This is a genomic window from Yinghuangia soli (assembly GCF_021502675.1).
Classification (GTDB): Bacteria; Actinomycetota; Actinomycetes; order Streptomycetales; family Streptomycetaceae; genus Yinghuangia; species Yinghuangia soli.
On the sequence record NZ_JAKFHA010000009.1, the window covers coordinates 200,168 to 257,270 of the forward strand.

The 57,103-nt window shown below is 74.0% G+C and carries 49 protein-coding genes and 1 riboswitch; of the genes, 33 read left to right on the plus strand and 16 right to left on the minus strand.

From position 1 onward, the window contains the following. Positions 1–163: 163 nt before the first annotated feature. Positions 164–1,237: a TIGR03617 family F420-dependent LLM class oxidoreductase gene (locus tag LZ495_RS18060; RefSeq protein WP_235053269.1), complete on the plus strand. Its 1,074-nt coding sequence runs from the start codon at positions 164–166 to the stop codon at positions 1,235–1,237. A gap of 21 nt (positions 1,238–1,258) precedes the next feature. Here LZ495_RS18060 and LZ495_RS18065 read toward each other — a convergent pair whose 3' ends face one another. Then, positions 1,259–5,377, minus strand: a complete 4,119-nt coding sequence (locus LZ495_RS18065) for an SCO7613 C-terminal domain-containing membrane protein (protein WP_235053270.1) — start codon at positions 5,375–5,377, stop codon at positions 1,259–1,261. A gap of 327 nt (positions 5,378–5,704) precedes the next feature. On the opposite strand from LZ495_RS18065, the gene coaBC reads away from it, so the two are divergent. Further along, entirely contained in the window at positions 5,705–6,943 is a 1,239-nt protein-coding gene (coaBC, locus tag LZ495_RS18070) for a bifunctional phosphopantothenoylcysteine decarboxylase/phosphopantothenate--cysteine ligase CoaBC (protein WP_235053271.1), read from the plus strand. Positions 6,944–7,087: 144 nt separating this feature from the next. After that, positions 7,088–8,281 carry a methionine adenosyltransferase gene (metK, locus tag LZ495_RS18075; RefSeq protein ID WP_235053272.1) on the plus strand — a complete coding sequence of 398 codons (1,194 nt, stop codon included), beginning with the start codon at positions 7,088–7,090 and terminating at the stop codon, positions 8,279–8,281. Between the two features lie 247 nt (positions 8,282–8,528). Here metK and LZ495_RS18080 read toward each other — a convergent pair whose 3' ends face one another. Next, entirely contained in the window at positions 8,529–8,945 is a 417-nt protein-coding gene (locus tag LZ495_RS18080) for an ACT domain-containing protein (protein ID WP_308268302.1), read from the minus strand. Between the two features lie 347 nt (positions 8,946–9,292). Here LZ495_RS18080 and LZ495_RS18085 point away from each other — a divergent pair, with 347 nt between their 5' ends. Further along, on the plus strand, positions 9,293–10,630 hold the full coding sequence (locus tag LZ495_RS18085) for an MFS transporter (protein WP_235053273.1): 1,338 nt from the start codon (positions 9,293–9,295) through the stop codon (positions 10,628–10,630). Positions 10,631–10,802: 172 nt separating this feature from the next. Continuing rightward, the gene (locus LZ495_RS18090; RefSeq protein WP_235053274.1) at positions 10,803–11,357 is read left to right on the plus strand and encodes a DUF1707 SHOCT-like domain-containing protein; all 555 of its coding nucleotides are present in this window, start codon (positions 10,803–10,805) and stop codon (positions 11,355–11,357) included. Positions 11,358–11,362: 5 nt separating this feature from the next. Here the strand turns inward: LZ495_RS18090 and LZ495_RS18095 are convergent, their stop codons facing one another. Next, the gene (locus LZ495_RS18095) at positions 11,363–11,995 is read right to left on the minus strand and encodes a TetR/AcrR family transcriptional regulator (RefSeq protein WP_235053275.1); all 633 of its coding nucleotides are present in this window, start codon (positions 11,993–11,995) and stop codon (positions 11,363–11,365) included. A gap of 101 nt (positions 11,996–12,096) precedes the next feature. Here LZ495_RS18095 and LZ495_RS18100 point away from each other — a divergent pair, with 101 nt between their 5' ends. Then, complete coding sequence (locus LZ495_RS18100) at positions 12,097–12,966, plus strand: NAD-dependent epimerase/dehydratase family protein (RefSeq protein WP_235053276.1); 870 nt, start codon at positions 12,097–12,099, stop codon at positions 12,964–12,966. 88 nt (positions 12,967–13,054) lie between these two features. On the opposite strand, the gene LZ495_RS18105 is transcribed toward LZ495_RS18100, so the two are convergent. After that, positions 13,055–13,576, minus strand: a complete 522-nt coding sequence (locus LZ495_RS18105; protein WP_235053278.1) for a hypothetical protein — start codon at positions 13,574–13,576, stop codon at positions 13,055–13,057. 127 nt (positions 13,577–13,703) lie between these two features. On the opposite strand from LZ495_RS18105, the gene LZ495_RS18110 reads away from it, so the two are divergent. From LZ495_RS18110 to LZ495_RS18120, 3 genes are all read left to right on the plus strand, one after another. Beyond that, positions 13,704–14,621 carry an alpha/beta fold hydrolase gene (locus tag LZ495_RS18110; RefSeq protein WP_235053279.1) on the plus strand — a complete coding sequence of 306 codons (918 nt, stop codon included), beginning with the start codon at positions 13,704–13,706 and terminating at the stop codon, positions 14,619–14,621. A gap of 144 nt (positions 14,622–14,765) precedes the next feature. Next, positions 14,766–15,224, plus strand: a complete 459-nt coding sequence (locus LZ495_RS18115; protein ID WP_235053280.1) for a MarR family winged helix-turn-helix transcriptional regulator — start codon at positions 14,766–14,768, stop codon at positions 15,222–15,224. A 107-nt stretch (positions 15,225–15,331) separates the two neighbouring features. After that, a complete protein-coding gene (locus tag LZ495_RS18120) occupies positions 15,332–15,682 on the plus strand; it encodes a DUF1330 domain-containing protein (RefSeq protein WP_235053281.1) in 351 nt (116 codons plus the stop codon). 25 nt (positions 15,683–15,707) lie between these two features. On the opposite strand, the gene LZ495_RS18125 is transcribed toward LZ495_RS18120, so the two are convergent. Further along, complete coding sequence (locus tag LZ495_RS18125; protein WP_235053282.1) at positions 15,708–16,259, minus strand: DUF4262 domain-containing protein; 552 nt, start codon at positions 16,257–16,259, stop codon at positions 15,708–15,710. 109 nt (positions 16,260–16,368) lie between these two features. Here LZ495_RS18125 and LZ495_RS18130 point away from each other — a divergent pair, with 109 nt between their 5' ends. Together LZ495_RS18130 and LZ495_RS18135 are read left to right on the plus strand one after the other, a co-directional pair. Next, on the plus strand, positions 16,369–16,878 hold the full coding sequence (locus LZ495_RS18130) for an SMI1/KNR4 family protein (protein WP_235053283.1): 510 nt from the start codon (positions 16,369–16,371) through the stop codon (positions 16,876–16,878). Positions 16,879–16,967: 89 nt separating this feature from the next. After that, positions 16,968–19,229 (plus strand): primosomal protein N', encoded by a 2,262-nt coding sequence (locus LZ495_RS18135; protein WP_308268307.1) that lies wholly within the window; start codon positions 16,968–16,970, stop codon positions 19,227–19,229. Between the two features lie 37 nt (positions 19,230–19,266). Here the strand turns inward: LZ495_RS18135 and LZ495_RS18140 are convergent, their stop codons facing one another. Further along, positions 19,267–19,872 carry a TetR/AcrR family transcriptional regulator gene (locus LZ495_RS18140; RefSeq protein ID WP_235053284.1) on the minus strand — a complete coding sequence of 202 codons (606 nt, stop codon included), beginning with the start codon at positions 19,870–19,872 and terminating at the stop codon, positions 19,267–19,269. A 242-nt stretch (positions 19,873–20,114) separates the two neighbouring features. Between LZ495_RS18140 and def the strand changes: the two genes are divergently transcribed. The 4 genes from def to LZ495_RS18160 all read left to right on the plus strand — a co-directional run bounded on the left by def (position 20,115) and on the right by LZ495_RS18160 (position 24,245). Beyond that, positions 20,115–20,660, plus strand: coding sequence for a peptide deformylase (gene def / locus LZ495_RS18145; RefSeq protein WP_235053285.1), 546 nt, complete (start codon positions 20,115–20,117; stop codon positions 20,658–20,660). A gap of 5 nt (positions 20,661–20,665) precedes the next feature. Continuing rightward, positions 20,666–21,601 carry a methionyl-tRNA formyltransferase gene (fmt, locus tag LZ495_RS18150; RefSeq protein WP_235053288.1) on the plus strand — a complete coding sequence of 312 codons (936 nt, stop codon included), beginning with the start codon at positions 20,666–20,668 and terminating at the stop codon, positions 21,599–21,601. An 8-nt stretch (positions 21,602–21,609) separates the two neighbouring features. Continuing rightward, complete coding sequence (locus LZ495_RS18155; protein ID WP_235053344.1) at positions 21,610–23,028, plus strand: RsmB/NOP family class I SAM-dependent RNA methyltransferase; 1,419 nt, start codon at positions 21,610–21,612, stop codon at positions 23,026–23,028. A 482-nt stretch (positions 23,029–23,510) separates the two neighbouring features. Beyond that, a complete protein-coding gene (locus LZ495_RS18160) occupies positions 23,511–24,245 on the plus strand; it encodes a hypothetical protein (RefSeq protein ID WP_235053290.1) in 735 nt (244 codons plus the stop codon). Here LZ495_RS18160 and LZ495_RS18165 read toward each other — a convergent pair. After that, entirely contained in the window at positions 24,214–25,041 is an 828-nt protein-coding gene (locus LZ495_RS18165; RefSeq protein ID WP_235053291.1) for a hypothetical protein, read from the minus strand. The genes LZ495_RS18160 and LZ495_RS18165 overlap by 32 nt on opposite strands. A gap of 238 nt (positions 25,042–25,279) precedes the next feature. Further along, on the minus strand, positions 25,280–25,966 hold the full coding sequence (gene rpe / locus LZ495_RS18170) for a ribulose-phosphate 3-epimerase (protein WP_235053292.1): 687 nt from the start codon (positions 25,964–25,966) through the stop codon (positions 25,280–25,282). A gap of 212 nt (positions 25,967–26,178) precedes the next feature. Beyond that, positions 26,179–26,323, plus strand: a riboswitch (FMN riboswitch). A 168-nt stretch (positions 26,324–26,491) separates the two neighbouring features. Between rpe and ribD the strand changes: the two genes are divergently transcribed. The 8 genes from ribD to LZ495_RS18210 all read left to right on the plus strand — a co-directional run bounded on the left by ribD (position 26,492) and on the right by LZ495_RS18210 (position 33,921). Beyond that, entirely contained in the window at positions 26,492–27,640 is a 1,149-nt protein-coding gene (gene ribD / locus LZ495_RS18175) for a bifunctional diaminohydroxyphosphoribosylaminopyrimidine deaminase/5-amino-6-(5-phosphoribosylamino)uracil reductase RibD (protein WP_235053345.1), read from the plus strand. Between the two features lies 1 nt (position 27,641). Next, complete coding sequence (locus tag LZ495_RS18180; RefSeq protein WP_235053293.1) at positions 27,642–28,253, plus strand: riboflavin synthase; 612 nt, start codon at positions 27,642–27,644, stop codon at positions 28,251–28,253. Next, positions 28,250–28,981 carry a nicotinamide mononucleotide transporter family protein gene (locus tag LZ495_RS18185; protein WP_235053294.1) on the plus strand — a complete coding sequence of 244 codons (732 nt, stop codon included), beginning with the start codon at positions 28,250–28,252 and terminating at the stop codon, positions 28,979–28,981. Before LZ495_RS18180 ends, LZ495_RS18185 begins: the two co-directional genes overlap by 4 nt. A gap of 20 nt (positions 28,982–29,001) precedes the next feature. Beyond that, a complete protein-coding gene (locus LZ495_RS18190) occupies positions 29,002–30,294 on the plus strand; it encodes a bifunctional 3,4-dihydroxy-2-butanone-4-phosphate synthase/GTP cyclohydrolase II (RefSeq protein WP_308268325.1) in 1,293 nt (430 codons plus the stop codon). 163 nt (positions 30,295–30,457) lie between these two features. Continuing rightward, positions 30,458–30,943, plus strand: a complete 486-nt coding sequence (ribH, locus tag LZ495_RS18195; protein ID WP_235053295.1) for a 6,7-dimethyl-8-ribityllumazine synthase — start codon at positions 30,458–30,460, stop codon at positions 30,941–30,943. 63 nt (positions 30,944–31,006) lie between these two features. After that, positions 31,007–31,270 carry a phosphoribosyl-ATP diphosphatase gene (locus LZ495_RS18200; RefSeq protein WP_235053297.1) on the plus strand — a complete coding sequence of 88 codons (264 nt, stop codon included), beginning with the start codon at positions 31,007–31,009 and terminating at the stop codon, positions 31,268–31,270. A gap of 119 nt (positions 31,271–31,389) precedes the next feature. Then, positions 31,390–32,238, plus strand: coding sequence for an ATP phosphoribosyltransferase (hisG, locus tag LZ495_RS18205; protein WP_235053299.1), 849 nt, complete (start codon positions 31,390–31,392; stop codon positions 32,236–32,238). 1,200 nt (positions 32,239–33,438) lie between these two features. After that, a complete protein-coding gene (locus LZ495_RS18210) occupies positions 33,439–33,921 on the plus strand; it encodes a PH domain-containing protein (RefSeq protein WP_235053301.1) in 483 nt (160 codons plus the stop codon). A 36-nt stretch (positions 33,922–33,957) separates the two neighbouring features. Here the strand turns inward: LZ495_RS18210 and LZ495_RS18215 are convergent, their stop codons facing one another. Then, on the minus strand, positions 33,958–35,148 hold the full coding sequence (locus tag LZ495_RS18215; RefSeq protein ID WP_235053302.1) for a winged helix DNA-binding domain-containing protein: 1,191 nt from the start codon (positions 35,146–35,148) through the stop codon (positions 33,958–33,960). A gap of 203 nt (positions 35,149–35,351) precedes the next feature. Between LZ495_RS18215 and LZ495_RS18220 the strand changes: the two genes are divergently transcribed. Next, positions 35,352–36,401, plus strand: coding sequence for an LLM class flavin-dependent oxidoreductase (locus tag LZ495_RS18220; protein ID WP_235053303.1), 1,050 nt, complete (start codon positions 35,352–35,354; stop codon positions 36,399–36,401). A 45-nt stretch (positions 36,402–36,446) separates the two neighbouring features. Here the strand turns inward: LZ495_RS18220 and LZ495_RS18225 are convergent, their stop codons facing one another. Next, complete coding sequence (locus tag LZ495_RS18225) at positions 36,447–38,462, minus strand: AAA family ATPase (protein WP_235053304.1); 2,016 nt, start codon at positions 38,460–38,462, stop codon at positions 36,447–36,449. A 508-nt stretch (positions 38,463–38,970) separates the two neighbouring features. Between LZ495_RS18225 and LZ495_RS18230 the strand changes: the two genes are divergently transcribed. The 7 genes from LZ495_RS18230 to LZ495_RS18260 all read left to right on the plus strand — a co-directional run bounded on the left by LZ495_RS18230 (position 38,971) and on the right by LZ495_RS18260 (position 47,800). After that, positions 38,971–40,560: a helix-turn-helix domain-containing protein gene (locus LZ495_RS18230; RefSeq protein ID WP_235053305.1), complete on the plus strand. Its 1,590-nt coding sequence runs from the start codon at positions 38,971–38,973 to the stop codon at positions 40,558–40,560. Between the two features lie 95 nt (positions 40,561–40,655). Then, entirely contained in the window at positions 40,656–41,792 is a 1,137-nt protein-coding gene (locus LZ495_RS18235) for a CaiB/BaiF CoA transferase family protein (RefSeq protein ID WP_235053306.1), read from the plus strand. 224 nt (positions 41,793–42,016) lie between these two features. Continuing rightward, the gene (locus LZ495_RS18240) at positions 42,017–42,571 is read left to right on the plus strand and encodes a TetR/AcrR family transcriptional regulator (RefSeq protein ID WP_235053307.1); all 555 of its coding nucleotides are present in this window, start codon (positions 42,017–42,019) and stop codon (positions 42,569–42,571) included. 136 nt (positions 42,572–42,707) lie between these two features. Next, positions 42,708–44,078, plus strand: coding sequence for an MFS transporter (locus LZ495_RS18245; RefSeq protein WP_235053308.1), 1,371 nt, complete (start codon positions 42,708–42,710; stop codon positions 44,076–44,078). 182 nt (positions 44,079–44,260) lie between these two features. Then, complete coding sequence (locus LZ495_RS18250; protein ID WP_308268313.1) at positions 44,261–45,262, plus strand: DUF3050 domain-containing protein; 1,002 nt, start codon at positions 44,261–44,263, stop codon at positions 45,260–45,262. An 88-nt stretch (positions 45,263–45,350) separates the two neighbouring features. Then, positions 45,351–46,472 carry a M24 family metallopeptidase gene (locus LZ495_RS18255; protein ID WP_235053310.1) on the plus strand — a complete coding sequence of 374 codons (1,122 nt, stop codon included), beginning with the start codon at positions 45,351–45,353 and terminating at the stop codon, positions 46,470–46,472. A gap of 182 nt (positions 46,473–46,654) precedes the next feature. After that, entirely contained in the window at positions 46,655–47,800 is a 1,146-nt protein-coding gene (locus LZ495_RS18260) for an acyl-CoA dehydrogenase family protein (RefSeq protein WP_235053311.1), read from the plus strand. A 204-nt stretch (positions 47,801–48,004) separates the two neighbouring features. Here the strand turns inward: LZ495_RS18260 and LZ495_RS18265 are convergent, their stop codons facing one another. The 5 genes from LZ495_RS18265 to LZ495_RS18285 all read right to left on the minus strand — a co-directional run bounded on the left by LZ495_RS18265 (position 48,005) and on the right by LZ495_RS18285 (position 54,853). After that, entirely contained in the window at positions 48,005–50,401 is a 2,397-nt protein-coding gene (locus LZ495_RS18265) for an MMPL family transporter (RefSeq protein ID WP_235053312.1), read from the minus strand. A 302-nt stretch (positions 50,402–50,703) separates the two neighbouring features. Continuing rightward, positions 50,704–51,336, minus strand: a complete 633-nt coding sequence (locus LZ495_RS18270; RefSeq protein WP_235053348.1) for a response regulator — start codon at positions 51,334–51,336, stop codon at positions 50,704–50,706. 115 nt (positions 51,337–51,451) lie between these two features. Continuing rightward, positions 51,452–52,894, minus strand: coding sequence for a sensor histidine kinase (locus LZ495_RS18275; protein ID WP_235053313.1), 1,443 nt, complete (start codon positions 52,892–52,894; stop codon positions 51,452–51,454). Positions 52,895–53,056: 162 nt separating this feature from the next. After that, positions 53,057–53,584 (minus strand): hypothetical protein, encoded by a 528-nt coding sequence (locus LZ495_RS18280; RefSeq protein WP_235053314.1) that lies wholly within the window; start codon positions 53,582–53,584, stop codon positions 53,057–53,059. Between the two features lie 264 nt (positions 53,585–53,848). Continuing rightward, entirely contained in the window at positions 53,849–54,853 is a 1,005-nt protein-coding gene (locus LZ495_RS18285; protein ID WP_235053315.1) for a hypothetical protein, read from the minus strand. Positions 54,854–54,959: 106 nt separating this feature from the next. Here LZ495_RS18285 and LZ495_RS18290 point away from each other — a divergent pair, with 106 nt between their 5' ends. Then, positions 54,960–55,400 (plus strand): Lrp/AsnC family transcriptional regulator, encoded by a 441-nt coding sequence (locus LZ495_RS18290; protein ID WP_235053316.1) that lies wholly within the window; start codon positions 54,960–54,962, stop codon positions 55,398–55,400. 556 nt (positions 55,401–55,956) lie between these two features. Here the strand turns inward: LZ495_RS18290 and LZ495_RS18295 are convergent. Next, the gene (locus tag LZ495_RS18295) at positions 55,957–56,571 is read right to left on the minus strand and encodes a CGNR zinc finger domain-containing protein (RefSeq protein WP_235053317.1); all 615 of its coding nucleotides are present in this window, start codon (positions 56,569–56,571) and stop codon (positions 55,957–55,959) included. A gap of 94 nt (positions 56,572–56,665) precedes the next feature. Here LZ495_RS18295 and LZ495_RS18300 point away from each other — a divergent pair, with 94 nt between their 5' ends. Beyond that, entirely contained in the window at positions 56,666–57,013 is a 348-nt protein-coding gene (locus tag LZ495_RS18300) for a VOC family protein (protein WP_235053319.1), read from the plus strand. The last annotated feature ends 90 nt before the right edge of the window (positions 57,014–57,103 follow it).

Below are 57,103 nucleotides of genomic sequence, written 5' to 3' on the forward strand. Positions count from 1 at the left end.
TTTCGCCGTCGGGCCCGGCCCGCTCCCGCAAGGGGGCGCGCCGGGCCCGACGCGTTTCCGGGCGCCCCGACGGGTCCGCGGTGCGTCCCCGGCGGTACCGCGCGAGGGCTCGGTCCGCCGCAGGGATCTTGACCATGTCACGTATCTGCTTTATCCCTGACGCATGTCCGATGTCAGGCCGGAGCCGGCCGCCGCACTGCCGAACGCCGCCCGCCCGGCCGCGCCGCCCGTCGACACGCTGCTCGACGTGCCGCTGCACCTGGCCGCGGACCGCGCCCGCGAGCTGAAGGACGCCGGCTTCGACGGCGTGTTCACCTTCGAGGGCCCGCACGACGTCTTCCTGCCGCTGGTCCCCGCCGCGGCCGCGGGCCTGGACGTCATGACCAACATCGCGGTCGCCTTCCCGCGCAGCCCCGTCCACCTCGCGCACGCCGCGTACGACCTGCACCTCGCGTCCGGCGGCCGGTTCCGGCTCGGCCTCGGCACCCAGATCAAGGCGCACATCGAACGCCGGTACGGCGCCACCTGGTCGCGCCCGGTGGCCCGCATGGCCGAGACCATCGAGGCGGTGCGCACCGTTCTCGCCTGCTGGCAGACCGGCGAGCGCCTGGACTTCCACGGGGACTTCTTCGACCTGACGCTGATGCCCCCGACGCTCTCGCCCGGGCCCAACCCGCACGGCGTGCCGCCGCTCCTCGCGGGCGGCGTCGGGCCGCGCATGCTGCGCATGGTCGCGGGCACCGCCGACGGCCTGCTCGTGCACCCGTTCAACACCTCCGCCTACCTGCGCGGCCCGCTGAGCGAGGCGGTCGAGGCGGGCTTCGCCGAAGCGGGCCGGTCCCGGGACGGCTTCGCGGTCGTGCTCGACGTGATCGTGGCCGCCGCGCGGGCCGAGGAGGAGCACGAGAAGGCGCTGGCCGGGGCGCGGGGGATGGTCGCCTTCTACGGCTCGACCCCGGCGTACCGGCCGGTCCTGGAGGCCGAGGGGTACGGCGACCTCCAGCCCGAGCTGCACGCGCTGATCAAGGCCGGGCGCTGGGCCGACATCCCGGCTGCGGTGGACGACACGCTCCTGAACCGCATCGTCGCGGTCGGCACGCCCGCCGAGGCGGCCCGCGCGCTGGCCGAGCGGGCCGCCTCGGTCGGCGCGGACCGGCTGGGCTTCTACCTGCCGTACCGCGCCGACCCCGAGTGCGTGGCCGAGGTGCTGGACGAGCTGCGCAAGCCGTCGGCCTGAGCAGCGCGCCTGCCACCCGGCCTAACTGAGGCGCCGCACCGCGCGGCCGAGGCGGGCGAGGTTGCGGAGCTGCCGCTCGTAGCCGATGCCGATCGCGAGCAGCGCCAGGCCCGCGCCGCCGAGCACCACGTACCGCGGCAGTGCGTGGTACGCGGCGATCACCGGCGACGACAGCTGGAACACCGCGATCGCGGACAGCGTCAGCGACCCCAGCAGCAGCGGTGCCTGGAGCCGGTGCCGGGCGCCCAGGACCAGCGTGGCGAACGCGGCGGCGCCCAGCAGCGCCGGGCGCAGCGCGGCCTCGTTCGCGACCGCGAGCGGCAGCGGCGGCACCAGCGCCAGGACCAGACCGGGACCGAGCGCCGGCCACGAACGCGGCTTCGGGTCACGGGTGCGGCGCAGCCACAGACCCGCGCCGAGCACCAGCAGGGCCGGCGGCACGGTGTACGCCTCGGGCGCGGTCACGTCCGCCAGCGCCATCCGCATCCAGTACGCGCCGAGCAGCGCGAGCACGGCCACCGCGGCCGCGGGCAACCGCAGCTGCCGCGCATCCGGGCGCGCGGTCGGCAGCCCGGCGACCAGCGCGGCAGCCGCGCCGGCCACCGCCAGACCGATCCACTCCCGCTCCGGGTACGTGCCGAGCGCGGCGAGGCCGCCCAACTGCGCGAGACCCAGGACCGCGATGCTCGGGACGAGTTCGGGCACCAGCCTCTGCGGAACCTGCAAGGACAGCACCATCAGCACGCCGGACACCGCGATCAGCGTCAGGGCGACGTCGCCGCCCGCCCAGCCTCCGGCGTACGCGGACGTCGCCGCACCCGCGGCCACGGCCGCGACGACCACCGGCGCCCACACCGTGCGCACCGCCGAGCGGCCCTCCGGCACCCGCGTCGCAGCCGCGACGGCCACGACCCCGCAGAATGCCGCCTGAGCCCAGCCGGTCCGCGGCGCCCCCGCACCGGCCACGACCAGCGCCCCCGCCGAAGCGGCCTCGAACGCCCAGGTCAGATAAGCCCGGTACGGGTAAGCGCCCTTGACCAGCGACACCTTCCGCGGGCGCACCGGCGGCGCGGCGGCCAGGAACAGTGCCGCGACCACAGCGGCGGCAAAGGCCGTCCACACCGGTTCGGCGCCGGCCGCGTCCGCGCCTGCCGCCGTACCGGAGACGGTCGCCCCGACCCACAGCACGGCCCACGCGGGCCTGCGTTCGGCGGCATCGACGAGCGTGCCGAACGCCGCCGCGACCGCGAGCGCGGCGAACCCGACGGCAAGTGCGGCGATCTCCGGCGCCGCGGTGATGGTCCCGCCGACCACGGCCGCACCCGCCACCGGCAGGGCGGCCCACGCCGCGACCGCGTGCCGGCGCTGCACGAAAAGCGCACCGACGATCAATGCGCAGGCCAGGACGGCCAGTCCCGCACCGAGCGCCTGAGTGTCCACCCCTGCCCAGGAGCCGGTCACGCCCGCGCACCCGAGCGTCGCCGCGGTTCCGGCCACCGCCCACACGGGCTTGCCGGGGCCGTCGTCGGCCACGGCACCGAACCACGACGCGACGGCGAGTGCGCCGAGGGCCACGCCGAGAGACCCCGGACGTCCGCCCGCCGCGATCGTGCCCGCGACCGCGGCGACCGCGGCGACCGGCACGACCGCCCAGCAGATCGTGGGCCGGCGGCGCTGCGCGGCCATCGCGACGACCACGACCAGCGCGTCGGCCACCGCGATCCCGGCGCCGATCACCGGCCCGGCGACCTCCGCCCAGTGCGCGGTGGTCGCCGCGCAGGCCGACGCGGAAGCCGTCGCCAAAGCCGCCCACGCCGGTGCGCGCCCGCCGCCGTCGACCAGCGTGCCGATGAGCATGGCCGCGGCGAGTGCACCGAACGCCACGGCGAGCGCCGCCGGCCGCTCCGCGGCGGGCATCAGGCCGGCGATCGCCGCCATCGCCGCCACGGCGAGGACGGAACCGGCGGTGCCCGACGCGCCGCGCCGCAGTCCGACCGCCGCACCGACCGCGACGACGGCGGCCAGCACCGTGATGCCGGCCGCGTACACCGGTGCGGCCACGTCCGCCCAGTGCGCGGTCAGCGCCACCCAGACGAACATCTGCGCGGTCGCGACCCCGGCCGTCCCGGGCCGCCACGCGGCGGGCAGCAGCCACACCGCCGCGACCAGGAAAGCCGCTGCGGCGCCGAACGCCGCGACGGACAGGCCCGGCCGCGCCAGCGACCACGCCGCCCCGACCGCGAACAGCACGATCCCGGCACCCCGCACCGCGGCCGCGGTCAGGTCGGGCAGCCGCACGAACCGGCTTGCCGCGATGCCCGCGGCACCCGCGGCCATGACGTACCCGACCGCCACCGGCAGCGGGAAGTCGAGCGACGCCGGCAGCACGGCCGCCTCGGCGGCGACCCCGGCCGCCGCCAGCGTCCGCCACCAGCGCACCGGTCCGGACAGCCGCGCCCAGGCCAGCACGATCAGCGCGCACACCGGGACGGCCAGGAGTGTCGCCGCGCCGAAGGCCCAGTGCCGTTCGGGCGTCAGCAGCGCCCGCGCCCCCGACAGTTCCGGGTCGCCGGTCCACGGCTGCGTCAGCCACGCGACCGGGCCGAGCGTCGCAGCGACCGCCAGCACGGCGGTCACCGCGCTCACCGCGAACGGAACGGTCAGGACCGCCACCGGACCCGGCCGGTACGCGCGGGGCAGCACATGCACGAGCCCGACCATGGCCAGCGTCAGGAGACCGAGGAACGCGGGGCCCCAGGCCAGCGGCAGCGGGTCCGCGTCGTCCTGGCGCGGCAGCGCGGCACCCGCGAGCAGGACCGCGGCATACAGCGAGGTCGCCGCCGCGCCTGCGGCAGCGTGCCGGATCGCCGTGAACCGGTGCATGAGCCGCGCGGAGCACGCCGCAGCCACCGCGGCGAACAGCATCACGCCGCCCGCCGCGCCGCCGCCGGCCTCGATGAAGCACAGCCCGAAAGCGGCCAGCCAGTACGCCACGGCACCGATGAGCGCGATGCGCACCGCCGGGGACTCGGGCAGGTACGCCGGCGGCACTACGCCGCCCTCGGCCTGCCGCCCGTCCGCGACGACATCCGGGCCGACTCCGGCACCGGTACGGAACGCCCAGCGCAGCAGCGCGATTTCGCCGACCGCCTGGAGCGCGAAGCCGACCGCGAGCGGCAGCACCGAGTCCTGCGCGATGCCGATCCGCCCGGCCAGCAGCGGGATCGGCGCCTGCAGCAGCAGTGCCGCGGAGATCCGCAGCGACTTCAGGCCGAGGACCCGGCTGCCCGCCCACGCCGCGCCGCCGACCGCGCCCAGGGTCGCGGCCGTCGCGACCATCGCGTCCACGCCGCGCAGGCCTGCCAGGTCCGCGGCCCATGCCGCGTACCCGTCGAGCAGCCCCATGGCGACCGAGACGGCCCCCAAGGCCTCTGCGGTCAAGGGGAGTTCGCGGCGCTCGGCGACCGCCGCGCCGGTCGCGAAGGCGACCAGCATGAGGGCCATGACGACGGCCCGGCCGACCGTCCCGGAGCGCTGCCACGTGACCGCCACGAACACGATCGCGGCCACGATCAGCAGCAGGACGCCGGTGCCCAGGAAGAACCGCGCGATGCGGCGCCGCGTGACCTCGGGGTCGGCGGGCCGCGCCGGGGCCGCGGCAGCCGCGGCGGAATGCCGGGTGTTGCGGCCGAAAGCGGCGTACGGGTCGTGCGAAGGGCCGTCGGCCGCGGCGCCGAAGGCCGGGGACGGGGGAGTCGGTCGGGGGACACCGGCATGCGCCGCGTGCCTGCCGCTGCTCGTACCCGCGCCCACGCCGGTGCCTGATCCCGCCGCGGTGCCGGCGGCCGGAGCGGCCGCGGCTGCCGGGGCCTCGGCGTCCGCCGCCGGAGCCGCCGCGTAGCGCGCGGTGCCCAGCTCCACGGACCACCGAGGGGCCGCCGTCGCGCGCAACTGCCGCAGCAGCGCCTCGCGCTGCTCCAGCACCCGCCGCGCGTCGCCGCTGACCTTCCACAACGCCAGGGCCAGCGGCCCGGCGAGCGGCAGACCGCAGTGCTCGCAGTACGCCGGCCGGGGCAGGTTCAGCCCGCCCGCACAGTCCGGACATCTGGCCGGATCGGCCAGCAATTCGATGTCGATCATGGTCGTCTCCCCGGGAACCCGCTGCGCGGGCGGCCCTGAACATGGTTCGGACGTGTGGTCCGCGGGTGATCGACCGCACCCGCTCGTGGAGCCCCCGCCGCCACGGCCCTGCCGCGTTGTCGCTGCTTCTTGCCGTGGCACCACTGTCGCCGGATTCCGGCCGTCCGGATATCCGTACTCGTACTCAACCCCGCAGCCCGCGACGCCCGTCCGGGCCCGCCGGTTCGCCGCCTCCGCGGCGGCGTCGCTACGCTCGGAGGCCGTGGGAGGCACCCGGTCCGGGGCCTCGCCGTTCGCACATTCCGCAGGCCGGCAGGAGAAGCAGCGATGACCTCTGAGACCACCGAGTCCCGCCCGCGCGTGGTCCTCGGCGTCGCCGGCGGGATCGCCGCCTACAAGGCGTGCGACGTCCTGCGCCGCTTCACCGAGTCCGGGCACGAGGTGCGCGTGGTGCCCACCGCCTCCGCACTGAAGTTCGTGGGCGCGCCGACCTGGGCCGCGCTGTCCGGGCAGCCCGTCGCCACCGACGTCTGGGACGCCGTGCACGAGGTCCCGCACGTGCGCATCGGCCAGGCCGCCGACCTCGTCGTCGTCGCCCCGGCCACCGCCGACATCCTCGCCAAGGCCGCCCACGGCCTCGCCGACGACCTGCTCACCAACACCCTCCTCACGGCCCGCTGCCCCGTGGTGTTCGCCCCCGCGATGCACACCGAGATGTGGGAGCACCCGGCCACCCGCGCCAACGTGGCCACCCTGCGGGCCCGCGGCGCGATCGTCCTCGAACCGGCGGTCGGCCGGCTGACCGGCAAGGACACCGGCAAGGGCCGGCTGCCCGACCCCGAGGAGATCTTCCGCACCGCCCGCCGCGCGCTGGTCCGCGGCAACCAGGAGCCCGACCTCGCCGGCCGGCACATCGTCATCTCCGCGGGCGGCACCCGCGAACCGCTCGACCCGGTGCGCTTCCTCGGCAACCGCTCCTCCGGCAAGCAGGGCTACGCCCTGGCCCGCACCGCGCTGGCCCGCGGCGCCCGCGTCACGCTCGTCGCCGCCAACGTCGGTCTCGCCGACCCGGCCGGCGCCGACGTCGTCCCGGTCGGCACCGCGGTCGAACTGCGCGAGGCCGTGGTCAAGGCCGCCGCCGACGCGGACTGCGTGGTCATGGCCGCGGCCGTCGCCGACTTCCGGCCGGTGGCCTACGCGGGCGGCAAGATCAAGAAGACCGATGCCGAGCCCGACCCGATCGCCCTGGTGAAGAACCCCGACGTGCTGGCCGAGATCTCCCGCGAGCGGCCCCGCCCCGGCCAGGTCGTGGTCGGCTTCGCCGCCGAGACCGACGACGTCCTCGCGCACGGCCGCGCCAAGCTCGCCCGCAAGGGCTGCGACCTGCTCGTGGTCAACGAGGTCGGCGAGACCCGCACCTTCGGGGCGGACGGCAACGAAGCGGTGGTCCTCGGCGCGGACGGCACCGAGACCCCGGTGCCGTTCGGACCGAAGGAGGATCTGGCCGACGCCGTATGGGACCGCGTCGTGCCGCTGCTGCCCCCGCGGGCCGCTGACAGGGCGTGAGGAACGACACGCCGTCCGCAAGGCGGGACGGCAGGTACGTCGGACATGTCCATGCGGTTACACTCGGGCCAGAATTCCGGCGACACGCGCGTTAACCAGCGCGTTGTCGTCAGCCAGCAGCCGCTGCAACCCAAGGGGAGCCAAGTGTCCCGTCGACTGTTCACCTCGGAGTCCGTGACCGAAGGTCACCCGGACAAGATCGCCGACCAGATCAGCGACTCCATTCTGGACGCGCTCCTCAAGGAGGACCCGAAGTCCCGGGTCGCCGTCGAGACGCTGATCACCACCGGCCAGGTCCACGTCGCCGGCGAGGTGACGACCAAGGGCTACGCCGACATCCCCACCATCGTGCGCGACCGCGTCCTCGAGATCGGCTACGACAGCTCGAAGAAGGGCTTCGACGGCGCCTCCTGCGGCGTCTCGATCTCGATCGGCTCGCAGTCCCCGGACATCGCGCAGGGCGTCGACGACGCCTACGAGGCGCGCGTCGAGGGCGACGAGGACGAGCTGGACCGCCAGGGCGCGGGCGACCAGGGCCTGATGTTCGGCTACGCCTGCGACGACACGCCCGAGTTCATGCCGCTGCCGATCACGCTCGCGCACCGGCTCGCGAAGCGCCTGTCCGAGGTGCGCAAGAACGGGACCATCCCGTACCTGCGCCCGGACGGCAAGACCCAGGTCACCATCGAGTACGACGGCGACCGCCCGGTGCGCCTCGACACCGTGGTCGTCTCCTCGCAGCACGCCGCGGACATCGACCTGGACTCGCTGCTCGCCCCGGACATCCGCGAGTACGTCGTGGAGCCCGAGCTGGCCGGCCTCGGCATCGAGACCGAGGGCTACCGCCTGCTCGTCAACCCGACCGGCCGCTTCGAGATCGGCGGCCCGATGGGCGACGCCGGCTTGACCGGCCGCAAGATCATCATCGACACGTACGGCGGCATGGCCCGGCACGGCGGCGGCGCCTTCTCCGGCAAGGACCCGTCCAAGGTCGACCGCTCGGCCGCGTACGCGATGCGCTGGGTCGCCAAGAACGTCGTGGCGGCCGGCCTGGCCCGCCGCTGCGAGGTGCAGGTCGCGTACGCGATCGGCAAGGCCGAGCCGGTCGGCCTGTTCATCGAGACCTTCGGCACCGAGTCGCTCCCGGTCGAGCGCATCCAGGAGGCCGTGTCCCAGGTCTTCGACCTGCGCCCCGCCGCGATCATCCGCGACCTGGACCTGCTCCGCCCGATCTACTCGCAGACCGCGGCGTACGGCCACTTCGGCCGCGACCTCCCGGACTTCACCTGGGAGCGCACCGACCGCGTGGACGCCCTGAAGGCAGCCGTCGGGTCCTGACCCGGCGCGCCCTGCGCACCAGCAGCACAACGGCCCGGCCGCCCCCGAGGGGGCGCCGGGCCGTTCGCCTGGCGGGGCCGTTCGCCTGGCGCGGCCGTTCGCGTGGCGGGGCCCGTCTGCTGCGTCCCCACGCCGATGTTCGTCTCAGCGGCTCGCACGCGTCTGTTTCCCGCTTGCCTCGGCTGCGGCCCGCCGCGCGCCGACCGCCTGATTCGCGGTCCGGGTGTGCCGCCGCCCCGGCGCGCCGTCAGGGCCGGTGCTCGTGCGCGAGAGCGCGCAGCGCGTGCATCGCCCGCTCGGCGTCCGCCTCCGCGACGAACAGGTGGTCGTGGAAGAAGCCCGCGACCACGTTGCAGCTCATGCCGAGGTCCGCGAGCCGGTTCGCGAACGCCGCGGTCAGCCCGACCGCGTCCAGCGCCGAATGCACCCGCAGCGTGATCCACGCCGCGACGAAGTCGTAGGCCAGCCCCGCGGCGTCGGCCTGCGCCCGGGGCAGGACCAGCGTCGTGCCCTCGGCCTCGGCGACCGTCACCACCGGGTCGAGCCCGTCCGGGACCGGTCCGGCCACGGTCGTGAACACCCATGAACCCGAGTTGAGTTCAGGCTCCATGCTCCCCAGGAGCACGCGCAGGTCGCGCTCTCCGCCGCCGTCATCGGTGCTCACCGCGGTCGCCTTCCCTCGTACCGGCCCGGGACGACTCCGCCCGAGGCGTGGACCTCCCCAGTCTGGCAGACGACGCCGAGGGCGCCCCCGCGCCGCGCCCTCGCGCATGCGCCCGCGCCGCGCGTGGCCCGGCGGTCCTGCCGCGGTGGCCGGAACCGATATCGGATCGATGCGCGATCCGAAAACCTACTGCCTGGTGCGGGAACGTTCCAGCAGGCATGATTTCGCCGCTGGCATATGTCAGCGGCGTTGACATGAATGTTGATTCGCCTGCCTTCCGCCGTGCTCGGGGCCGGGTCCTCAGGGCCACTGCGCGGCGGACCCACGACGAAAGACCGATCACCCTCATGACGCAGACCTCCCTCGAGGCCCGCGACGGCGTCGACCCGCCGTCCACTGCACCCGGCGCGGCACCTTCCGCCGGCGGACGCGACCGGATCGCGCCGCTGTACTTCACCCTGCCGTTCGCGAACGTCGCACTGTGGCTGGTGTGGATGGGCGCGGGCTCCTTCCTGATCCCCATCCAGGTCATGGGCATCACGGGCGACACCGACCCGGACGCGCTGAAGAACGCGTCGGCGATCGGCGCCGCACTCGCCGCCATCGGCAACCCGCTTTTCGGCCAGTTGTCGGACCGCACCCGGTCCCGGTTCGGCCGCCGTACCCCCTGGGTCCTCGCCTGCGCCGGAATGGCGGCCCTCGCCCTCATCGGGCAGGCCAAGGCCGACTCGATCCTGATGCTCGGACTCACCTGGGGTACGGTCCAGTTCATCCTGAACGGCTACCAGGCCGGCATCACCGCGGCCATGCCGGACCGGGTCCCGCCCGCGAAGTACGGCATCTTCTCCGGCCTCATCGGCCTCGCCTCGCCGATCGCCATCCTGCTGACGGCGTTCGTCATCGGCGGCGTCGACATGTCGCGGCTCGGCGGGGACGGCGTGCTCGGCGGCTTCGGCGGCAAGTTCACCGGGGCCAACGGCTACTACCTGCTGGCCGGCGCCGTCGTGCTCGGCGCGCTGGTGTTCGCGTTCGTCTCGCCCGAGCCGTCCAGCAAGGGGATGGCCGTCGAGAAGTTCGTCCTCAAGGACTTCCTCGCCGGCTTCTGGGTCTCCCCGCGCAAGTACCCCGACTTCGCGTGGGCGTTCCTGTCCCGCTTCGGCGTCATGACCGGGTACTTCATCACGCTGATCTACAGCTATTTCATGCTGATCGACTACGTGAAGGTGCCCGAGGAGGACGTCAATCCGGTCACCGGCTACCTGCTGGTGGTCAGCGCCGCCGCCACCATCGTCGCCTCCCTGGTCATCGGCAAGGTCGCCGACCGGGTCCGCAAGGTCAAGCCCTTTGTGCTGGCGTCCGGCATCGCCTCGGGCATCTCGCTGATGATCCCGCTGTGGTGGCCCACGGTCGGCGGCCTCACCGCGTTCAACATCGCCAACGGCTTCGCGTTCGGCATGTACATGGCCGTCGACATGGCCCTGATCACCCAGGTGCTGCCCAACAACCGCGACGCGGGCAAGGACATGGGGATCATCAACATCGCCAACGCGGCCCCGCAGGTGGCGGCCCCGTTCGTCGCGGCGTGGATCGTCGACGCCGCGGGCTATGAGGGGATGTTCTGGACGGCCGGCCTCATCGGGATCGCCGGGGCACTGTTCGTGATCAAGGTCAAGGACGTGAAGTAGCGGTTGCCTCGGGGGTGTTCGCCCGCCGTCACGTGAGTGCGGCGGGCGGGCGCCGCCGTTGCGCGGTGCCCCGGCCCGTCCGCGGCTGCATCCGCGCCAGTAGGGCGTATCCCCGGCCGACAGTGGGGCTAGCCCCATGTTTCGGGGCGGCCCCGGTCCCTAGCCTCGGAGCATGCTGAGGGAACCTGCCATGCGGGCATCCGACGTCGACCGCGAGGCCGCGGTCGACCTTCTGCGGAACCACCACGACCAGGGACGCCTGACGCTGGACGAATTCACCGACCGCGTCGGGTCCGCGTACGGTGCCGTCACCTTGGGCGAACTGGCCGTCCTGCTGAAGGATCTGCCACCGCCGGAGCATCTGGAGTACGAGGTGGAGGTGCTGCGCGCCGCGGCCCGCAACCCGGGCCTGGCCGCGCGGAACGCCGTCCCGCCGCTCGCCGTCCCGCGCCCTGCCCCGCGGCCGGCGCCGTACTCCGCGCCGGCCCCGCCACCGCAGTACGCAGAGCCCGAGCGCCGCGGCACCACGGCCCGGCAGCTCATGCGCGGGCTGTGGACGGCGGTCCTCGCGGTCACCTTCGTCAACACGGTGATCTGGTTGCTCGTCCTGGTCAGTCAGGGCCCGGTGTACTTCTGGCCCATCTGGGTCTTCGGCCCGCCCGCCGCCCTTCTCGGCGCGGTCGAGCTGTGCCTCCACCGCCATCCGGAGAATGGCGCTGCGGGATAAGGCTCTTAGGGCGTGGCCCGGGCGCTCGCGAAGGCGGCGGTGAGTTCCGTGAGGAGGTCGCGCCCGCGGGCCGGCCCGCCCTTGATGCGGCCCTCGAGCGTGAGGCTGACGAGCCCGTGCAAGTGGGCCCAGAGGAGATCGGCGGCCGCGTCGTCGTCGTACGCGGTCGCGGGGTGGCCGGGCGCAGCGGTCCGGACGGTGTCCTTGAGGACCTCGAAGCACCGGATGGCCGAGGGCGGGGCGTCCGGGGTGCCGAAGGGGACGTCGGGGAGGTTGTGCATGAGCCGGTACAGGTGCGGATCGGCGGCCGCGAACTCCCAGTAGGCCGCCGCGACTGCGGGCAGCATGCCGGCCTCCGCATCCACCGCGCCGCGGGCCGCGTCGAGGCGGTCGGCCAACTCGGCGAAGCCGACGTCGACGACGCCCAGCAGCAGCGCCCGCTTGTTCGCGAAGGACTGGTAGACGATCGGCGCCGTGTAGCCGACCCGGTCGGCCACCGCCCGCATGGTGACGTTCTCGAAGCCGCCGCCCTCGGCGGCCGCCGCCCGGGCGGCGGCCAGCAACTCGGCGCGCAACTGCTCCCTGGCCTGGGCGCGTTCGTCCGCCGTGCCCTTGACCCTGTACTGCCCTGCGGGCATCCGGTCCTCCTGCCGCTCATTTTCTAACGATGTTAGACAACTCTGCGGAGATGATCTACTCTCGAAATCTAACGTTGTTAGAAATCGAGGGGAGCTCCAGCATGCGGGTATTGGTGACGGGCGTTTCGGGGGCCATCGGCAGTGCTGTCGCCCGGTCGCTGCTGCGGCGCGGCCACACGGTCGTCGGGACGGTCTCGGCCGGCTCGCGGTCGCAGGCCCCGGACGGTGTCGAAGTGCTCCCGGTCGACCTGTTCGAGGCCGGGGCGCTGGCGGAAGCGGCCCGGAGCGCGGACGCGGCCGTGCATGCGGCGTCCAGCAACGACGAACGCGCCGGCGAGCTCGATCACATAGTGGTCGACGACCTGATCGAGGCGTTCGAGGGCACCGGCAAGCCGCTCGTCTACACCAGCGGCCTCTGGCTGCACGGCAATGCGGGGGCGGCGCCGTCGACCGAGGAGTCGCCGTTCGACCCGCCGATGGTGGTGGCGTGGCGGCCGGCGGTCGAGGACCGGCTCCTGGCGGCGGCGTCCCGCGGTGTCCGCACGGTCCGGATCCGGGCCGGCCTGGTCTACGGCGGCGGGCGCGGGTACGTCCCGATGCTCCTCGCCCCGCAGGACGGCGAAGGCGGAAAAGCGGTCCGGCACTTCGGCGACGGATCCAACCGCTGGGCGCTCGTGCACGCCGACGACCTCGGCGACCTGTACGCACTCGCGGTGGAGAAGGCCCCGGCCGGATCGGTCTACCTCGGCGTGGCCGGCGAGCCCGTACGGGTGCGCGATGCGGCCGGGGTCGTCGCCGGCAGGTACGGCGTGCAGGTCCAGGGCTGGGACCCGGAGGACGCCCGGCAGTACTGGAGCGTGATGGTCGACGCGTTCCTGCTGGACCAGGCTGCGAGCAGCGCCAAGGCGCGGGCGGAGCTGGGCTGGGCGCCGAGCCGTCCCGGGCTGCTGGAGGAACTCGCGGCTGCGTGAGGCAGGTTGCACCATCAGGGGCGGGGCCGCTGCGGTCCCGCCCCCGGTGTCTCAGGGGGCGCGGTCAGCGTACCCGCGCGGCCGTCGGTCAGCGCGTGCAGAACACGCAGGTGCCGCCCCACTCGCCAAGCGCGAGGACGCGGTGCGTGAGGCAGGTCGCCAGAGCGGGGTCGTCGGGGTCGTCCGGTTCGGTGGGTGGCGTCCGGTCGAGGGGTGGGGCGAGCGGCGGGGCGAGGGGCGGGGTGAGCGGTGGGGTGAACGCCTCGACCATGCCGCGGAAGCGGCGCAAGTAGTCGAGAGCGTAAGGCGGTTCGTAACCCAGCTCGGACCAGCGGTGCCCGCTCGCCGCGAGGTCGACGGTGTCGAGGATGAAGCGCCGCACCCGAGCCTGCTCGTCGGCGGTGGGCCCCCAGGTGATCTCGTCCAGATCGAAGCCGACGCAGCCGCGTCCCCTCATGTTCTGGTCCTGTGCGGCCATCAGTGCGGCGAACCGGTACTCGCTCGGCGCTCCGGCCGTCGCGCTGACGGCGAGCATCATGACCTCGACGAACACCTCGGTGCCGCCGTTGGTCAGCTCCAGCTCGGTGCCCGGGCCGCCGAAACAGTTCATGGCATCCATCCAACCCCACGGCGCGGCCGGCCTTCATATGTTCTTGGTTCAGATCATTTGACTTGAGATCAATGCGCCTCTAGATTCTCATCTCAGATGATCCGAACTCAGAAGATATGGAGTCGTCATGGCACACGTGCGCACCGATGCGGAGCTGGCCCGTTCCCTGGACGGGGACTTCACCAGCCGGCACGCCGAGGTCAACGGGGTCGACCTGCACTACGTGATCGGCGGGCAGGGCGATCCACTGGTCCTGCTGGGCGGGTGGCCGCAGACCTGGTGGCAGTTCCACAAGGTCATGCCGGAACTGGCCCGCCGGTACCGGGTGATCGCCGTCGACCTGCGGGGGATGGGCGGGTCCGGCAAGCCGCACAGCGGCTACGACAAGCGCACCATGGCCGAGGACATCCGCGCACTCCTGCAGCACCTCGGCCACGCCAAGGCGAGCATCGCCGGCCACGACATCGGCGCGATGGTCGCCCAGTCGCTCGCCGCCAACCACCCCGAGGCCGTCGACAAGCTCGTCCTGATGGACGTCCACCACCCGGACCAGGACATGTACGGGCTGTCCCTGCTGCCCCAGCCCGACCAGCACGTGGACGGCGACTTCCGGGTGGGCTCCCGCGTCTACCTGTGGTGGTTCGCGCTCAACCAGGTGCGCGGCCTGCCCGAGACCCTGCTCGCCGGCCGCGAAAGGGCCTGGATCGACGCACTGTTCGACTACATGCTGCTGGACCCCACGTCCATCGGCGACCACGACCGGGACGTCTACGCGCAGGCCTACGCCACGCCGGATGCGGTCCGGGCCGGGAACGCCTGGTACCAGGAGTTCATGCGCGATATCGAGGACGAGAAGACGCACGGCCCGCTCGCGATGCCCGTCCTCGGGATCGGCGGCGACCACAGCAACTACGGGTATCTGGCGTCGGCGCTGCCCGCCAAGGGGCCTGACGTACGCGTGGTCGAACTGGCAAAGAGCGGCCACTACCTTCCCGAGGAGCAGCCGGAGGAAGTCGTGCGGCTGATCGCGGAGTTCCTCGGCTGAACGGCAGCGGCTGCGGATCCCGCCCGGCCGGCCGCGTCCGGCCGACCGGGTCCGCCCGCCCGGCCCGTCGGTCGGCCGGGCGGGATCCACGAGACGGTCTAGGCTGAGAAGATCCGAACCCAGCCGATTCCGGGAGGAAGCCCCGTGGCGGTCCCCGCGCTCCGCGAGCACCTCGCCCTGTTGTTGTCGGTCGCCGGCCACGTCGTGAAGCAGACCGAGGAGCAGCGGCTGGGCGAGGCCGTGGACCTGACCGTCCGCGAACAGGTCGCGCTCACCGCGATCGCCGAGGGCGCCCCCACCCAGCTGGCGATCGCGCAGAAGGCCGGGCTCGACAAGAGCACCCTCATCCCGGTCCTCGACCAGCTCGAACGCAAGAAGCTCGTCGAGCGCCGCCCCGACCCGGCCGACCGGCGGGCCCGCGTGGTCACGATGACCCCCGCGGGACGCCGCGTACTGACCCGCTCCGCCCCTGTCGTCGCCGCCGTCGAGGAGGACCTCCTCGCCGACCTGACTCCGGACGAGCGAGAGCAGCTCCGCGGTCTCCTGCAGCGTGTGGTGGAGGGCCGGATGACTCGCGTATCGGTGCCGGGTTCCTGCCTCTGAGCGCCGAAGTACTGATCCGCGACTGATTCCGCGCCGGGCGGGCGTCCGTAATTTCGTTCCCACGAAGCCGCTGCAGCAGCGCAGCGGCCGACGAAGGGACGGACCCCATGACCGCGTACGTCATCGCCCACCTGCAGGACGCCGCGCCGCACACGGACATCGCCGACTACATCGAGCGTCTGCCGGGCACGATGGCGCCGTACGGAGGCCGCTACCTCGTGCACTTCGCCCAGCACGAGGTGAAGGAAGGCAGCTGGCCCGGGGGCGTCGTGATGCTCGGCTTCCCCGACATCGAGGCGGCCCGCGCGTGGTGGGACTCGCCCGCGTATCGCGAGCTGGCGCCGCTGAGGAAGCGGCACATCAAGGGCGACATCATCATGATCGACGGCGTGCCCGAGGGGTACGCGCCGACGGCAGCCGTCAGCGCAATCCGCCAGGCAGCTGCCGCTGCGTCCTGACGCGCGTCGTCCGGTGCCGGCCGGCTCAGTCGGCGACGAGCGCCTTCCAGGCATCGTCGGCATGCTCGGTCGGCCGCAGCCACGTCTGCGGCTGGCGGGCGCGGACGCTGTCATCCACGTCCGGCTCACCGGGGAAACGCCCCTTGCGGTCCGGCCACAGCACCTGGAGGACGGGGAACGGAGCCCGGTAGAACGACAGCGCGCGGCCGAAGAACGCCGGGTACCAGCCGCCCCTCGCCTGGCGCAGCAGGACGTCGTGCCCGTCGATGACGTCACCGTGCCGCGAGCCGTCCGCGAGCGGCAGGCCGGCTGCGGCCTTCTCACCGAGGACGTTGAGCAGTTCCTGCATGAGGTACGGGTCCAGCCCGAACATCGCCACCTCGGGCGTCCCGAAGCTGTGGCGCAGGCCGATCGTGTACGCGAAGGCGTCCCCCTGGTCGTCGGCGGGCACCGCGGCGACCATCCAGCCGGGGGATTCCACCAGCTCGGCGATCCGCAGCTCGAAGGAGTCCCGCGCGTCGCGGTCCCCGTAGTCACGGCAGACGACGCAACGGCAGGCAGAGCGTTCGGTGGGCATCCGGAGAAGATAGCCCGGCAGCCCGACAGCCTGCTCTCGCCCGGGCGCCGGACCCGTCGGTCCGGCCTGCGAGGCTGTCGGCCGCATCGGGCGAGAGTGAAGGACGTATGTGAGCGAGCAGGCGGTCCGTGCGTGGGCGGACGCGATGTCGGCGGGCCTGGCGCGGCTGATGCCGGTGTTCGAGGCGACGTTCGGCTTCGAGCCGACCGACAACCACGTGGCGCTTTCCGGCGCAGACGCAGGGCCGCCGGCTGTAGGCGGCCGCAAGCTGCCGGAGCCGTTGGCGGAGTTCTACCGCGTGGTGGCCGAGGCGTGGTTGATGGACGTGCACAACGGGTTCAGGATCGAGCCGGTGCGGTCGGTGACCGAGGAGTCCGATGCGTTCCCGACGCGCATCGTCGGCGCTCTGGCGGGCGAGGTTTTCGTCTTCGGCAGCAACGGCGGCGGCGACCTGATCCTGATGATGGCCGACGGCCGGGTGCACGAGGTGGGCGGCGGGTCGTTCATGTACCCCGAGTACGACGTGGACGAGTGCAATATTCGGACGTCGTTCCCCGACCTCCAAGCCTTCCTCGACCACGTCCTGGCCTACCTGCACGAGCACCTGGAGCACGTCTGACCCGGCCGTCGGCCCCAGGCGACCGCGAACCGGGGCGGTGGGGGCGTGGCGGCTGAAGCGGTGTCCTTCTGGTCTGCGAAAATCGGCAGGTGGGCGAGCACAGCGCAGAGGGTCCGGCGGGCGACGAATCCACTGCTCCCGGCGAGCAGCTGGAGATCTCCGTCGCGTCCGCGCGCAAGGCGGCCCGCAGTGCCGTGAAGTCGGCGAAGCCCAAGAAGCAGCCCGAGCTCGCCGCCGAGCTGCCCGTCGCGCGGATCGTCGTCGACAAGGCCCTGTCGCATCTCGACCAGTTCTTCGACTACGCCGTGCCCGCGTCGATGTCCGCGGACGCGCAACCCGGCGTACGGGTCCGCGTGCGCTTCGGCGGCCACGCCGCAGGCGACCGGCGGCGCGGGGGCGGGCTGATCGACGGGATCATCGTCGAACGCCTCGCGACCAGCGACTACTCGGGGCCGCTCGCGCGCATCGAGCGCGTGCTGTCCCCGGAGCCCGTCCTGCCCGACCGCATGCTCGACCTCGCCCGCGCGGTCGCCGACCGGTACGCCGGCACCCTCGCCGACGTCCTCTCGCTCGCCCTCCCGCCGCGGCACGCCCGCGTGGAGGCCGAACCCGCCGAGGAGCCGCTGCCCGCCCCGCCGCGTCCCGAGACCGGTAGTTGGGCGCGCTACGAAGGCGGCCAGGACATCCTGGACGCGCTCTCCGCAGGGGAGTCGCCCCGCAGCGTCTGGACCGCGCTGCCCGGCCCGACCTGGCCGGACGAAATCGCGCGCCTCATGGCCACCTGCCTGGCCGCCGGCCGCGGCGCGCTCGTCGTGCTGCCGGACGGCAAGGCCGTCGGCCGCGTCGACGAGGCACTCGAGCACCTCCTCGGCCGCGGCCGCCACATCGCCCTGACCGCGGACGCCGGCCCCGAGGAGCGCTACCGCCGCTGGCTTGCGGTCAGCCGCGGCACGGTCAAAGCCGTGGTGGGCACACGCGCCGCGATGTTCGCGCCGGTCGCCGACCTCGGCCTGGTCGCGCTGTGGGACGACGGCGATTCCGCGCACGCCGAACTCCACGCCCCGCAGCCGCACGTACGCGAGGTCCTGGTCGTCCGCGCCCTGCGCGAACGCTCGGCGTTCCTGGTCGGCGGCCTGACCACCTCCGTCGACGCCGCCCAGCTGGTGCGGTCGGGGTGGGCGCAGCCACTCGAGGCGGTGCGTACCGAAGTGCGCGCCGCAGCCCCGCTCGTACGCACCGTCGGAGACCTGGACGTCGCCCGCGACGAAGCCGCCCGCACCGCGCGGCTGCCATCTCTCGCCTGGGACATCGCCCGGCGCGGCCTGGAGACCGGCCCGGTGCTCGTGCAGGTGCCGCGGCGCGGGTATGTGCCGCACGCGGCGTGCCAGCGCTGCCGCGCTTCAGCGCGCTGCGGCGGATGCGCGGGCCCGCTCGAACTGACCGGCTCCGACGGCGCCTTGGTGTGCTCGTGGTGCGGGCGCCACGAGGTGGGATGGCGCTGCCAGGAGTGCGGTGGAGCGCAGCTGCGCGCGAGTATCGTCGGCGCGCGCCGGACCGCCGAGGAGCTGGGCCGGGCCTTCCCGCGCGTGCCGGTCCGCACATCGGGACGCGACGCGGTGCTCTCCGTCGTCCCCGACGTCCCGGCCCTCGTCGTGGCCACCCCGGGCGCCGAACCCGTGGCCGCAGGCGGCTACGCCGCAGCGCTGCTCCTCGACGGCTGGCTGCTGCTCAACCGCCCCGACCTGCGCGCGGGCGAGGAGGCGCTGCGGCGCTGGCTGGCGGCTGCGTCCCTCGTACGCCCTGCGTCGGCCGGCGGCGCGGTGGTCATCGTGGCCGAGCCGACGCTGCGCGCGGTGCAGGCGCTGGTGCGCTGGGACCCGCAGGGGTTCGCCCGTACGGAACTCGGCGAACGCCACGAGCTCGGGCTGCCGCCCGTCTCGCGCATGGCGTCGGTGACCGGTTCGCCGACCGCCGTCGCCGACCTGATGCGCCTCGTACGCCTGCCGCAGGACACCGACATCCTCGGCCCGGTCCCGGCCCCGCTCCCGCCGCGACCCGCGGTCGCCACGCCCGCCCGCAACGCGAAGACCCGCGCCAAGTCCGCCGCCGCCAGGGCCGCGATAGAGCGCCCCCCGGCCGAGGCGTCCACCGACATCCCCCTCTGGGGCGGAACCACCCGCGCGCAGGTCGGCCCGCCGCCCGAGGAACGCCGCGAACGCATCCTGCTGCGCGTATCGCCAGGCCGCGGAGCCGAGTTGGCTGCAGCCCTCAAGGCCGCCCAGGCCCTGCGCATGTCCCGAGGCCCATCCGAACCGGTATGGGTCCGCATGGACCCCCTCGACATCGGCTAGATCGAACGGCCCCGAGCGTCCGCGAGCCGACCCCGGCTCAGCCGGCCACCGCCCCCGGGGCGACCAACCGCGCAATAAGAGCGGCCAACGCATCACGCTGCGCCTCGGCCTGCGCGGCCGCCAGCTCGGGGAGGAGCATCCGGCCCAGCTGCGGCAGGATGAACCACGAGGCGCTCAACGCCAGCACGGCGTACACCAGTTGCGCGGCCGGCACGTCGCCCGGCACCGCGCCGGACGCCTGCGCCCGGGCGAGCACCGCGACATTCGCGTCGTAGTGGCCGGTGCGTTCGTCCTCGGACGCGAACGCGAAAGCGTCCTGGTGGTGCAGGCCTTCCCACGCCAGCAGCCGCGCCACATGCGGGTTCCGGTGGTGGTAGTCGAACACCTGCGCCGCGTAGGCCCCGAGGTCGCCCGGGTCGCCGGCGTCCATCGGCAGCGCCGCGGCGAACCGCTGCAATTCGGCGTCGAGGACCGCTATGAAGAGTGCTTCCTTGCTGCCGAAGTACTGGTAGATCCGCTCTTTGTTGACGCCTGCCCGCTGCGCAATGCGCGCCACCCGCGCGCCCGCCGGCCCGAACTCGGCGAACTCGACGACGGCGGCGTCCAGAAGCAGTTGCTTCGTCCGTGCGGTGTCCCAGGCCATGCGGGGGAGTGTACCGAAATCCATCCGTTCGGTTGCAGCTATTCGAGGCCCTTGCAGGCCGGCCGGGCGCGCTTGATCCGGCGGTTCCTCGGCGGGGGCGATCGGTCCATGACCCAGCGTCGCGATGCCGCTACCTGGCGCTCGTCTCGGGGGCCGGGGCGGGGCCCCGGGCCTCGGTAGACTGGGCGGGTTGGGGGTTGTCCGCCCCGGTCCGTCGTTTCCGGTCGAACGGGAGTTCTTCTGTGGCAGTTCAGCCGATCCGCCTTTTTGGTGATCCGGTGTTGCGTACCGCGGCGGATCCGGTGACCGTCTTCGACAAAGAGCTGCGGGTCCTGGTCAAGGACCTCACGGACACGATGATGGACGCCCCGGGCGCCGGGCTGGCCGCGCCGCAGATCGGGGTCTCGCTGCGCGTGTTCACCTACTTCGTGGACGGCGAGGTCGGGCATCTGATCAACCCCGACCTGGATCTGTCCGACGAGGAGCAGGACGGGCCGGAAGGCTGCCTCTCGCTCCCCGGTCTGGCGTACGACACCAAGCGCGCGTACGGCGTGGTCGCCAAGGGCTTCAACATGCACGGCGACCCGGTGACCATCGAGGGCACCCAGTTGCTCTCCCGCTGCATCCAGCATGAGACGGACCACCTGGACGGCATCCTGTTCATCGACCGGCTCGACCGCGAGCAGCGCAAGTCCGCGCTGCGGGCGATCCGCGAGGCGGAATGGGCCGGGCAGGCCCCGCCCGCGGTCAAGGTGTCGCCGCACGGGACCTTCGGAAAGGCGCTCTGATCCCCATGCGTCTCGTCTTCGCCGGCACCCCCGAGGTCGCCGTCCCCGCGCTGGAGGCGCTCATCGCCTCGCGCCACGAAGTCGTCGGCGTCGTCACGCGCCCCGACGCCCCCGCCGGCCGCGGCCGCAAGCTGCGGCCCTCGCCGGTCGCCGAGTGCGCGCTGGACGCCGGGATCGAGGTGCTGCGCCCTGCCAAGCCGCGCGAGCCGGAATTCCTGGCCCGGCTCACCGAGATCGCCCCGGACTGCTGCCCGGTGGTGGCGTACGGCGCGCTGCTGCCCAAGGTCGCACTCGACATCCCGGCCCGCGGCTGGGTCAACCTGCACTTCTCGCTGCTGCCCGCGTGGCGCGGCGCGGCACCCGTGCAGCATGCGGTCATGGCCGGCGACGACGTGACCGGTGCGTGCACGTTCCTGATCGAGGAAGGCCTCGACTCCGGCCCGGTGTACGGCTGCGTCACCGACGACGTGCGCCCCGGCGACACCAGCGGCGACCTGCTCGAGCGCCTGTCGCGCTCCGGCGCACGGCTGCTCGCCGCGACGATGGACGGCATCGAGGACGGCTCGCTGATCGCCGTCCCGCAGGCGCCCGACGGAGTCTCGCTGGCCCCCAAGATCACCGTGGGCGACGCCGAAGTGGTGTGGACGACCCCCGCGATGCGCGTCGACCGCGTCGTCCGCGGCTGCACTCCCGCCCCCGGCGCCTGGACGACCTTCCGCGGCGAGCGCGTCAAGCTCGCCCCGGTCCGGCTGCGGGCCGGCGACAACGAACTGGCGCCCGGCGAGATCGCCGTGGAGCGCAAGGTCGTCCGCGTGGGAACCGGCAGCCACGCGGTGGAACTGACCGATGTGCAGCCGCAGGGCAAGCGCATGATGGCGGCGGTGGACTGGGCGCGCGGCGTCCGGCCCGAGCCGGGTGAGCATTTCGGAGGAGACCAGTGACCCGTCCGGTGACCCCCGGCCGGGCGCCGCAATCGTCCGGCAAGCCGGGCAAGGCCGCGCGCACGTACCGCCGTCCCAAGCCGGACGCCGCCCGCCGGGCCGCGTTCGACGTGCTGCGCATGGTCGACGACCGCGATGCGTACGCCAACCTCGTTCTGCCCGGACTGCTGCGCGACCGCCGCATGACCGGCCGCGACGCCGCGCTGGCCACCGAGCTGGTGCACGGCACGCTGCGCCGCCAGGGCACGTACGACGCGATCCTGGACCGCTGCGTGGACCGCCCCATCAACGAGGTCGACCCGCCGGTCCTGGACGTCCTGTGCCTGGGCGCCCACCAGCTGCTCGCCACGCGCATCCCGACGCACGCCGCGGTCTCCGCGACCGTCGAGCTCGCGCGCGGTGTGCTGGGCGACGGCCGGGCCAAGTTCGTCAACGCGGTGCTCCGCAAGGTGGCCGCCCGCGACCTCGACGAGTGGCTCGCCGAGGTGGCGCCGCCGTACGACGAGGACCCCGAAGGGCACCTCTCGATCGTCTACTCGCACCCGCGCTGGGTCGTCGCCGCCCTGTGGGATGCCCTCGGCGGCGGCCGCGCCGAGATCGAGGCGCTGCTGGCCGCCGACAACGAGCCCCCGGCGGTCACGCTGGTGGCCCGCCCCGGCCGGTCCACGCTCGACGAGCTGTACGAGGCGGGCGCCAAGCCGGGCCGCTGGTCGCCGCTCGCCGCGGTCCTCACCGAAGGCGACCCGGGCGCGATCGCCGCGGTCCGCGACGGCCGCGCCGGCGTGCAGGACGAGGGCAGCCAGCTCGTCGCGCAGGCCCTCGCGAACGCCGCGGTCGACGGAGACGAGACGCGCTGGCTCGACCTGTGCGCGGGCCCCGGCGGCAAGGCCGGCCTGCTGGCCGCCATCGCCACGCAGCGCGACGTCGCCCTGCTGGCCGTGGAACGCCGCCACCACCGCGCCCGCCTGGTCCGCAACGCCATCGGCTGGAACACCCGGCACCAGGTCGTCACCGCCGACGGCACCCGCCCCGCCTGGGCGCCCGGCTCCTTCGACCGGGTGATCGCCGACGTCCCGTGCAGCGGCCTCGGCGCGCTGCGCCGCCGCCCGGAGTCCCGGTGGCGCCGCCGTCCCGAGGACATCGCCGAACTAGGCCCGCTGCAGCGCGAGTTGCTGACCTCGGCCCTCGGCGCGGTACGCCCCGGCGGGGTCGTTGCGTACGTCACCTGCTCGCCGCACAAGGCCGAGACCCGGTCCGTCGTGGACGACGTCCTCGCCTCGCCCGCAGGCTCCGGCTTCAGCCTGGTCGACGCCCGCGAGTACCTGCCGGGCGTCACCGGCCTCGGCGACGGACCGGACATCCAGCTCTGGCCGCACCTGCACGGCACCGACGCGATGTACCTGGCCCTGCTGCGCCGCGGCGCCTGACCCGCAAGCGGTGTCCGCCGGGCAGCGGGCTCCTTCCCGGCGGCGGGCTCCTGCCGGAAAGAGGGCCCCTGCCCGGCATAAGGCTCCTGACCTGCGTAAATGCGGACGGGGAATGCCTGCGGCCCGGCCCCGGTTACACATCTCGGTCGGTGAGTCCGGTGTCCCCGGGCCTCACCTATCGGCGCCGGGGAATACCAGTTCGGCTGTAGCCCCGGTGTGCCACTCGCCGAGAGGCGACCCGCTCACCGGCCGCCTACGTGAAGGACCCGGGCACCCCATGGGGTGCCCGGGTCCTTCGTGCTCTCGGGCCCGCTGCCGACGCCGACCGGGGCGCCGTGCCGGGCGTCGTCGGCCGTTGCGGTGATCGGGCGGGGCCGGACGGTGGTTTCCGCGTCCGCGTCGGATGCTCCCTTTGAAACAGGGCATAACTCGCAAAATGCCCATCCGATGGGCTGCCCTGACGTCGTCCGTGGAGCCCGACCATGCGCGGTAATGCCTTCAAGGGCGAGTGCGTCCGGGTGTTCGTCGTGCCTTACCGGGTACTGCGCCGCCGCGGTCCCGCGGCGATCCCGCTCGCCTTGGTGGCCACATTCCTCGTCGCGCTGTTCCATATCGTGCAGCAGTTCGACTGGGGCAAGGACCTCACCCGCATCCTGGGCGGCGTGCGCGCCGACCTCCCCTGGTGGCTGGCGCTGCTCCGCACGCCCGTCTCGCTGTTCGTCCCGGCCCCCGACCTGCCGGTCTGGGGAGCGCTTGCGCAGGTCCTCATCGTCTTCGCGATCGCCGAGATCCTCCTCGGCCGGGCCCGCACGCTCGTCATCGCCTATCTCGCCACGCTCGCGGGCACGATGGCCGCCCGCGCGATGATCGCCCTCGGTCCGGACCGCGTCCTCGGCATCGACCCCGCACTCGGGCACGTGCTGGACACCGGACCTTCCGCGGCGGTGGTCGGCCTGGCCGTCGCGGTCGCCTGGACCGAACGGGCCGTGATCCTCATGGCCGTGGTGTGGGGCCTGATGATCGCCGAGGTCGCCTGGAAGCCCAACCTCGCGGGCCGCGAACACCTGATCGGCATGGCCGCGGTACTCGTGTACGTGGTCGTCGCGGACACCGTCCGGCGCGGCCGCGAGGTCGGCGACGCGGTCGAGTGGACGGCCGGGAACGACATCGCTCGTCCGGTCGGCGTCAGCGCGGAGAGTCGGTCCGCGCGAGGGTGATCAGCAGCGGTACGCGGATCTCCGCCCGTGCAGCCGCGTCCGCCACGGTCGCGGCGAGCCACCCGGCCGCGTCGCCCGACCACTCGGCCGACTCGCCCTCGAAGGCGATGCCGTGCCGCGGCGGCCCGGCCCAAAGCGAGTCGTGTGTAGGCGGCGGGGGAGCGGACGCCACTGTGTAGCCGTCCGCGCTCCACCGGAAGACGTCCTGGTCGAGCCCGCGCAGCAACGCCGACAGGCGTGGGGCCGCCTCGACCACCGCGGGGTCGCCGCCGCTGTCGATGCCGAGTGTGACGGGCGTGCGTCCGCACGGATTCCGCGGCCCGAACCACTGTGCCGACAGCATCGACGGCACCGCGGCGTACCGCGGGCGCGATGCGGCATCGATGCCCGGCACCGGCACGAGCACCTGCCACCGGTCGGCCCGCAGGACGCCCACCCGCGTCGCGACATCCTCCGCACACCGCAGGAACGCCTGGACCGGCAAAGGACGTTCGCCGCCCGCAGGCGCCGACTCGACCTGGAACCAGGCAATCGGCCCCGCACCCGCGGACCCGAGCGGACGCCCCCACTCCGCGTCGTTCATGCCCCACAGCCCGCCGCCTGCGTCGTCGTCCAGCCAGCCCATCGCGACCGAGCGCTGATGGAAGAGCTGGTACGCGTCGTGCTCGGAGTCCGCCGCGTGCCACGGGTGCAGGGCCAGGTCGCCGTACAGCCACGCGACCATCGGACCCGCGGCACGCCGCGCCCCGGGCGCGATGCCCGGGCGTGGGCCGGAGTCGGAGCTGGACGTCCCCATGCCGCGCAGCGTATCCGGGGGTACGCGCCGCACTGAGGCAACAGACCGCAGGCGCACGTGTGCGCAGGTGCGCGACGCGGCGACCCGGTACCCACAACCGGGCCCGGCCGGTGACCGGCCGAGGCCCCGCCCGCAATCAGAACAGGCACGCAAAAGGGGCCGACCGGCGTGCCGTTCGGCCCCATAAGCGCATCGGGTAAGCGCATCAGCGTCCGGGCCGGGCCCGGTGGTCGATACGTCAGTGCGTGCAGGCCCAAGAGGCCTTGCCCACGGCCTGGTCGGCCAAGGCGCGCAGCTTGTCGACCGCCGCGCCCGGGTCGCGGCCGTCGTACACCGCGGAGCCGGCCACGAACACGTCCGCACCGGCCTCGGCGCAGCGCTCGATGGTTTCCGCCGAGACGCCGCCGTCGACCTGCAGCCACACGTCCAGGTCGTGCTTGCCGATCAGTTCACGGGTGCGGCGGATCTTCGGCAGCATGATGTCGAGGAACTTCTGGCCGCCGAAGCCCGGCTCCACGGTCATGATCAGGATCATGTCCAGCTCGGGCAGCAGGTCCTCGTACGGCTCGATCGGAGTGGCCGGCTTGAGCGCCATCGAGGCGCGCGAGCCCGCCGCGCGGATGTTGCGGGCCAGCCGCACCGGCGCTGCCGCGGCCTCCACGTGGAAGGTCACGCTCCCCGCGCCGGCCTCGGCGTACGCCGGCGCCCAGCGGTCCGGGTCCTCGATCATCAGGTGGGCGTCGACAGGGGTGCCGGCCGCCTTGAGGATGGCCTCGACGACCGGCAGCCCCAGTGTGAGGTTGGGGACGAAGTGGTTGTCCATCACGTCGACGTGCAGCCAGTCGGCGTTGGCCACCTTGGCGGTGTCCTCGGCGAGACGCGCGAAGTCGGCGGAGAGAATGCTCGGATTGATCTGAACGCCCATGGGGACACCATCCCACCCCGGCGCGCCCGACCGGGAATCAGGTCGCCATGCGGACACCGGCCCGAAGCGGCGTCCGCCGGGCGCCACCGCCAACTGACGGTTCGTCAGGTAGCGCCGTGACTGCGCTGTGTGCGCGTGATGGAACACACAGAAGCGGCAAGGTCAAGTAGTCGGGCAGGCGTGGCACACTTCGAGGTGTACGAATGTCACGTACGCGCGCTCCGGGGTCGGTGAAAATCCGAACCGGCGGTAAAAGTCCGCGAACCGGTCGACGTTCTCCACCCGGAGACGACGGCCGGCCGAACCGGTGGAATTCCGGTGCCGACGGTGAAAGTCCGGATGGGAGGCAGCGCGCGGCGGCTGGCTTTGGCGTACCGGCACATCGTGCTGGGCGCTCGAGCCGAACCGTCCTGCCTTCCTGCGGCATGCCCGCAAGCCCCCCGGTCCACGCGTCGCAAAGATGCGGAGGAGATCCGGGTGTCCGGCGGCGAGGTGGCCCCCCAGGGGTTCGAAGCGGAATCGCTCATGCGGCGCGCCATTGCGCTTGCCGCGCGTGGCCTTGGCACCACCAGTCCCAATCCGGTCGTCGGCTGCGTCGTCGTCGATGCCGAAGGCAATCTCGCGGGCGAGGGGTTCCACGAGGTCGCCGGCGGGCCGCATGCCGAGGTCGGCGCGCTGCGCGAGGCCGGCGAGCGGGCCCGCGGCGGCACGGCGTACGTCACCCTCGAACCCTGCGCGCACACCGGCCGGACCGGCCCCTGCGCCCAGGCGCTGATCGAGGCCGGCGTCGCCCGCGTCGTGTACGCGGTCGCCGATCCCAACCCCAAGGCCGCCGGCGGCGCCGAGGTGCTGCGTGCGGCAGGCATCGCGGCCGAAGGCGGCCTGCTGGCCGACGAGGCCGCCCGCGGCAACGAGGCCTGGCTCACCGCCACCCGCCTGGGCCGCCCGTTCACCGTCTGGAAGTACGCCGCGACCCTCGACGGCCGCAGCGCCGCCGCGGACGGCACCAGCCGCTGGATCACCTCGGCCGAGTCCCGCGCCGACGTCCACGCGCTGCGCGCCACAGTCGACGCGGTGGTCGCCGGATCCGGCACGCTGCTCGCCGACGACCCGCACCTCGCGGTCCGCGACGCCGCCGGAGTACGTCCCGGCCGGCAGCCGCTCCGCGTCGTGCTCGACACCCGCGGCCGTATCCCGGCCGGCGCCCGGGTCCTCGACGACGCCGCGGCCACGCTCGTCGTCGTGGCCGACGATCTGGCCCCCGAAGCCCTCTCCGACCTGCACGGACGCATCGCCGGCCGGGCCGAGGTCGCGGCCCTGCCGCGCAACGCCGCAGGCACCGGCCTCGACCTCGACGCGCTCGGCAAGGAGCTGTACGCCCGCGACGTGCGGTCCGTGCTCCTCGAAGGCGGCCCGACCCTGGCCGGCGCCTACGCCGCGGCCGGCCTGGTCGACAAGGTCGTCGGCTACCTCGCCCCCGCCCTCCTGGGCGCCGGGCCCGCTGCCCTGGGCAGCGCAGGAATCAGCACCATCGCCGATGCGTTGCGGCTGTCGGTCCACGAGGTCGTGGCCGGCGAGCGGCTCGGCGGCGACATCAGGATCACCGCATACCCGGCGCGGCCCGGCGACGAGAGCGCCGTCGAGAGCGGCACCCACCCCGTGAAGGAGTCCTAGCGTGTTCACCGGAATCGTGGAGGAACTCGGCGAGATCGTCTCGGTCGAGCAGCTCGGGGACTCCGCCCGATTGACCGTGCACGGCCCCGTCGTCACCGCCGGCGCCCGGCACGGCGATTCCATCGCGGTGAACGGCGTCTGCCTGACCGTGGTGGACGAGAAGGTCGACCCCACCGAGGCCACCTTCACCGCCGACGTCATGGCCGAGACCCTCAAGCGCTCCAGCCTCGGCGCGCTGGAGCCCGGCTCGCGCGTCAACCTGGAGCGCCCCATGGAGCTCGGCGGGCGCCTCGGCGGCCACCTGGTCCAGGGGCACGTGGACGGCATGGGCGCGATCGTGTCGCGCACGCCCGGCGAGCACTGGGAGGTCGTCAAGATCTCGCTGCCCGCCGCGCTGGCCCGCTACGTCGTCGACAAGGGCTCGATCACTGTGGACGGCATCAGCCTCACGGTCGTCGAGGCGGCCGCCGACTGGTTCACCGTCAGCCTCATCCCGACCACGCTCGCGCTCACCACGCTGGGTGTGAAGCAGGCCGGCGACCCGGTGAACCTGGAGGTCGACGTGATCGCCAAGTACGTCGAGCGCCTGCAGGCATACGGGGACCGGTCATGACCGGATTCGCGGGTGCCTGGGACGCGACCATGGAGTGGCTGCGCGACCCGGCGTTCTCCGTCTTCGGGCAGGACGTCGTGCGCGGCGACCTGCTCGGCAACATCTTCGCGCTGGCCACCGTCGGCCTCGCGATGCGCCGCACCATCTGGGCCTGGCCGGTCCAGATCGCCGGTTCGCTGCTGCTGATGGCCGTGTACTGGTCGTACCAGCTGGGCGGCAGCTTCTCGCGGCAGATCCTCATCATCGCCATGGCGTCGTACGGCTGGGTCCGCTGGACCCAGGGCAAGCGCGCCACCGGAGATATCGCGGTGCGGTTCGCGACGCACCGCGAACGCGCCGCGCTGCTTGGCGCGATGGTGCTCGGCACCGCCGCGTTCGCGCTGGTGCTCGCCGAGTGGGGCGTGGTGTGGGACCACCGCTGGTGGATGATCGCCGCCGACGCGTACATCTTCGTCGGCACCGCGGTCGCCACCGTCGCACAGGCGCGCGGCCTGGTGGAGTTCTGGGCGGTGTGGATCGCCGTCGACCTGGTCGGCGTCCCGCTGACCTTCTACAACGGCCTGGTCTTCTCCGGCCTGGTGTACGGCATCTTCCTGGTCATGGTCCTGGCCGGGCTGCGCGACTGGTGGCGCCGCTCCACCGCCGCGCAGCGCGCTGCGGGCCGGGCGCCCGGAGGGCAGGAATCGATCGCCGCGGGTCCGCGGCATCTGGAAGGAGCACGGGCGTGAACGACTTCAATGGGGACACCGTGAGCCCGGACTCCGCCGCCGCGGGAGCCGGCGCCGACCTCGACCTCACCCTGGACTCGATCGAGGACGCCATCAAGGCGATCGCGGACGGCCAGGCCATCGTCGTGGTGGACGACGAGGACCGCGAGAACGAAGGCGACCTGATCTTCGCGGCCTCGCTCGCCACCCCCGAGCTGATGGCCTTCATGATCCGCTACAGCTCCGGCGTGGTGTGCGTGCCGATGGCCGGCGAGGACCTCGACCGCCTCAAGCTGCCGCCGATGACGCAGGTCAACGAGGACCACAAGGGCACCGCGTTCACCGTCTCGGTGGACGCCAAGGAAGGCATACACACAGGCATTTCGGCCGCCGACCGCACGCGCACCGTGCGGCTGCTGTCCGACCCGGACACGCGCGCCGACCAGCTCACCCGGCCCGGCCACATCTTCCCGCTGCGCGCGGTCGAGGGCGGCGTCCTGGTGCGCCCCGGGCACACCGAGGCGGCCGTCGACCTGGCCCGCCTGGCCGGTCTGCCGCCGGCCGGCGCGATCTGCGAGATCGTGAACGACGACGGCTCGATGTCGCGGCTGCCGCAGCTGGTGCCGTTCGCCCGCGAGCACGGCCTCAAGATCGTCTCGATCGCCGACCTGATCGCGTACCGGCGCCGCACCGAGCAGACCGTCGAGCGCGCCGCCGAGACCCGGCTGCCCACCGCGCACGGCGACTTCCGGGCCATCGGCTACCGCAGCACGCTGGACGGCGTCGAGCACATCGCACTGGTGGCCGGCGAGATCGGCGCGGGCGAGGACGTCCTGGTCCGGGTGCACTCCGAGTGCCTGACCGGCGACGTCTTCGGCTCGCTGCGCTGCGACTGCGGCCCGCAGCTGGCCGCCGCGCTGCAGACCGTGGCGGCCGAGGGCCGCGGCGTGGTGCTGTACATGCGCGGGCACGAGGGCCGCGGCATCGGCCTGCTGCACAAGCTGCAGGCGTACCAGCTGCAGGACGCCGGCCACGACACCGTGGACGCCAACCTGGAGCTGGGGCTGCCCGCCGACGCCCGCGACTACGGCACCGGCGCGCAGATCCTGTCCGACCTCGGCGTGCGGTCCATGCGGCTGCTCACCAACAACCCGGCCAAGCGCGCCGGGCTGGAGGGCTACGGTCTGGAGATCCTGGACCGCGTCCCGCTGCCGGTGCACGCCACCGAGGACAACCTGCGCTACCTGCTGACCAAGCGCGACCGGATGGGCCACGACCTGCCGTGGCTCGAACCGCTGGAGGCCGCCGACGCGACGCCGCACGGGGTCAGCTGACGCGGCACCGGGGCGGTGGTGCCGGTCCGCGCGGACCGGCACCGCACGACCTGTCCGACCTGTCCGACCTGTTCGAACTGCACTTGTACGAACCGCACGAACCGCACGACCAGCACCACCGCATCTGCCCATCTCCGTACCAGAAACGGGACATCAAGCGATCATGAGTGGCAACGGAGCTCCCGAGCTCACCGTGGAAGGCGCCCAGGGCCTGCGCGTCGGCGTCATCGCCGCCCAGTGGCACACCCCGGTCATGGACGGCCTGCTCGCCGGGGCGCTCGCCGCCCTCGACGAGTTCGGCATCACCGAGCCCACCGTGGTCCGCGTCCCCGGCGCCTTCGAGCTGCCGGTCGTCGCCAAGGCGCTCGCCGAGAACGGCCACGACGCCGTGGTCGCGCTGGGCGTGGTCATCCGCGGCGGCACCCCGCACTTCGAATACGTGTGCGCCGCGGCGACCGACGGCCTCACCCGGGTCGCCCTCGACACCGGGGTGCCGGTCGGCTTCGGCGTCCTCACGTGCGACGACGAGCAGCAGGCGCTGGACCGGGCCGGCATCGAGGGGTCCAAGGAGGACAAGGGCCGCGAGGCCGCCACCGCGGCGGTCGCGACCGCGGTCGCGTTGCGTAAAGTTGCCACGCCGCAGCGCTGACGCCGCGTCGGCGGCGCCCGGCAGCACATCCGTCTCGACCAGAGTGAGAAGTCGATCCCCTCGATGAAGACGTTCGAACAGCTCTTCGCGGAGCTGCAGGAGAAGGCCGCGGCCGGCCAGGCCGGATCGCGCACCGCCGAGCTCGTCCAGCAGGGCGTGCACAGCATCGGCAAGAAGGTGGTCGAAGAGGCCGCCGAGGTGTGGATGGCCGCCGAGTACGAAGACGGCGACCGGTGTGCCGAGGAGATCTCGCAGCTGCTCTACCACCTGCAGGTGATGATGGTCGCTCGCGGCATCACCCTCGAGGACGTATACGCTCACCTGTGACAGCCGGGCGGCGTCCGCGCCGCCCGCTGGTCCGAACATCATCCGAGTCCCCGGCTCCGGAAGCGCCTGCCCGCGCGTCCGGGGGCCGGGGCGCTCGCCCATGGAAGAAGGTTCCCCTCATGCTGCGCATCGCCGTCCCGAACAAGGGTTCGCTCTCGGAGCCTGCGTCGGCGATGCTCCATGAGGCCGGCTACCGGCAGCGCACCAACAGCAAGGAATTGGTGCTCGTCGACCCGGACAACAACGTCGAGTTCTTCTTCCTGCGCCCGCGCGACATCGCGGTGTACGTCGGGTCCGGACGCCTGGACGCCGGCATCACCGGCCGCGACCTGCTCCTCGACTCCGGCGCCGAGGCCGAGGAGATCCTCGAACTCGGCCTCGGCAAGGCCACCTTCCGCTGGGCCGCGCCGGTCGGCGCGTACGGCTCGGTTAAGGACCTGCAGGGCGCGCGCATCGCGTCGTCCTACATCGGCCTCGTGCAGCGCTACCTGGCCGAGCAGGGCGTCGAGGCGGCCTCGGTGGTCAAGCTCGACGGCGCGGTCGAGACCGCGATCCAGCTGGGCGTCGCGGACGTCATCGCGGACGTCGTGGAGACCGGCACCACGCTGCGGCAGGCCGGCTTGGAGATCTTCGGCGACCCGATCCTCGACTCCGAGGCGGTGCTGGTGCGGCGCACCGGTGCGGAGCCGTCCGCGGCGGTGGACCAGCTGGTCCGGCGCCTGCAGGGCGTCCTGGTCGCGCGCCGCTACGTGATGATGGACTACGACATCCGCGTCGAGCGCGTCGAGCAGGCGGTGGCCCTCACCCCGGGCCTGGAGTCGCCGACCGTGTCGCCGCTGCACAACGAGGGCTGGGTCGCGGTCCGCGCCATGGTCCCGCGCCGCGAGGCGCAGCGGATCATGGACGACCTGTGGGAGATCGGGGCCCGGGCGATCCTGGTGACCGGCATCCACGCCTGCCGCCTCTGACCGGACGGGGACACCCCCGCCGATCGGCTTGCCGCCGAAGGGCCCGCGCCCGCAGCTCGCGCTGCAGGCACGGGCCCTTCGCCATCCTGGCGGAAGCGAGGGCAATCGCCAGGGCGAAAGACCGCCCAAGCACTGGGAGCTCGTCGCCGGGAGCGACCCGGGACTGCCCCACCGCGCCGTGGGCGACGCTGCTTAGGGCGTTACGCGGGCGCTGGGCGGGAGAGTGGTGGGCCCGTGGTGGTCGGCGGCACGGGCGGTGTCGCCTGGTTGCTGGGCCGGCGGTGCCCGCGGCGGGCAGCGCGCGGCGCTGCGCCGCGGGGCGCTGGGAAGACTGCGCGGCGGGGCGCGAGGGGGGCTGGGAGGTCGACTGGGGCACCGCGCGCCGCGGGCGACGCTGCTTAGGGAGCCAGGGGGCGCTGGGCGGGGAGAGTGGTGGGCCCGTGGTGGTCGGCGGCACGTGTGGTGTCGCCGGGCCGGCGGTGCCTGCGGTCGGCAGCGCGCGGCGAGCGCCGCGGGGCGCTGGGGAGGCTGCTCGGCGGGGGCACTGTCGGTCGGCGGCACGTGCTGTGCGGCGCGGCCGGGCAGGAGGGGCCGGGAGATCGCCCCGGGCTTGGCGGGACTGTCGATCGACTCACGACCTGATGGTGGGCCGTGTCGGAAGGGGGATGGGGCGCTGCAAGGCGGAATCGCCCGCAGCGGCGAGGGCCGGAGTCGCGCGAAGGGCGGAGGATGCCGGGCCGGGCGAGTGGTCTGTGCCTGGTCCGCGCGGCGGAGGTCGGCTGCGTACGCCCGTTCGCGTGGCGGTCTGGGAACCGTGGTGGGGCAGCGCCTGGGCTGGCTCACCGCCCGACGCTGGGGCCGCGCTCGCGGCGGGGGACGGGGAGGTCGACGGGCGGAACCGCCGCAGCGGTCAGGCGGGTCGCACGTGCGGGGTGGGGCATGGCTGCTTGTGCCTGGTCTGCGCGGTGGGGGTCGGTCGTTCGCGCCGTGTTTGCGTGGCGGTCGGGGAGCTCTGCGGGTGTTGCGCTCGTGCGGGTGGGGTGCCGTTGCCGGGCGGGGGGCTTTGCTCGGGCTTCGGGGGTAGCGGGTCGGCGGTGGGGTGGTCCCGGCGGGAGGGGGGCTTCGGGGACGCCGTAGGCTCGGTGCGGCTGTTTGGACCGATCTTGCGAGGGTGACCCGTCCGCCATGGAGTCGAGCACTGTGACCAACGACCCTGCCGCCCGTGCCGCCGAACGCGGTGAACTGCCGCGGACCTGGTACCCGGCGCGGAGCCGCCTGGTCACCCGGGTCATGGGGGCGGTCATCATGATCGGCCTCACCGTCCTCGCGGTCGCGCTGCCGGAGGACGGCGGGTGGAACTTCGGGTCGCGGGCCGGGGTCGTGCTGACCGGCGTCTTTTGCCTCGGCTTCCTGCTCACGCTCGGCCGCCCCAAGGTCGTCGCGACCAAGGACGGCGTCACCGTGGTCAACCTGCTGCGCGTGCGGCACCTGGAGTGGGCCCAGATCGTGCGGGTCACCCTGCGCCAGGGCGACCCGTGGGTGTTCCTCGACCTGTCGGACGGCGAGACGTTGGCGGCGATGGGGATCCAGACGTCCAACGGCCGCCAGAAGGCCATCGCGGCGGCCACCGAATTGCGGGATCTGGTCGAGCGGTTCGGCGGAATCGAGCCCGCAGAGCGCTGACACCTCCGGACGGGGGACCCTCGTCCGGGTGAACCTTCAGGCCGTCAGGTCGCGTTCGAGGGGCGTGCGGAAGCGCGGGGTGACGCGCACGCCGCCGATCCACGCCCCCAGGCGCTCCGCCTCGGCCGCGACCGACGCCTCGGCCTCCGCGCCCGCGTCGGCGAGCAGCCGCCACACCACCGAGCCGTCCGCCCGCTGCGCCCAGCCGCCCACGATGCGGCCCTGCCACCACACCGACGGCCCGATGTTCCCCGAGCGGTCGAAGAGCTCGGTGCGGCACGCCTCGTCGAGGTACCAGTCGCGCTGCTGCCAGCCCATCGGGGTCGGGTCGAGCGCGGGCAGGAGCGCCGCCCGGGGTGCGGTGCCATCGGTGACCGGGTCGACGTCGTCGGGGAGCACGTAGCCGGTGCCCGCGGCGGAGCCGTCCGGGCCGAGGAGTGCGACCGGCACCGCGTTCACCGCCTTGAGCGCGGCCCTGGCCTGCGTGAGCGTCCAGCCCGTCCACCACTTCACGTCGGCCTCGGTGCCCGGGCCGAAGGCGCCCAGCCAGGCCCGTACGAGGTCGGCGCGGGCGGCGTCGGCGGGCGCGTCCGGATGCGGTTCGGCGGCCGACCACCGGTACTGGCTGGAGGTCCAGCTGCCGCGCGGGCGCCCGCGCACGATGGCGCCGTCCATCGACAGCTTCCGCAGCACCCGCATGCTCGCCGCCTGCTCGGTCTCCCACTTGGTGCCGACGCCGTACACCAGCGTCTCGCGCAGCCGCGGTTCGAGCTCGGCGAGCTCCGCGCTGCTTGCGTCCGGCAGCCCGGCCAGCTGTGCCACGACGGACGCCTCGACCTCGTCCAGCCATGCGTCCGGCACGGTGCCGTCCCCGAAGCCGAGCTTGAGCATCTCCCTGCGCTCCTTGGCGGCGATGGCCGCGGTGGTGGAGGAGTGCACGACCGGCGCGAAGTCCGCCGGGAAGACGAAGACCGTGCGGCGCATGCCGAACATCCGCAGCAGGGAGCGGTCTTCGTACAGCGCCTGCTCGACGTCCGCCGACGTGGCCGTCGACCGGGCCGCGACCGACAGGAACACCGAGGCCGGGTCGGTGGAGTGCAGGGCGACCAGGGTGCGCGCGACGTCCAGGGGCGGCACCGCGGCCGGCGGGCCGCCGAGCAGGTGGCGCCGGACCAGCCGGGTGCGGCGTTCGGCGGTGTCGACGGTCCGCACGGCGGCGTCGGTCATGTGGGGCTCCCCTTCCCGGCAGCGCACGGTGTCCGTACGCGGGTGCGTGTGCAGCCTCGCATGCCCCACCGACAAGCCCCGGGAAGACGCAGCCCGGCCGCGGTGGGTGTTGATCGTTGCGGCTCCGTACGCCAAGGTCTGATGGTCCGTCAGCTCGGCTGGCGGCCGCCGTACGACCCCGACCGCCCCGAGGGGATGAGCACATGCAGTTCTCGATGTCCCTGCCGCTGCTGATCGATCCGGCCGAGCGCGACCCCTACCGCCGGACGTTCGAGCTGGCCCGGATCGCCGAGGAGGCCGGCTTCACCACGGTGACCGTCGGCCACCACCACTTCATGCCCGGCAACCTCGCCGACCCGCTCACCCTGCTCGCCGCCGTCGCGGCCCGCACCGACACCCTGCGGGTCGGCACCGGCATCTTCCAACTGCCCGTGCACAACCCGGTCCGGGTCGCCGAGCAGGTCGCGATCATCGACCAGATCTCCGGCGGCCGCGTCTCGCTCGGCGTCGGCACCGGCTGGTGGCCGCTCGAATACCAGGTGCACGGCTCGGACTTCCGGCAGCGCGGCGCCCGCATGGAAGAGGCGCTGCGCATCCTGAAGCACGTGTGGACCACCGAGGACACCGGCTACGAGGGGCGCTTCTGGTCCTTCCCGGACCTGACCGTGCACCCGCGCCCGGTCCAGGACCCGCATCCGCCGCTGTGGGTGGCCGGCGTCGCGGACGCCGCGGTCCGCCGGGCCGCGCGGCTCGGCGACGCGTGGCTGTGCGGGCCGGTCCAGTCGCTCGCCAAGGCCGCGTCCTGCCTGGACGTGTACCGCGAGGCATGCGCCGAGACCGGCAAGCGGCCCGCGTGGATCCTGCGCCGCTACGCCTGGCTCGGCACCGACCGTGCGCAGGTGGCCCGCGACGTCCTGCCCGAATACGTCGGCGGGCTCATGGAGCACTGGCGCGAATCGGCCGAGGACGACGCCGAGAAGGCGCTCTTCGCCCGCATCGACGCGGGGGAGGACGTCTCCGCCGAGGAGATCGCCCGGGACCGGCTCCTGTGGGGCGGCCCGGAGGACGTCGTCGCGCAGATCCGCCGCTACGCCGCCGAGACCGGCTGCGACCACGTGCACAGCGCCTTCGGCGGGGGACTGCCGGGCAGCGCGGCGCAGGCGTCGCTCGGGTCGTTCGACGAGATCGCCGCGATGGTCCGGCTGTTCGGGCGCGAGGTGATCCCGGCCTTCGCGGAGGACACCGGAGCCTGACGGGACGCGTACCGCGAGCCTGGCGGGCCCGAGAGGCCGGGAGGGTCAGGAGCGCCCGCCCGCGGTCTCGCCGTACGCCTGCAGCAGGTCGGGCAGCCGCAGCGTGGTCAGCTCCTCGCGGTCCGGCTCGCCCGGCATGCCGACCAGCCGCAGGTCGCGGTACGCGCACGCCTTCTCGTACACGGTCCGCACGAACCGGGCGTTGCCGAGCTCGTCGATCCAGCCCTGCTCGCACACGTGGTCCGTGATGCTGCGCAGCTCGGCCACGCAGTCCTCGTCCCACATGTCGCCGCCCGCCACCGCCAAATGGTCAGCGATCCGGGCCAGATCGGCCGCGTCGTAGCTGGGGAACTCGACCCGGGTGGTGAACCGCGACGTGAGCCCCGGGTTGGAGGCGAGCAGCCGGTCCATGCCCTCGGGATAGCCGGCCAGCACGATCACCAGCCGGTCGCGGTCGTCCTCGGCGCGCTTGAGGAGCACCTGCACGGCCTCGTCGCCGTACGCGTCGCCCTTGGCGTAGCCGTTCCCGGCCAGCGCGTACGCCTCGTCGACGAACAGCACGCCGCCCAGCGCGGAGTCGATCAGCTCGCCGGTCTTCACCGCGGTCTGGCCGAGGTACTCGCCGACCAGATCGGGGCGTTGCGCCTCGACCAGCCGGTCCGACTCCAGCAGCCCGAGGGCGTGGAACACCCGGGCGATGAGCCGGGCCACGGTGGTCTTGCCGGTCCCGGACGGGCCGGAGAACACGAAGTGCCGCTTCGGCGCGGCCGCGGGCAGGCCGCGGGCCTTGCGGAGCCGGCTCATGCGCATCTGCGCGGACAGCGCGCGGATCTGCTGCTTGACCGGCTCCAGGCCGACCATGCGCTCCAACTCGCCCAGCGCCGCGGCGAGATCCTCCGCGGCTGCGGCCGCCGGGGCCGGGGTGCGCGGGGACTTGGCTGCCGAGCCCGGGCCGGATCCGACAGCCAGGTCGGAATCGGCGTCGGCTTCGGCGTCCGGTCCGCTCGCGGCGGGCAGGGGCACGGCCGGGGTGCCCGCGGTGTCCGGGACCTCGCCGTCGTCGGAGCCGCCGGATCCGCCCGTACCCGGGCCACCGGATCCGCCCGCACCCGGGCCGCCGGTGTCGTGCGGGGCCGCGACCTGGCCGCCGGTGCCGGCCGCCGGGGTGCTGCCGGTCGGGGCGGGGGAGTGCGGTGCACCGGGGAGCGTCGCGGGCGTGTCGGCGACCGCGGGGCCGCCGAGCCGGGCGGTCGCGTCGTACAGGAACAGCGTCGGGCCGGTGTCGGCCTCGGCCGCCTCCGCGGCCAGCGCGGTCAGCCGGACCGCGGTGTCCATGAACGCCGGGTCGGCGTGGTGCACCGCGCGGTACAGCGGCAGCGCGGCGGGCGCCCGGCCGGTCTCCTCGTACGCCCGGGCCAGCCAGTAGCGGAGCTCCTTGCGCTGCGGATGCTCCGAGCGGCAGCGCGCGAGCGCGGTGGCGAGCACGTGCTCGGCCTTGTCGTACAGCCCCAGGCGCACCCGGGCCATGCCGGCGAACAGGCCGGCCTCGACACCGAGCAGCGGGTCGTCCTCCAGGCCGCCGGTGTGGCGGAGCAGTTGGTGCCAGTCCTTGCCGAGGTACGCGCGGCAGGCGAGCAGGAAGCGGGTGGCCGGATCGGACTCCGGCGGCGGGCAGTGCCCCAGCGCGGTGTCCAGTTCGGGCAGGTGCCGCCCGTCCAGCCAGTGCGAGGCGTGCGCGAGCGCCAGGTCGCGCGGGGTCTCCAGCACGAGCTGGACCCACCAGCCCAGCCAGTACCAGGAGTTCAGCGGGCGCCCGAACTTCGCGCGCTGCTCGCCGAACCGCTCGCGGTGGGTGTGCATGGCGACCACGGCACCCGCGACGTCCACCTTGAGCGCGTGCAGCCCGAGCCAGGCGTCGGCCATGCCCGGGTCGAACTCGACCGCGGTGCGGAACTCCAGCTCGGCGTGCCCGTATTCACCCGAGACGTACGCGTCCATGCCGCGCAGCCAAGCCTGTTCGGCCGTGCTGCCGGTGTGCGCCGCGCGTTCGGTGCTCGCCATGTGTCGGCTCCCTCCCCCGGCCCGGACCGGCCCGGGGGCTGCTGCCCCGGAGCCGGCACTGGACCGCCCCTGACCGGACTTGTCGCGTCCGTGTCGTCCCTGGATCTCCCCGTGTTCGGTGCGCCCCATGTGCTCCCCATGGGGTTTTGCCCCGGAGCGCGTGCGAACAGTCCCCCGGTCGCGGTGGGGGGCCGGGCGGCCGGCCTGGGACGTGGCCGGTGCCGCACGGACCGCTTGCGAGGGCAATTCGGCGCCAGGCGCCCCGTTTTGCGGTACATGGCGCGGCAAGGCGACGCCCCGGATGGTCACCCATGGTGCCCGGATCGCCACGCAACCGCCCTCGCATGGTACCCACGAGAGTGACCCTCGACCTGCCTGTTGCCGGGGCGCACTCGACCGGTTGCCTGCCATCGAGTGAGCGTGCGCGCCGGGCGCACCCCGGTGGCGCGCTGCCTGCGCGCCCCCGGGAGAGCTGACGCGGGTGTGTTCGCGCCGATACGGTCGGTACATGGGCATCGGCGACGCTGGAACCGGTTCGGCCGGGGATGGGCCTCCGGCCGGGAAGAGCAGCAAGTCGGGCAAGGCGAGCAAGTCCGGCGCGTCGGGGAAGGCGGGCACGGTGGCCAAGGTCGCCAAGACGGGTGCAGCAGGCGGTTCCGGAGTGGTCAGCTCGGCCCAGGCGGCGGGCAGCGGGACCCGGGAGACGGCCCGGACGCTGCCGGTGAAGCGGCGGGTGCGCGGCGGCGTACTGGCCGCGAGCGAGGGCCGCCCGGACGGGTCGGTCACCGTCCCGGCCGACGTGCCGGCACCGTCCGCCGAGACCCGGACCGCGACCGCGGCCGGGACCCGAGCCGAAACCCCCGCAGAGCCCCGGGCCGGGACTGCCGCGGACGGCACCGAAGGCCTGCCCGGGGTGCCCCGTCCGGGCAAGGCGGGGCAGTCCCGTACGCCGGCCGGGTCCGGGGTACCCGCTGCGCCGGATGCCTCCGGCGCGCCGAGCGAGCCGGAAGCCCCGAGGGCTTTGCTCGCCCCGGGCATGAAGGACGCCGCTCCGGGCCGCGCAGCCACCCCCTCGCGCAAAGGCCCGGGACGCCCGGACCGGCCCGGCGGCACCGCGGAGACCGCTGCCGCACACGTCCTCGGCGCCGAGGAATCGCCGGCTGCCGACGGGCTGTTCGGCGGCCGCTTCGGCCGTTGGATGCTGCCCGCGGCCGCGCACGCGCTGACGCTCGCCGGGCAACTCGCGCAGGCCGCCGCAGATGCGGGCGCCGACGCCGGGGAACTGAAGTACCGCGCCGACCTGTTGCGCGACGTCCTGGCCGGCCGCCTGGCCGACCCCGGGCAGCTGCCGCCGTCCGGTCTCGGACGGCTGATGAACCGCTGCGTGGCCGTCGTGGTCGCCGAACCCGACCCGCAGCCCGACGACACCGCCGCGACGCTGCGCCGCCACCAGGACGCGCTGGCCGCGGCCTGGACCGCCGCAGTCCGCCAGGCCGACCCGGACGCCGTGGTGGCCGGATACCCGGGCGAGGTCGTCGCGTTGCTGACCGTGCCGGCCGATGCCGCGCACCGCGGCGCGGTAGCGCTCGTGGCGCACGACGTCGCGGCCCGGGTCCGCTCGGCCTGCGCCCGCATCCCGCGCGGCTTCACCACCGGCATCAGCCGCCCGGTGCGCGGCATCGCCGCCCTGCCCGGCGCGTACGAGCAGGCCCGGCGCGCAGTCGACGCCGGACGCCGCCTGCAAGGGCCGGGCGCGGTCACCGACTTCGACCGGCTCGGGGTCTTCCGGCTGCTCTCGCTGATCCCCGCGCACGGTGAACTGGAGCGCTTCGCCGCCGAGGTCCTCGGCACGCTCGCCGAGCCCGAGGACGCCGAGGCGAGCGACCTGCGGCACACCCTGCAGGTGCTGCTCGAGACCAACCTCAACGTGGCCGAGACGTCCCGGCGGCTCTACGTGCACTACAACACGCTGCGCTACCGGATCGGCAAACTCGAGCGCCTGGTCGGGCCGTTCACCCAGGACTCCCGGCTGCGCCTCGACCTGCTGATCGCCCTGGAGATCGTGCACCTCGCGGACACCGCACCGCCGCCCTCCTGACCGCACGCCGGCCGTGTGCTTGACTGTGTCAGGCATGATCACGTCGGCCGGGGCCCGGAGCCGGGCCGCTCCGGCCCCGTTCGGAGGGACACCGCATGGGTGCGCTGTCGGGGATCAGGGTCGTCGAGCTCGCGGGCATCGGCCCCGGGCCCTTCGTGGGCATGATGCTCGCGGACGCCGGAGCGGAGATCATCCGGGTGGACCGGCTGGGCGGCGGCGGCATGCCGCACCTGGCGGTCGGCCGCGGCCGCCTCGGCGGCATCGAGGTCGACCTCAAGAACCCCGAGGGCACCGAGACGGTGCTGCGCCTCATCGACGCCGCCGACGTCCTCATCGAAGGCTTCCGGCCGGGGGTCACCGAACGCCTCGGCCTGGGCCCGGACACCTGCCTGGCCCGCAACCCCAAGCTCGTGTACGCCCGCATGACCGGCTGGGGCCAGGACGGCCCCCTCGCGCCGCGCGCCGGGCACGACATCAACTACATCTCGATCTCCGGCGTGCTGCACTCCTTCGCGCGCGCGGGCGAACGCCCCGTCCCGCCGCTGAACTTGGTCGGCGACTACGGCGGCGGCGCGATGTTCTGCGCGTTCGGCATCCTCGCGGGCATCGTCGAGGCCCAGCGCACCGGCCAGGGCCAGGTCGTGGACGCGGCCATGACGGACGGCTCCGCCGCACTGTCCGCGTTCATCCACGGCATGCGCGGCATCGGCGGCTGGAACGACCAGGTGGGCACCAACCTCCTGGACACCGGAGCGCCGTTCTACGACGTGTACACCGCGTCCGACGGCGGCCACGTGGCGGTCGGCTGCATCGAGCCGCAGTTCTACGCGCAGTTCCTGACCGGCCTCGGCATCGCGGACGAGGACCTGCCCGGGCAGATGGACAAGGCCGGATGGCCGGTGCTGCGCGCCCGGTTCGCCGAGGTGATCGCGAGCCGCACCCGCGACGAGTGGACCGCGGTCTTCCAGGACACCGACGCCTGCGTCACCCCGGTCCTCGACTGGAACGAGGCCGCCGCGCACCCGCACAACGTGGCCCGCGGCACCTACGCCACGCCGGACGGCACCGTGCAGCCCGAGGCGGCCCCGCGCCTCTCGCGCACCCCGTCCAAGGCGGCCGGCGCACCCGGCACGCTGACCCCGGCACTGCTGGCGGGCTGGGGCCTGGATCCGGCCGAGGTCGCCAAGTTGGCGGCCGAGGGAGTCCTGGGCGGCCTGGCGGACGCGGGCTGAGCTTCGCGCGGAACGCGCCGCGGAAGCGCCCTCGGACGACCGGGCGCGAACAACTGAAGACGCGAACAGCCGACGGGCCGGCCTGGCCCGGTGCCTCCCCGAGGCGCCGGGACCAGGCCGGCGGCGTCAGCTCGGCTTGACGACGAACGGCAGAAGCGAACAGCAGAAGCGCACGGCAGAAAACCCACTCGTCTTCTGTACCGTCCGGACGGTACAGTCCGACCATGAAGCGCGACCTCCTCCTCGACGCCGCCGAGCAGCTGCTCGCCGAGCACGGCACCACGGCCCTGACCCTGGCTGCCGTCGCGGCCCGCGCCGGGGTCAGCAAGGGCGGTCTGCTCTACCACTTCGGCACCAAGGAAGCCCTGGTCAAGGCCCTGGTGCAGCGCCTCGTCGAGGAGTTCGACCAGGCCGTCTCGGACCGCGCCGAGCAGGGCGACGGCTCGCCGGGCACCTACACCCGGGCGTACGTCGAGACCACCTTCGACATCGTCACCGACCGCGACCCGGCCCGGGCCCGCCGCCGCTGGGCCGTGGTGGCCGCCGCGGCCACCGCCTCCGACCTCGCCGAGCCGCTGCGCGACGCGACCCGGCGCTGGCACCGCCACGAGGACGGCGTCGACGTGGTCGCCGCGCGGATCGTGCGCCTCGCGGTCGACGGCCTCTGGGAGGCCATGGAGTACGACCCGGAGCTGTTCGACGCCGCGGAGTGCGACGAACTGCGCCGCCGCCTCCTGCACCTCCTCGACGCGGAGCCGCGCGGAGCCGGCGCGGGCTGACCGGCCCGGCGCCCTCCCGCGACGCGCGGCCCGCCCGCTCTCGCCGCAACCGGGTCCGGCCGGCCCCTTCGGCCCGGCCCGCCCGCCGATCCTGCACAGCCACGTACGACCACGCCCCCGGAAGGGGTACTTCACCATGGCAGCCGACCAGGCTTCCGACCCGACCGCCGCAATATCCTCCGGCTCCGCCGCCGGCCGCCCGGCCGATCCCGCCGCGGACCACGACGCCCGCACCCTGCGCCGCGCGCGGTTCGGCATCGCCGGGACGTTCGGCCTGGCCGGCGCCCTGTGCGCGGTGTGGACCGTCCGGGTCCCCGCACTCAAGGACAAGCTCGACGTCTCCGACGGCCAACTGGGCCTGGTCGTCCTCGCCTTCGGCGTCGGCGGCATCGCCTCGATGGCCCTGATGGGCCGCCTCGTCGCGCGCTACGGCAGCCGCCGCCTGCTGCGCATCGCGGTCCCGCTGTGCACGCTCGCGGTGGCCTGCATCGGCCTGTCCCCGACACTGCCCGTCATCCTCGCGGCCGGCCTCGCCTTCGGCGTGGTCTTCGGCGTGACCGACGTCGCCATGAACACCCAGGCCTCGCTGCTCGAACAGCGGTACGGGCGCTCCCTCATGGCCGGCATGCACGCCGGCTGGAGCATCGGCGCCGTGGTCGGCGGCCTGCTCGGCGCGCTCGCCGCGCGCGCCGGCCTCGGGTTCACCGCCTCGGTCGCCATCGCCGCCGCGGCCGGCGTGCCGGTCGCGCTCTGGCTGCGCGGCACTTACCTGCCCGACGCCCCTCCGGCCCGCCGTCCGGGCGCGGCCCGGCAGGAGAGCACCGCGGCACCCGGGGCCGCGGACGCGAAGACCGGCACGCCCGGCAAGGCCCGCATCCGGCTGCCGCTCGCGGTCTACGTCGCCGGGGCCATCGCCTTCTGCGCGTTCATGATCGAGGGCGCGGTCGCCGACTGGAGCGGCCTCTACCTGCGCGACACGCTCGGCTCCGCGGAGGCCGTCGCCGCGCTCGCCTACCCGCTCTACGAGGCCGCGATGGCCGCCGGACGGCTCACCGGCGACCGCATCACGAACCGGCTCGGCGCCCGGACCGTGCTCACCTTCTCCGGCCTCGCCACCGCGGCCGGCCTGGCGATCGCCCTCGCGGCACGCGGCACCGCGGCCGGACTGGCCGGGTTCTTCCTGGTCGGTGTCGGCGTGTGCCTGGTCGTCCCGCTGGCCTTCTCGGTCGGCGGCGCACTCGGCGGCGGCGACCCCGCCCGCGCGGGTGTGGCCATCGCCCGGGTCGGGGCGATGGCCTATACCGGACTGCTCCTCGGCCCGGTGCTGATCGGCTTCCTCGCCGACGCCTCGACCTTGCGCACCGGCCTCGGCGTCACCGTCGGCCTGGCCGTGGTGGTCGCGGTCGGCGCCCGATTCCTGCCCGGCGGACGGCACTTGGCGCACGACGCGCCTGCCGCGACCGGCGCAGCCGAACACCCGGAGAACGCCGAGCGTTTGGCGGCATGATCCCAGAAATGCGGTCGGAATCGGCAGCTTTCGCCGATTCCGACCGCACCGCGTGACCCCGCGCCTACCGTGTGGAGCCGCCGCGGGCCCGGATGACGTCGGGCCGTGCCGTCCCCGCCCCCGGCCCCGCCCTGCCCATCCCACAGGGCCGCCGTGCCCGCCGACCCAGTGGGGGAACCGCCGTGGACGCCATACGCCATCCCGAAATGCCCGGCACCACCGGCACGACACGCACCACCGAGCCCATGCCCGGACCCATCGGCGGACCGGTCCCCGGACCGGCCGCCGCAGCGACCAACGGACTCCCGCGCCCGCCCGCCGATGCGGGCGTCCTCGGACTGCCGCGCGCCACCCGGCTGCTCGGCGAGACCGCCCCGGCCCGGCAGCGCGTGCTGCGCCACCCCGTCTACCGGATGCTCAGCCGGCCGGACGACATCCGGGTGTTCATGGAGCACCACGTCTTCGCCGTCTGGGACTTCATGTCCCTGCTCACCGTGCTGCAGCGCGAACTGACCTGCGTCGCCGTGCCCTGGACGCCGCGCGGGCACCCCGAAGCGCGGCGCCTGGTCAACGAGATCGTGCTCACCGAGGAAAGCGACGAGACCAGCCTCGGCCCGCGCAGCCACTTCGAGATGTACCTGGAGGCCATGGGCGCCGCGGGCGCCGACACCGCACCCGTGCTCTGCTTCCTCGACCTGCTGTCCGACGGGCTGAGCGTCCCCGAGGCCGTGCAACTGTGCGGCGCACCGCCGGCCGCCGCGGCGTTCGTGGCGCAGACCTGGCGCATCGTCGAACACGCCCCCGTGCACTGCGTGGCCGCCGCGTTCGCGCTGGGCCGCGAGGAGCTCGTGCCGCGCATGTTCGAACACGTGCTGGGCGACCCCGTCGCGACCGGAGAGGGCGGCACCGCCGGACACCTGCCCGGCCCGGGCCCGCTGTCCGACGAGACCGCCGACTTCACGCTCTTCCGCGAGTACCTCCAGCGGCACATCGAAGTGGACGGCGACGAGCACGGCCCCATGGCTCTCCGCCTGCTCGAAGACCTGTGCGGCCTGCAGCCGCGCCGCTGGCGCGAGTGCGCGGGCACCGTCACCGTCGCGCTGCGCGCCCGCGCGACGCTGTGGGACGCGGTCGCCGAGGCGGTCCGCGAACGCCGCGCGGTCCCGGCCTACGCACACCGCTGACCGACCGGGCCCGGCGCTGCCTCCGGACAGCCTGAACAGGCCGTTCCCCGCGCAGCGCCGGGCCCGCGATCGTTCTAGATTGGCCCTCGTGAGCCACAACACGGATCTGTACCCCACCGACCGCCTCGCCGCCGCCGCCAAAGCCGCTGCCGAGGCCGGACTCGACGCCCTGCTCATCAGCCCGGGCGCCGACCTGCGCTACCTCACCGGCTACGAAGCCCTGCCGCTGGAGCGCCTCACCTGTCTGGTCGTACCCGCCGACGGCGATGCGTTCCTGGTCGTCCCCGGCCTCGAAAAGCCCGCCGCGGAGGCCTCGCCGGCCGCCCGGCTCGGCATCGACATCGCCGGCTGGGCCGAGACCGACGACCCGTACGCGCTGATCGCCGGCCGCCTCCCCGGCGGCCTGGCCAAGGTCGGCGTCGACAACCACATGTGGGCCGAGAAGCTCCTCGCGTTCCGGCGCGCGATGCCCGGCACCGAGCAGTCGCTGGCCGGCGACGTGCTGCGCGAGATGCGCATGCGCAAGACGCCCGCCGAGATCGAGGCACTGCGCGAGGCGGGCGCCGCGATCGACCGCGTGCACGCCCAGGTCGGCACTTGGCTGCGGGCCGGCCGCACCGAGCGCGAGGTGGGCCGCGACATCGCCGACGCGATCATCGCCGAGGGCCACGTGCGGGTCGACTTCGTCATCGTCGCGTCCGGCCCCAACGGCGCCAGCCCGCACCACGAGGTCTCGGACCGGGTGATCCGGCCGGGCGACCCGGTGGTCGTGGACATCGGCGGCACCACGCACGACGGCTACTGCTCGGACGAGACCCGCACCTACTGCGTGAGCGAGCCGCCCGCTGACTTCGCCGCCTACTACGCCGTCCTCCAGCGGGCCCAGCAGGCGCAGCGCGACGCGGTCCGCCCCGGCATCACCGCCGAGCAGCTCGACTCGGTGGGCCGCGACATCATCGCGGACGCCGGATACGGCGAGTACTTCGTGCACCGCACCGGGCATGGCATCGGCCTGGAGACCCACGAGGAGCCGTACATCGTGGCCGGCTCGCCGCTCGTCCTCGAACCGGGCATGGCGTTCTCCATCGAGCCGGGCATCTACCTGCCCGGCAAGCACGGCGCCCGCATCGAGGACATCGTGGTGTGCGGCGCGGACGCGGGCGAGCCGGTCAACCACCGGCCGCACGACCTCGCCGTCGTCGACGCCTGACGCCGCCGCCCGGCCCGGGGGGACCTGCCCCGGGTCGGGCGCCGCAGGCCTGGCCCGGGCCGTGCTGCCGTCCCGGGCGGGCCCTGCGTACGATCGGACCGTGCCGCGCGGCGACCCCGCCCGGCATCCCCTGTCGGAACACCGCCGGACCCCCACAAAGGGCCCCACGGAAGGACGCACCGATGGCTGTCGTGCGCAGCATGCCCACCGAGGAAGCCGAAGCGCTCCTCGACCTGACCCGCGAACTTGTCGCCAAGCAGGTCGCCCCGCGCGCCGCCGCCGACGAGGACGCCGCGCAATTCCCCCGGGACGTCTTCCGCACGCTGGGCGCGGCCGGGCTGCTGTCGCTGCCGTATCCGGAGGAGTACGAAGGCGGCGGCCAGCCGTACGAGGTGTACCTGCAGGTCCTCGAAGAGCTCGCCGCCGGATGGCTCGCGGTCGGCCTCGGGGTCAGCGTGCACACGCTGTCCTGCTACCCGGTCGCCCAGTTCGGCACCGACGAGCAGCGCGCGGCCCGCCTGCCCGCCATGCTCTCCGGCGAACTCCTCGGTGCGTACTGCCTGTCCGAGCCGCAGTCCGGCTCCGACGCGGCCGCGCTGACCACCCGGGCCCTCGCGGACGGCGACGGATACACGGTCACCGGCACCAAGGCCTGGACGACGCACGGCGGCGTCGCGGACTTCTACACCGTCATGGTGCGCACCGGCGAGCCCGGCCCGCGCGGCATCAGCACGCTCATCGTGCCCGCCGACGCGGACGGCCTGAGCTTCGCGGCCCCGGAGCGCAAGATGGGCATGCGGTCCTCGCCGACCGCGCAGGTGCACCTGGACGGCGTCCGGGTGCCGCTCGCGGACCGCATCGGCGAGGAGGGCATCGGCTTCAAGATCGCCCTGGCCTCGCTCGACTCGGGCCGGCTCGGCATCGCCGCGTGCGCGGTCGGCGTGGCCCAGGCGGCCCTCGACGCGGCTGTCGAATACGCCCGCGAGCGACGCCAGTTCGGTGCCCCGATCGCGGACCTGCAGGGCATCCAGTTCATGCTCGCCGACATGGCCACGGCCGTGGCGGCCGGCCGCGCGCTCTACCTGACCGCGGCCCGGCTGCGCGACGCGGGGCGGCCGTTCGGCAAGGAGGCCGCGATGGCCAAGCTGTTCTGCACGGATGCCGCGATGCGCGTGACCACGGACGCTGTGCAGGTGTTCGGCGGCTATGGCTACACCACCGACTTCCCGGTGGAGCGCTACATGCGTGAGGCGAAGGTGCTCCAGATCGTGGAGGGCACGAACCAGATCCAGCGCATGGTGATCGGCCGCCACCTCACCCGCCCCTGACACCGCGGCCCGCGAGCCGGGCGAACATGCGGCCGCCGCCGTGCCCTTGGGCGCGGCGGCGGCCGTTTCCGTGCATGGTGCGCGTGCTGCTTGCCGTGCCTGTGCGACGTGCTCTTGCGTCGTGCTTTTGCGTCGTGCCCGTACTGCCCTGCCCGGCCCCCCGAGGACCCCCGATAGCGCCGCCACCCCCTGGCGGCACATCGGTTAGGACGGGCCGCCGACCCCGGATGGTTCCCGTACGGGACCGGAGATTTCGCCGGACCCGGCACCGGCCGTGCCGGACGCTTCCCAGGCCGGTTCAGCCGCCTTCGCATCGGCCTGCGCCGGGCCTCCGGACTGCGATGCGCCCTCGGTGAACCCGTACTTGCCGTGCAGGCGCCGCAGCGGCCCCGGCGCCCACCACGCGGCCCGGCCCAGCAGCGTCATCGCGGCCGGCACCGCCAGCATCCGCACCACGGTCGCGTCCAGCACGATCGCCAGCGTCAGGCCGAGGCCGATCTGCCGGATCGGCGAGAACCCGCCGGTGGTGAACGCCGCGAAGACCACCACGAGCAGCAGCGCCGCCCCGGTCACCACCCGGCCGCTGCGCTGCAGGCCCTTCGCCACCGCAGCGCGCGGCTCGCCGCCGGCCAGCCACTCCTCGCGGATCGCGGACAGCAGGAACACCTCGTAGTCCATGGACAGTCCGAACGCGATTGCGGCGATCAGCACCGGCGCCGTGGAGTCCACCGCGCCCAGTCCCTGCCCGAAGTGCCCGTCCTGGAACACCCACACGACCACGCCCAGCGCGGCGCCGACCGACAGGACGTTCGACAGCACGGCCTTCAGCGGCAGCAGCACCGACCCGGTGAAGGCGAACAGCAGGACCAGCGTGGCCAGCACGATGAGCCCCACCGCGTACGGCAGCCGGTCGCCGAGCATCGCGTCGTAGTCCACCAGGCGGGCCGCCGGGCCGGTCACCTCGATGTCCAGCGCGGCGTGCGCCCCGCTGCCGCGCAGGTCCCGGATGTCCCGCACGACGCGCTGCGCGGCCGGCCCGTCGGACGCGGTGCCGGCCGGGAGTCCGGCGCGGACGGTGAACACGGCGGTGCCGTCCGGCATCCGGCGCTCGCCGACCTCGACGACACCCGGCACCTTCGCGAGATCGGCGGCCAGCGCCCGGGTGTCCGGACCCGCACCGGTCGCGGCACCGGGCCCGTCCGCCCGGACCAGTACGGTGACCGGGTCGGCCACATACTGCGCACCGAAGTCGTCGCGGACCTTCTCGTAGACCTGCCGGGACGCGGACGACTCGGGCAGCGACCGCGCATCGCCGCCGGACAGCCGCATGCCGGCGGCCGGCAGCGCGAGCACTGCCAGCGCGGCGGCCAGCAGGGTGAGGACGAGGACGGGACGCTTGCCGACCAGCCGCGCGGCCCGGGCGAACACGCGGCCCTCGCGTGCCGTCCGCTTCGCCGGGCTGATGCGGTGCCCGAACAGCCGCAGCAGGGCCGGCAGCAGGGTCAGTGCGGCGATCATGTCGATGGCCACCACCGCGGCGCCCGCCATGCCGATGCCGCGCAGGAAGGGGTCGGGGAAGACCAGCAGGCCGGCCAGCCCCGCGGAGACCGTCAGACCCGAGACGAGGACGGTGCGCCCGGCGGTGGCCGCGGTGCGGCGTACCGCGCTGTCCACCGTGCCGTCGCCGTCCGCCAGTTCCTCGCGGAACCGGGTGACGATCAGCAGCGCGTAGTCCACCGCGAGCCCGAGGCCGAGCATCGTGGTCACCTGCACCGCGTACACCGACACGTCGGTCACCAGGCTGAACCCGAACAGCACGAGGAACGTCGAGGCGATCCCGACCAGCGCCACGGCCAGCGGGAGGCCGGCCGCCACCACGCCGCCGAAGACGATCAGCAGCAGGATCACCACGACCGGCAGCGAGATCAACTCGGCCTTGCTCAGGTCGCGTTCGGCCTGCGCCTCCATCTCGTGGTCGAGCAGTGGACCGCCGCCGACCTGCACGCTCGGCGCGTCGATGCCGGCCAGGATGGCTGCCGCCTGCTGCGCGGTGTCCAGCGAATCGGGCATGCCGTCGCGCGAGCTGATGTCGACGCGGATCAGCACCGCTCGGCCGTCGCGGGCGGGCGGCAGCGCGTCCGGTGCCGTGTACGGGTCGGCCACCGAGGCGACCCCGGGCAGCGCCCGCACCCGGTCGGCCGCGGCGCGGACCTGCTCGGCGAACCGGGTGTCGTCCGCGGGGCGTCCGGACACGACCGCGGTGATGGTCTCGCTGCCCGCCCCCGCCGCGTTGTCGAGCCGCTCCAGCGTCGCCGCGGCCCGGTCCGACTCGCTGCCCGGCACGATGCCGACCGCGGGGTCCAGGCGCCCGAACACCGCGCTGCCCAGGGCGAATCCGCCGACCGCGACGACCGCCCACACGACCAGCGCGAACCACGCGGGGCCGCGCCGGCTCCGGCACTTCGCGGCGCGGGGCGCCGGACCGGCCCCGTCCGGCGCGGGCGGACCGGACGTGCCGCGGCCTCTGCGGCGGCGCGGCGGACGCGAGCCTCCCGGGTTCCCGTCGTCCGGGCAGAGCGGCGGCTGGAGGATCACGGGCATGGCGGAACTCCCCGGGTGAGTGGCGGATTTCGTGGCCGCGACGCGTCCCGGGCGGCGGTGTCGCGGCGGCCGGGGCGGTGCGGTCTTTCCGGGATCCATGCTCGTCCGCGGACGGGTGCCGCCGGATCGCCGCCGCGGGTGGTCTTACCGGATCACCGGCACGGGGGATGAAGCGCCGGCGGCTCGCCTGCGCGGGGGAGCAGAGGGGCGCGGATCGCCCGTACGGGGGAGACCGCACGGGGGTGGTTCATCCCGGCGGAGGCCGGTCCGGAAACCGGCCTCCCCGCGCGGCTGTTCGGCCGTCAGCTCTCCGGGACGACCAGGCCCGTCTCGTACGCGCAGATCACCGCGTGCACGCGGTCCCGCAGGCCCAGCTTCGCCAGCACGTTGCCGACATGCGTCTTGACGGTGTGCTCGCTGATCACCATCTCCGCCGCGATCTGCGCATTCGACAGGCCGCGGGCGAGCAGCAGCAACGTCTCGCGTTCGCGCTCGGTGAGCACGCCGAGACGGGCGTCCGGCGCTTTCCCGGCGCCGGTGCCGTCGCCGGAACCGTCCTCGCCCTGCGGCCGGGCGGCCACCATGCGCGTGATGAGCCGCCGCGTCACGGACGGCGCCAGGAGGGCTTCACCGGCCGCCACCACCCGTACCGCGTGCACGAGGTCGTCGCGCCGGACGTCCTTGAGCAGGAAGCCCCCGGCGCCCGCCTGCAGCGCGTCGTAGACGTACTCGTCGTGGTCGAAGGTGGTCAGCATGACCACCCGGGAGTCGGTCTGCGCGCAGACCTGCCGAGTCGCCTCGATGCCGTCCATGCGCGGCATGCGGACGTCCATGAGCACCACATGCGGCCGGAACTCCCGCGCCGCGGCCACCGCCGCGACCCCGTCCGGCACTTCGGCGACCACGGTGATGTCCGGCTGCGCGTCCAGGATCATCCCGAACCCGCTGCGCACCAGCTCCTGGTCGTCGGCGACCACCACGCGGATCTGCGCGGGCTGCGCGGTGGCGGAGGCGTGGGTCTCGGCGGTGGCGCGGTCGGCTGTCACGCCGTCAGTTTCGCGTACCGAGGACCTCGTCCGGGACCGGGGCGGCCGAATCGCCCGGGGCACCCGCCCGGTCGGCGGGGAGCGGCGGCGAAGGGACTTCTCCGACGGGCGGCGTGCAGAGCCCGCCCGGTCCGGCGATGCCGGCGATGGACCAGGGCGGGGATACCGGTCCGGCCGGCGGCACGGGAACAGGCTCTGCCGGGGCGGCGGGCAGTGGAAGGGGCAGGCGCGTGGCGACGCGGAAGCCGGGGCCGCCGGCGGCCGGTCCCGCAGTGAGGGTGCCGCCGACCGCCTCGATGCGCTGGGCGAGGCCGACGAGGCCGAACCCGGAATCGGCGGACGCCGTCTTCTGCGCGCCGATGCCGTCGTCGCGGACCTCGACGTCCAGCGCGTCGGGGCCCCAGGCGAGGCGGACTTCGGCCCGCGAGGCGCCGGCGTGCCGGACCGTGTTGGTCAGCGATTCCTGCACCAGCCGGTAGACCGCGAGGGAGCGGTCGGCGGCCAGCGGAACCGGCGTGCCGGTGGCTTCCAGCGTGATCTGCAGGCCGGTCTCGCGGACCCGGGCCAGGAGTTCGGGCAGGGTGTCGACGCCCGCCTGCGGGGCCCGCTCCTCGCCCGCGGCGCCGTCGTCGTCCTGCCCGGGGCGGTTCAGCAGGCCGAGCATGCGGCGCAACTGCGCCATCGCATCGCGCCCGGCGTCCGCGATCGCCTCGAACGCCGCCTCGGCGCGCGCCGGATCGCTGCGCACCACGACCGGTCCGGCCTCGGCCTGCACGACCATCAGGCTCACCGCGTGCCCCAGGATGTCGTGCATCTCGCGGGCGATCCGCTCGCGCTCGCGGGACGCGGCGCGGTCCGCCTCCAGGTCGCGCTCGCGGGCCAGTTGCTCGGCGCGGGCCTCCAGCGCCGCGGCGTACGCGCGGCGCGTGCGGGCCGAGCAGCCCAGCACGTACGCGGTCAGCAGGCTGAGCATCGGGAACATGTTGCCGTACAGCAGGTCCTGCACGCTCACCCCGGCGGCCAGCAGGCCGATGAGGCTCAGCAGCGGGATCCAGCGGCGCACGCTGTCCGGCCCGCGGTCCGCGACGGTGTAGACGCCGACCAGTGCGCCATACTGCAGGTGCTGGCTGGGCAGTCCCGGCATGCGGTCGTAGACGATAGCGGCGAGCGCCACGGTCACCCCTGTGCCGAACGGCCACCGGCGGCGCCAGACCAGCGGCACGGAGCCGATCACGACGAGCACATAGCCGTACCACTCGACCTCCGAGTGCACGGTGCCCTCGTCGTCGATGCGCAGCAGGGCGAGCATCGTGCACAGCACGATGAACGCGAGGGCGGCGTCGGCCGGGTAGTTCCCGTACCGGGTGCACCGCTCCTGCACCCACGCGGTGCCGCGGACCAGGGGGGCGGGCACTGCGGCGGCAAGGGCCTCTTTGACGGCGGCCACGCTGCGGGCCTTTCGGACGGCGGCGGTCGGACGCCTCCGAGTATCCGGGGCGCCCCGCGCGAGCGACTCCCCCGCACGGGGGATCTGCACCGCGCCCATATGCGGGCACACGGCTGCGCCCCGCGGCGAAGTGGCGCCGCCGCGGGGGATGGTGACCCGGAGTCAGCTGCCGGCGTGGGAGAAAGGCCGGGTACGCCAGTGCAGTCCGGGCGGCAGCGTCAAGGCCGGGGGCGCCGGAGCTTCCGGCTCGGCGACCGGGACGGCGTCCGCCTCGGGATCGGAAGGCCGCCCGGAGCCGGGGCAGACCCGCACCGCGAACGGCGCCGTCGCCTCGGGCAGCACGGCATGCACGGGCACGCTGAGCCGGACGCCCACCGGCGCGTCGGAGGCATCGCCGTGCTCGTGCGGCCCGGCGTGCTCCGGGAGTTCGGCGGGTCCGGCAGGTGCTGCGTGCTCGGCGGCGCCTTCCGGGTCGTGCTCGTCCGCATCCCGGCCGTGGTCCGGGGTGAGGACGGTCCCGCAGTCCGCGCAGCGCAGCCGCGCCGGTGCGGGCGCCGGTCTTGCCGGGGCGGCCTCGGGGGCGAGCCGGAGAGTTCTGCCGGGGGCCGTCGGCCCGGCGTGGTCGTCGCCCGAGTCGAGATCGTCGTCGAGACGGTGATGCTCGCGGAGGTCGAGGGCGGCGGTCGTCATGCGCGCACCTCGTCCCGCATGGTTCCGGTGTCGCCGAGTGCGCACCTCTGGAGGGTTCGCGCGCTGCGCTTGCTCACGGGGGTCCCCCTGTCGCCTGCGCGGACGTACCCGTGGGTTCCGGGAGTCCCGCTGCGCCGACCATAGCCGCGATGGGCGACACGGGGCAGTACCCAGTTCCCGCACGTACGCGGTTGGCCGGAATAATCCCGATAAGCCCCGTCGAATCGGGGCTTCCGGCGTTGCCCGCAGGAAACCGACGGACCGTCAGGTGGTCCGGACCGGTGCCCTCCGGGTCCGCTTCTTGGCCGGTACGGGCGGCGCGGCCGGCGTGCTGACCTCGGTCGGATGCGGCTCCACGGCCCGGCGCAACTGCTCCAGCCGGTACGGCAGCGGCTCCCATCCGGGACGCCCCACCATGTCGGCGTTCACCTGCACGACGGTCCGGGTGTACGCCCGGGCCAGCCCGCGCGGCATCAGCGGCATGCCCGGCGGCCGCAGCCTCGCCTGGCCTTCCGCGTCCAGCACGCCCGCGTGGTTGCCGCGCACCGACACCCACAGCGATTTCGCGCCGCCCTGCACCTCGCGGACCAGGTCCTCGCGGACGTCGAGCCAGTGCCGCAGCGCGGACCGGGTGTGCCCGGACAGTTCGTGCACCTCGGTGGCCGGCGGCGCCACCGAGCGGGCCTGCGGTTTGCGGACCACGGTGACGGTGTCGAGGTCGGGACCCAGGTCGGCGAGCTCGAGCGCGCATAGTTCACCGGCCCGGGCGCCGGTGTCCAGCACCACGCCGACCAGGGCGAACAGGCGTACCCGCCCGGGGTCCGCACCCGGCCGGTCGGCGGCGGCCTCCAGCCAGCCCTGCAGCAGCGAGCGCTGCCGGGCGCCGACCGGGGTCTTGAGCTCCTGCATGGCCGGGCGCTCGGGGAGCTCGGCGGGGACCTCGCCGGCCCGGGCAAGGATCTCCAGGCAGTCGATGCGGACCCGGATACTGGCCACCGTCGACCTGCCCGACCCGGCCACCGCCCGGGTGCGCAGCTCGCCGCGCGAGGCGAGGTCGAGGTACGCGGTCAGCGGCTCCGCGGAGAAGAGCGCGGCGAGCGAGGAGCCGGCCCCTTCGGGGAAGCCCTCGCGCACCACGGCGCGCCGCAATTCGCCGGCCACCCAGCGTAGTTGGCGGGCGCGCGCGGGGGAGGTGTCGTCCCGGGATGTCACCCGCAGAAGGGCGCGGTCGAGTTGTTCGAGCGCACGCAGGCGGCCTGACGTCGTCATGCCGGCCAGCCTAGCCCGCCAATAACGGGCCGCACTCGGACACGCGGGGACACGCGGGGACTCGGGCGGCCGAAGCACCGGAGCCGCCATGCCCTAGGTTGGCGGCGTGGAGGACCTCGATCGACAGATCGTCCGGCTGCTTGTCCGGGACGGTCGCATGAGCTACACCGACCTGGGCAAGGCCACCGGCCTGTCGACCTCGGCGGCGCACCAGCGCGTCCGCAGGCTGGAGCAGCGCGGCGTGATCCGCGGCTACGCGGCCGTGGTGGACCCCGATGCGCTCGGCCTGCCGCTCACCGCGTTCATCTCGGTGAAGCCGATCGACCCGGCCGCCCCGGACGACGCCCCCGAGCGGCTCGCGGACCTGGAGGAGGTCGAGGCCTGCCACAGCGTGGCCGGCGACGAGAGCTACATCCTCAAGGTGCGGGTCGGCGCTCCCGGCGACCTCGAGTCGCTGCTCGCGAAGATCCGCGCGGCGGCGAACGTCTCGACGCGCACGACGGTGGTGCTCAGCACGCCGTACGAGGGGCGCCCGCCGAACATGTGACGCGCGGGTGTCCCGGGCGCTGAAGCCGAGTGCCGAAGGCCGGGTGCTGAAGATCCGGGGCGTTGTCGCGTCGCGGGGCCATCCGGCCTGCCTTGTGACCGCGCCTGCCCCTCCGCGGGGGAGGCCGGCCGCGGCCCGCCAACACGGGGGCGGGGTGCGGGCCGCGGCCGGCCGGGGCGGGGGCCTTGTCGCCAGATTACGCCCGCCCGAGACTCCGCCGAGGCCGCTTCCGCGGATTCGCCGGGGAATTGCGCGCGAGGCGAACAGCCGTACGGGACAACGGAGATCGCCGCTGTGAGCGGTGGCGAGGGCGAAGCCGGGACGAGGCCTGCCGGACGCGCCGAAGCCGGTCCGAACGGTTGCAAAGGTGGCCGGACCGCGGCGTTCCGCGGCCGGTCCGAGGGCGGAATCCGACCGCTTTGTGGCCGCCTTCCTGCTTCCTGCTCTCTCGTTCTTCCTGCTCTCTCGTTCCCGCGTCCGACTTCGGTGCATGCCGGTTGCGCCTGCCCGCGGTGCCGACCTGCAGTGTCCGCCGGCGGTGCCGACTTGCCTGCGGTTATTTGCTGCGCTTGCGGAACGCCCTCGCCTTGGCGCGGTTGCCGCACACGGCCATCGAGCACCACGACCGGGACCGGTTGCGGGAGTTGTCGTAGTACGCCCATGCGCACTCCCGGCACGCCTTCATGCGCGGCCATGCGCCGGACGCCACGGCCTCGGCCACGTCGCGCAGCAGGCCGGCGAGCACCGCGTCGACGGTCCCGTCCGCGTGCGGCACGAGTGCGGGCGGGTCTGCGAACGGGTCGAGGATAAGCGGGAGTTCGCGGGCGATGGCGGCCAGTTCGGCAGTTGCTGCGGGGCCGGGCGGTGCCGCGTCGGACTCGGCTGCGTCGCCGGCTGGGCCGTCGGTGTCGCCCGTGGTGCGCGGCGCATTGTTGTCCGCGAGGAGTGCGCGCAGGCCTTCGCGTACCACCCGCGTGCGCCGCAGCGCCTCGTCGTCCACCGCGGCCGCGCCGTCTTCGGGCAGCAGTCCCCGCCCGGCGAGCCAGGCGGCCAGGGTCGCCGGGTCGGTGAGCGACTCGGTCCCGGTGTCCGCACTGAAGGTGTTGACCAGCTCCTCGATCCCGCGCAGGGCCCCGGGGGCTGCGTCGGGCGCGGCTTCTTCTGCGGACATGGCTTCCCGTTCCAACCTGCTATTGACGATAGCCGGTTACGCTAACTAGTGTTTCTGCTTAGAAGGTTACGCGACGCCACGAGAAGGAATCCTCATGAGCCTCCGGATCGGCAGTATCGGCATCGACACCAACGACCTCGAAGCCGCGACCGCATTCTGGACCGCGGTCACCGGCTACAAGGTCGCGGCCCTGGAGGAGACGTACGCGGTCCTCGAGGACCCGGAGGGCAAGAACGTCGGGGTCGGCATCCACGTCGTCCCCGAACCGCGCGTCGGCAAGAACCGCCTGCACTTCGACCTGTTCGTGGACGACGTCGAGGCCGAGGCGGCCCGCCTGGAGGCGCTCGGCGCGGTGCGCGTGGCCCGGCACGGCGCGGGCGACGGCGGCTGGATCGTCTTCGAGGACAACGAGGGCAACCAGTTCTGCATCGCCGCCGAATGACCGCAGCGGGGCCGTGCGGCGATGTGCCGCCGCCTTGCCGGCGCAGGGCATTCCGTCCGCCGCCGGCCCCGCAGCCTGACGTCCGCCGCC

Coding starts and splice junctions, on each gene's coding strand:
- LZ495_RS18060 (WP_235053269.1), top strand. CDS start 164: ATGTCCGATGTCAGGCCGGAGCCGGCCGCCGCACTGCCGAACGCCGCC.
- LZ495_RS18065 (WP_235053270.1), bottom strand. CDS start 5,377: ATGATCGACATCGAATTGCTGGCCGATCCGGCCAGATGTCCGGACTGT.
- coaBC (WP_235053271.1), top strand. CDS start 5,705: ATGACCTCTGAGACCACCGAGTCCCGCCCGCGCGTGGTCCTCGGCGTC.
- LZ495_RS18085 (WP_235053273.1), top strand. CDS start 9,293: ATGACGCAGACCTCCCTCGAGGCCCGCGACGGCGTCGACCCGCCGTCC.
- LZ495_RS18090 (WP_235053274.1), top strand. CDS start 10,803: ATGCTGAGGGAACCTGCCATGCGGGCATCCGACGTCGACCGCGAGGCC.
- LZ495_RS18095 (WP_235053275.1), bottom strand. CDS start 11,995: ATGCCCGCAGGGCAGTACAGGGTCAAGGGCACGGCGGACGAACGCGCC.
- LZ495_RS18100 (WP_235053276.1), top strand. CDS start 12,097: ATGCGGGTATTGGTGACGGGCGTTTCGGGGGCCATCGGCAGTGCTGTC.
- LZ495_RS18105 (WP_235053278.1), bottom strand. CDS start 13,576: ATGAACTGTTTCGGCGGCCCGGGCACCGAGCTGGAGCTGACCAACGGC.
- LZ495_RS18110 (WP_235053279.1), top strand. CDS start 13,704: ATGGCACACGTGCGCACCGATGCGGAGCTGGCCCGTTCCCTGGACGGG.
- LZ495_RS18120 (WP_235053281.1), top strand. CDS start 15,332: ATGACCGCGTACGTCATCGCCCACCTGCAGGACGCCGCGCCGCACACG.
- LZ495_RS18125 (WP_235053282.1), bottom strand. CDS start 16,259: ATGCCCACCGAACGCTCTGCCTGCCGTTGCGTCGTCTGCCGTGACTAC.
- LZ495_RS18140 (WP_235053284.1), bottom strand. CDS start 19,872: ATGGCCTGGGACACCGCACGGACGAAGCAACTGCTTCTGGACGCCGCC.
- fmt (WP_235053288.1), top strand. CDS start 20,666: ATGCGTCTCGTCTTCGCCGGCACCCCCGAGGTCGCCGTCCCCGCGCTG.
- LZ495_RS18160 (WP_235053290.1), top strand. CDS start 23,511: ATGCGCGGTAATGCCTTCAAGGGCGAGTGCGTCCGGGTGTTCGTCGTG.
- LZ495_RS18165 (WP_235053291.1), bottom strand. CDS start 25,041: ATGGGGACGTCCAGCTCCGACTCCGGCCCACGCCCGGGCATCGCGCCC.
- rpe (WP_235053292.1), bottom strand. CDS start 25,966: ATGGGCGTTCAGATCAATCCGAGCATTCTCTCCGCCGACTTCGCGCGT.
- ribD (WP_235053345.1), top strand. CDS start 26,492: ATGCGGCGCGCCATTGCGCTTGCCGCGCGTGGCCTTGGCACCACCAGT.
- LZ495_RS18185 (WP_235053294.1), top strand. CDS start 28,250: ATGACCGGATTCGCGGGTGCCTGGGACGCGACCATGGAGTGGCTGCGC.
- ribH (WP_235053295.1), top strand. CDS start 30,458: ATGAGTGGCAACGGAGCTCCCGAGCTCACCGTGGAAGGCGCCCAGGGC.
- LZ495_RS18200 (WP_235053297.1), top strand. CDS start 31,007: ATGAAGACGTTCGAACAGCTCTTCGCGGAGCTGCAGGAGAAGGCCGCG.
- hisG (WP_235053299.1), top strand. CDS start 31,390: ATGCTGCGCATCGCCGTCCCGAACAAGGGTTCGCTCTCGGAGCCTGCG.
- LZ495_RS18215 (WP_235053302.1), bottom strand. CDS start 35,148: ATGACCGACGCCGCCGTGCGGACCGTCGACACCGCCGAACGCCGCACC.
- LZ495_RS18220 (WP_235053303.1), top strand. CDS start 35,352: ATGCAGTTCTCGATGTCCCTGCCGCTGCTGATCGATCCGGCCGAGCGC.
- LZ495_RS18225 (WP_235053304.1), bottom strand. CDS start 38,462: ATGGCGAGCACCGAACGCGCGGCGCACACCGGCAGCACGGCCGAACAG.
- LZ495_RS18230 (WP_235053305.1), top strand. CDS start 38,971: ATGGGCATCGGCGACGCTGGAACCGGTTCGGCCGGGGATGGGCCTCCG.
- LZ495_RS18235 (WP_235053306.1), top strand. CDS start 40,656: ATGGGTGCGCTGTCGGGGATCAGGGTCGTCGAGCTCGCGGGCATCGGC.
- LZ495_RS18240 (WP_235053307.1), top strand. CDS start 42,017: ATGAAGCGCGACCTCCTCCTCGACGCCGCCGAGCAGCTGCTCGCCGAG.
- LZ495_RS18245 (WP_235053308.1), top strand. CDS start 42,708: ATGGCAGCCGACCAGGCTTCCGACCCGACCGCCGCAATATCCTCCGGC.
- LZ495_RS18260 (WP_235053311.1), top strand. CDS start 46,655: ATGGCTGTCGTGCGCAGCATGCCCACCGAGGAAGCCGAAGCGCTCCTC.
- LZ495_RS18265 (WP_235053312.1), bottom strand. CDS start 50,401: ATGCCCGTGATCCTCCAGCCGCCGCTCTGCCCGGACGACGGGAACCCG.
- LZ495_RS18270 (WP_235053348.1), bottom strand. CDS start 51,336: ATGATCCTGGACGCGCAGCCGGACATCACCGTGGTCGCCGAAGTGCCG.
- LZ495_RS18280 (WP_235053314.1), bottom strand. CDS start 53,584: ATGACGACCGCCGCCCTCGACCTCCGCGAGCATCACCGTCTCGACGAC.
- LZ495_RS18285 (WP_235053315.1), bottom strand. CDS start 54,853: ATGACGACGTCAGGCCGCCTGCGTGCGCTCGAACAACTCGACCGCGCC.
- LZ495_RS18295 (WP_235053317.1), bottom strand. CDS start 56,571: ATGTCCGCAGAAGAAGCCGCGCCCGACGCAGCCCCCGGGGCCCTGCGC.
- LZ495_RS18300 (WP_235053319.1), top strand. CDS start 56,666: ATGAGCCTCCGGATCGGCAGTATCGGCATCGACACCAACGACCTCGAA.